We start from the raw sequence: 41,105 nt of genomic DNA on the forward strand, positions 1-41,105 counted from the left end.
GAATAAATCAGAGCATCCCTAGCGTTCGATGGCTCACACAACAAGAAGCTTCCTTCAGCTCTCACGCCGCGTGAACATCTGGAATTGGAAGTCGGAGATTTACTCATCACTCGCGCGGGACCTCGATCGCGGGTGGGCGTCACCTGTCTCATTCGGCAAGTGAAGAAACGACTGATCCTTTGTGACAAGGCATATCGCATCCGTTGCGACGAAAGCCGTGTCGACAAAGAATTTCTTGAGCTCGTTCTAAACGCGCCTCACATGGTAAACAAAATTGACGAACTGAAGACGGGCATAAATGACAGCGGTCTGAACCTGACACAAGACCGCTTCTTTACGTTGATGATCCCCGTCCCAGCAGTTGACCAACAACGAAGATTGGTGGAACAAATCCACGCCCAGGTCCAATGCATCGAGGAGCAAGAACTGGCAATTGAGCTTTCGCTCAAGCAAGCCGCCGCCCAACGCAAAAACATCCTCAAAGCCGCCTTCGCCGGCCAACTGGTACCGCAAGACCCCAAAGACGAACCCGCCAGCGCGCTGCTGGAACGCATCCGCGCCGCGAAGATGGAACATGCGGGCAAGGCCAAGCCAGTGGGGAAACGAGGCCGGAAGGCGTAGCGGTTACTTGCCGAATGGCATTTTCGTCTGCCGCGCCGAGTCGGGGATGGGCAAGTCATCGATACCCTTCACATCGAGGGACAACGCTTGCCCGATGCGGTGCAGGTCGGCATCGTCGCTGTAGATGCGGGTGACGTTGCGCGACAGTGCGATGGCCGCGATTTGCCAGTCGAACTTGAACTTGGTGCGCGTGACCTGCTTGCGCGTGGTGTCGTCCCAATGGTCGGCCAGCAACAGCGCGCATTCGGTGGCCGCGCGCTGGTCGAAGGGTTCGATGCTGAAGGAGCGGCTGGCCGAGAGTTTCGCCAGCAGCTCGTCGCGCGCCTTGCCGGCCCGCACCAGATACTCGGTCAGGCTGGGCGTGGGGATGATGATCTTGGTTCTGGCGTGCTGTTCCAGCAATCCGTCCAGCTTGGCACGGCGGTCGCCTTTGATGCGGGGATTGAACAGGTCGATCAGGATGTTGGCATCGAAGGCGACCGGCATCAGTCGGCCCTCAACTCGTGCCATGCGGCCTGGGCGTCGTCCAGTTCATTCCAGCCGTTGTCCGCAATGGCCTGGATGTCCCGTACTTGCTGTTCCAGCGGCGTTTCATCCAACCGCTCGAAGCTCTGGATATCGAACTCTTCCAGCGTCCAGCGGGCGTCGTCACCGCGCCGCCACTTGCCTTTGCCCGCCACACGCACATAAGTGTCGAACAGGGGCGCAAGCTGGCGAGCAATGTCGCGCCGGGCATTGCACTTGAGCAAGGCACCATCATCAGCCTTCAGCCAGATGGGCACGCTATCGTCCACGCCCTTCACGCCAACCACCACGCCATCCAGCGTCCCGCTTTCGTGCACGATGGCTTCCTGCGCCAGCGGTGTACGAATGCCCGCAAATTGGGCGAACGCAACCTTGCCACCCTTGCGCATCAGCCGCGCACTGGCGCCGTCGCGGCGCAGGTAGCGGTTGATGTTCGTCCACTGTGCGGCCATGTCCGCAGGCATGTCTGCCGTGCCGAGCAAGTGCAGGCGCTTTTCGATGCGAGGCGCAGCTTTGTGGCTGACGGCGAACTCCAGCACGGCACTGCCCTTGCGCACCTGGTGGAAATACACGTCTTCCGCAGCGCCAAAGATACCGCGCAAAGCGTCCACGTAGTCCACGAAACGACTCAGACGCAGGGTTGCCGGCGTCAGGGCATCAATACGGAAATCGTAGTTGGCGGTAGTCGGTTTCATGGTTTTCGCCGGGAGGAACGATCCGGTTGCAGGCCGCGAGTCGAGCCTAGTGCCATTCAGGGCGGACGCCCAGCTGTGGCGGCTATCAGCCTCGCATTCGAATGCCGACAAAGTGTAGCCTAACGCGCTGACTGAACACGAATCCCCCAGGGACATCTCCACAAAAAGAACCCCCGCGTGCATCTTTCGATGTAGTGGCGGGGGCCGTGTTGGGATGAACTGTATTGGCCGGCTGTCGGCCAGGTCAATCGACGAGTGATTCTGAATGAACGGTCAAGGAATCCTTGACCGCTCCCGCCAAGCGAGGCCCAACTTGTAAGGACGCCTTACAAGTTGGTCAACGGAGAGCTGCATGAACAGCAACACCCTCGTCCAGAAGATCTGGAACTTCTGCCACACGCTGCGCGACGACGGCGTGGGTTACGGCGACTATCTGGAACAACTGACCTACCTGCTGTTCCTGAAGCTGGCGCATGAATACTCGTTGCCGCCACACAACCGCGACACCCGTGTGCCGCGCAGCTGCGACTGGGCCAGCCTGCGCGACAAGACCGGCGAGCCGCTGGAAACGCACTACCTCAAGCTGCTGCACAAGCTCGGCGAGGAGCCCGGCATGCTCGGCGCGATCTTCTTCAAGGCGCAGAACAAGATCCAGGACCCGGCCAAGCTGGCGCGGCTGGTGCAGATGATCGACGCGGAGAGCTGGCTCAGCCTGGAAACCGACGTCAAGGGCGACCTCTATGAAGGCCTGCTGCAGAAGAACGCCGAGGACACCAAGAGCGGCGCTGGCCAGTACTTCACCCCGCGCCCGCTGATCCAGGCGATGGTGGAGTGCGTGCAGCCCGAGCCAAAGAAAACCGTGGGCGATCCAGCCTGTGGCACGGGTGGTTTCTTCCTCGGCGTGCACGAATGGCTGACTCGCAAGGGCAGTCACCTCAATCCCTCGCAGGCCAGGTTCCTGCGCCATGAAACTTTCTACGGCAACGAGATCGTCGCCAGCACGCGCCGCATGTGCCTGATGAACTTGTTCCTGCACAACATCGGCGAGCTGGATGGTGCGCCCGCCGTGGAACGCTCCGATGCGCTCGTCTCGGAACCCCGTGTTCTGGTGGACTACGTGCTGGCCAACCCGCCCTTCGGCAAGAAGAGCAGCATGACCATCGTTGGCGAAGACGGCGAGGAAGACCGCGACGCGCTGACCTACGAGCGCCAAGGCTTCTGGCAGACCACCTCGAACAAGCAGCTCAACTTCCTGCAGCACATCGTCTCGATGCTCAAGACCACCGGCCAGGCCGCGGTGGTGCTGCCGGACAACGTACTGTTCGAAGGCGGCGCCGGCGAAAAGATCCGCCGGAAGCTGCTGGAAACCTGTGACGTGCACACCCTGCTGCGCCTGCCCACCGGCATCTTCTACGCGCAGGGCGTGAAGGCGAACGTGGTGTTCTTCGACGCCAAACCCAAAGACGGCAAGGTGCACACCAAGGGCGTGTGGATCTACGACCTGCGCACCAACAAGCACTTCACCCTGAAAACCCGCCCGCTCAAGCGCGACGACCTGCAGGACTTCATCGACTGCTACCACCCCGCCAACCGCCAGCGGCGCAAAGAGACGGAGCGCTTCAAGTACTTCGACTACAAGACGCTGGTGGCCCGCGACAAGGCCAGCCTCGACATCTTCTGGCTGAAAGACGACAGCCTCGACAACCTCGACGACCTGCCCGCGCCGGACGTGCTGGCGCAGGAGATCGTGGAGCATCTGGAGGCGGCGCTGGCGTCGTTCAGAGAAGTTGCCGCGGCCTTGCCTTCGTCGACTTCTCGCGAATGAGCTGTCCGGATGACCAGGTGCCTGGCGCGCTGTTCAATAGTGATACCGCAACTGCGCAATCAGCAGCGCACCCGCGACGGGCTTGTACACCATGCGGTGCTCGTCGTTGATGCGGCGCGACCAGTAACCCGCCAGCCCATGCCGCAAGGGCTCGGGTTTGCCGATGCCTTCGAGGGGATGGCGCAGGGTGTCGTCGATCAGCTTGTTGATGCGCGCCACCAGCTTGCGGTCGTGGGCCTGCCAGTAGAGGTAATCCTCCCAGGCCGCATCGGAGAAGATCAGCTGCATGCCGTTTCGATTCAGCGAGCCAGCTTGCGCGGTTTGCCGCCACCGGATTCCAGTTGCGCCATCGATTCCAGCAGCCGGCGCGCGTTCCTGGGGCTGCGCAGCAGGTACGCGGTTTCTTCCATCGACTGGTAATCGGCCAGCGACATCATCACCACCGACTCATCCTTCTTGGTGATGATCACCGGCGCATGATCCTCGCAGACGCGCTCCATCGTCTCGGCGAGACTGGAGCGGGCCTTGGTGTAGGTGATGGTGTCCATGGGCTGTCTCGATATGTACATTATTCTGTACATAATCTAGCCGACGGCCCGCAGGCGGTCAAATGCTGCCGGATGGCGGGTTCAAGCGGCGGATCAGCCAGCAAGCGCCTTGCGTTCCTCCGCCCCAGCCAGCGCATGCATCAGGTCCACCGTGCTGTCGAGCACCCGGGCGACCTTGATGCCGCGGGCCGAGAATATCTCCGCCAGTGCCTGGTAGTAGCCGAGCGTGCCGTCGCGGCCGCCGGTGAAGCGGTCGAATACGAGGGTGGCTATTTCGGGGTCTTCCAGGTCCTGCACGATGGCGCGGGCGTTGTGGAGTTTGTCGCAGGCGGAGACCAGCAGCGTGGCGTCCGGGGCTTGTTTCAGGTGCGTGAGGTAGGCGAGTTTGCGCTCGATCCAGTCTCGGCGTTTGGCTTCCGGATCGGTGTGGCTGGCCTTGCCTTCGGCGGTGCCGTCGGTGCAGTCCACCACGATATTGGCGACGGCATCACCGAATTGCTTGCGGATCGCCGCCTCATGCTCGGCACCGCAATCCTCGATGGTGTCGTGCAGCAGGCCGGCGATGGCCTGGTCCTCGTTACCGCCGAACTCGATCACCAGGCTGGCCACGCCAAGCAGATGGTACAGATACGGAATGTTCGAGCCCTTGCGCACCTGCGCTGCATGGGCGAGGCGGGCGTAGTCGACGGCCTGGCTGAAGCGATCGGATAGCGTGGTCATGCGGCCCCCTGTGACGGTTTTACCGTAGCCAATGATGATGGCAGCACGTCGCAAGGACTGAGAGCGTAGCGGACGCCAACCCGCGGCTGACCAAATTCGCCCCGGATGGGTTCGTCGACCTTGGGTGGTTATTTGCCCAAGCTGTCACTGCCAGAGAAGCAAAACGCCCCATCGGGGCGCTCTGTTTTTCTGGCGGAGAGAGTGGGATTCGAACCCACGGAAGGTTTGACCCTTCGCCGGTTTTCAAGACCGGTGCCTTAAACCACTCGGCCATCTCTCCGAAAATTGTGCTGCCGACCGTTGCTTGGGGAACGCCGGCCCTTCGACTTCGCTCCGCTACGCTCAGGGTGAACGGTGGGAGGTCGTATGAGGTGCACATGCTATCAGGAACGTAACAACGGGTGCCGTTGAGGGCAGGCCAGGAGCGCACCTTGGTCCACAAGGGACTTCCTTCGGTCGTGCGCGATGCCTTTCGGTGGGTCGACGGAGAGCATCGCGCACAGGGTGCGCTCCTACAACAGCGGCTTGGGGCCTTTTTTCGACAGTGCGACCAGGCAGCCGACGAGGATGACCACGGGGATCAGCGCGCCGAGCAGCGGCAGCAGCAGCACCGGTTCGCGCACGACCATGGGCACCAGCTGGGTGGCGCTGGCGAAGGCGATGACGGCGAGGCGCCAGCGGCGGCTGTGGCGGGCGAACCAGAAGCTGGCGAGGACGAGGGCCAGGGCGACCATCGACAGGTCGAGATCGAGAGTGGGCAGATGCCAGACGTCGTCGAAGCCGAGGCGGGTGGCGATCACGCCGGCCAGCACCAGCAGCAGGAAGAAGCTGGTGTAGAACTCCACCCTGCCCCAGCTGCCGCGTGCCGGCGTCGGCGTGTTCATGCGATGCGGTCGAGCCCGGCCATGTACGGGCGCAGTGCTTCGGGGATCGTGATCGAACCGTCGGCGTTCTGGTAGTTCTCCATCACCGCGATCAGGGTGCGGCCGATGGCGAGGCCGGAGCCGTTGAGGGTGTGCACCAGTTCTGGCTTGCCGGTTTCGGGATTGCGCACGCGAGCCTGCAGGCGGCGGGCCTGGAAGTCCTCGCAGTTGGAGCAGCTGGAGATTTCGCGGTAGGTCTGCTGGCTGGGCAGCCACACTTCGAGGTCGTAGGTCTTGGTGGCGCCGAAGCCCATGTCGCCGGTGCACAGGAGCATCTTGCGGTACGGCAGGCCGAGTTTCTGCAGCACGGTTTCGGCGTGGCCGACCATCTCCTCCAGCTGCGCGTAGGACTGGTCGGCGCGGGCGACGTGCACCATCTCGACCTTCTCGAACTGGTGCTGGCGGATCATGCCGCGGGTGTCGCGGCCGTAGCTGCCGGCCTCGGCACGGAAGCACAGCGTGTGCGCGGTCATGCGCAGCGGCAGCGCGTCGGCGTCCTGGATGGTGTCGCGCACCAGGTTGGTCAGCGAGACTTCGGCGGTGGGGATCAGGTAGCGCTTGGTCTCGCCTACTTCGGTGGCGAACAGGTCCTCTTCGAACTTCGGCAACTGGCCGGTGCCCTGCATGGTGTCGGCGTTGACGATCACCGGCACGTTGCATTCGAGGTAGCCGTGCTCACCGGTGTGCAGGTCGAGCATGAACTGGCCGAGTGCGCGATGCAGGTGCGCGAGCTGGCCGCGCAGCACGGTGAAGCGCGCGCCGGAGAGCTTGGCGCCGGCATCGCCGTCGAGCCAGCCGTGGCGCTCGCCGAGTTCGACGTGATCCTTCACCGCGAACGCGAACTCGCGCGGCGTTCCCCAGCGGCTGACTTCGACGTTGTCGTGCTCGTCCTTGCCCACCGGCACGGACTCGTGCGGGATGTTGGGGATGCCCAACGCGATCCCGGCGAGCTTGGCCTGCACGTCGGCGAGGGCCTGCTCGTTGGCCTTGAGCTTGTCGCCGATGCCGGCGACTTCGGCCATCAGCGGCGCCACGTCCTCGCCCTTGGACTTGGCCTGGCCGATCGCCTTGGAGCGGGTGTTGCGCAGGTTCTGCAGCTCCTGCGTCTCCATCGCCAGCTGCTTGCGCGAACTCTCCAGCGCTTCGACGGCGGCCACGTCCAGCGTGTAGCCGCGGGTTTCGGCGAGGCGTGCGGCGGTGTCGGCGAGGTGCGCACGCAGCAGGGCGGGATCGAGCATGAGCGAGGTCCAGATGACGGATTGAACCGCGAATTATCGCTGCGGGGTGGCGATGGCTGCAATGTGAGTGACGAATTGCTTGGGGGACTTCACCCCTCCCCAGCCCTCCCCTGCTGCACGCAGGAGAGGGAGCCGGACATCGCCGCGTGGAACGATTCAGCTGGCCGAGCGGCGCTCGTCGCGGCCCAGCCACCACGCCATCGCCGCGCCGGCGAGCAGCCAGCCGATCAGCTGCTCGGCCAGGGCGGCGAGCGTGAAATCGAGCGGAAAGCGGTACCAGTTCCAGTACGGAAGCATGCTGCTGAGCCAGGCAAACACGGCCGCCGCCGCGGCGATCGCCACCCGCCGGCGGAAGCCCACCACGGCCAACCCCATGACGAAGGCGAGTGCCAGCGACGCCAGCGTGTCGGACGCCCATTGCCGCCCGATCTGCGGACCCATCTGCATCATGTCGGTGCCGCGCGGCTGGTACACCACCCAGGCGTAGGGCGAACGCACGGCCTTGATCGAATAGGCGCGCACCACGGCGGCGTCGCCCAGCTGCTTGGGATCGAGCGAAGGCAGCAGGTATACGCCCGGCTGATCGCCCAGCCCTTCCTGCAGCCCGCTCAGCGCCGCGTTCTCGTTGAGCGGCTGGTGGATGCCGACGCTGCCCAGTCCCAGCGCCATGTGTGCGGCCACGCCCCAGATGAACATCACGATGCCGCCGATCAGACCCGCCACCAGTACGCGCATGGTTCATCCCTCCCCGGTTGGTTGAGCCAATCTAGGTCGGGAAAGCGCGTGCGGCAAGGGCGTACGCGGCAGGAGCCCGCTCGCGGGCGATGCTCTTGCGAATCCCGAATCCCGTATCCCGAAAGAAAAGCATCGCCCGCGAGCTGGCTCCTACGGGTGGCGGGCTTTTTCGCGGGCGGCGCGCAGGGCCAGCAGCTTTTCGCGCAGTTGCAGTTCCAGGCCGCGTTCGACCGGCTCGTAGAACACCGTGCCGACCAGCGCATCGGGCAGGCATTGCTGATCGAGCGCGACGCCGCCTTCGGCGTCGTGGTCGTATTGGTAGCCCTTGCCGTAGCCGAGGCCCTTCATCAGCTTGGTGGGCGCGTTGCGCAGGTGCATGGGCACGTCCAGCGTGCCGCCATGGCGCACCGCGTCGCGGGCCTTGTTGTAGGCCATGTACGCCGCGTTGCTCTTGGGCGAGATGGCCAGCCAGATCGCCAGCTGGGCCAGGCCGAGCTCGCCCTCGGGGCTGCCCAGGCGCTCGTAGGTATCCCACGCGTCCAGCGCCATGCGCCAGGCGCGCGGCTCGGCCAGGCCGACGTCCTCCACCGCCATGCGGGTCATGCGCCGGGCGAGATACAGCGGGTCGACGCCGCCGTCGAGCATGCGGCACAGCCAGTACACCGCCGCGTCGGGATCGGACGAGCGCACCGACTTGTGCAGCGCCGAGATCTGGTCGTAGAACTGCTCGCCCTGCTTGTCGAAGCGACGGGTGCGGTCGGCCAGCACCTGGCTCAGGGTGGCTTCGTCGATGGTGCGTTCGTGGGCCAGCTCGGCGGCGATTTCCAGCAGGGTCAGCGCGCGGCGCACGTCGCCGTCGGCCGCCTGGGCGATCGAATCCAGCGATGCGTCGGACACCTGCAATTGCAGCTCGCCGAGGCCGCGCTCGCCGTCGGCCAGCGCGCGCTTCAGCGCGGCGACGATGTCGGCGGTGGAGACCGGCTCCAGCACGTGCACGCGGCAGCGCGAGAGCAGCGCGGAGTTCAGCTCGAACGAGGGGTTCTCGGTGGTGGCGCCGATGAAGATGATCACGCCGCGCTCGATGTGCGGCAGGAACGCGTCCTGCTGGGTCTTGTTGAAGCGGTGCACCTCGTCGACGAACAGCACGGTGCGCCGGCCCTGGGCGAAGTTCACCTCGGCCTCGGCCAGCGCCTTGCGCACGTCCGGCAGGCCGGACAGCACGGCGGAGATCGCGCGGAAATCCGCGTCGGCGTAGCGCGCCACCAGCAGGGCCAGCGTGGTCTTGCCGCAGCCGGGCGGCCCCCACAGCACCATCGAGTGGATCTTGCCGGCTTCCAGTGCGCGGCGCAGCGCCTGGTTCGGGCCGACCAGCCGCTGCTGACCGACGATTTCATCGAGGCTGCGCGGGCGCATGCGTTCGGCCAGCGGCTTGAGCGCGTCGGGTTCGGCGAACAGGCCGGGGCCGGACGGGGCAACGGGAGGAGTCATGTGCCGATGATAAGGCATGCACCCGCGGCGTCCGCCTGCGGAAACTCGGTGCATGCCGGTATCATGGGGGCCGTCCGCGTCGTCGAGCCGATTCGACCGGATGTGCCGGGGGACGACCAGAACGTGATCGTGCACGGAACCATTGACCGCACCAGGGAAACCGGACGCGCGCAGCGGCCCGGCGCCTTGCCGTGTCGGTACGGGTGGTGCGGGTGAAGCGACGGTCCTTGCGCTGCCCGTGGCTGGGCCTGTTGGGGGCACTGTTGCTGCTGCTCCGGGCCGGAGCGGGCATCGCCGCGCCGGTCGATCCGTGGGCGCCGTTCGAGTCGCCATGGTTCGACAAGGTATCCAGCGCGGAAGGATTCCCCCCGGCCATCGTCACTGCGCTGGCGCAGGATCGCGAAGGCCTGCTGTGGGTGGGCACGATGGTGGGGCTGGCCCGCTACGACGGCTACCGCACCCAGCTGTTCGACATCCGCGGCGAACCCGTCAAGGGCCTGCCCGATGCCTACGTGCGCTGCCTGCTGGCCCTGCCCGACGGCGGCATGCTGATCGGCACCAACGCCGGCGGCCTGGTGCGCTTCGATCCGGCGACCAACACCTTCCACGTCTATCCCGGCGGCCCGGACGGCATCTCCGACCGCAAGATTTTCGCCCTCGCCGACGACCACGCCGGCGGCGTGTGGGTGGCCACCGAACAGGGCCTGGACCATCTCGACCTGCGCAGCAACGCGATCCGCCACGTCGACACCGGCAGCGACACCGCGCCGCGCAACTTCAGCGTGATGCAGGACCGCGCAGGCAACCTGTGGCTGGGCAACAACCAGGGCCTGTTCGTGCGGCGCGCCGGCAACGATCGCTTCGAGCGCCCCGCGCTGCCCGCCGATGCCGCGGTGGCCACCGTGCTGGAGAACCAGATCTGGGCCATCGACGAGGACAGCGCCGGCCGCCTGTGGATCGGCAGCGGCCAGGCCGGCGCGGTGTACCGCGACCCGCACGGACACTGGCAGCCGGTGCCGGAGTTCAGCGGCTATCGCAAGGGCGCCCAGCGCGCCACCGTGCGCGACTTCCAGGAGGCTGCGCCGGGCACCATGTGGATCGCCACCGACGGCAGCGGCGTACTGGCCTACCGGCCCGGCGACGCCTCGCTGCAGCGGATCGGGCATGACCCGGCGGTGCCCTCATCGCTGCCCGGCGACGCCGTGCGCGCGTTGCTGCACGACCACGCCGGCAATCTGTGGGCGGCCACCGACCTGGGCCTGGCCCGCGCCTATCTGGGCGACCGCGGCGCGTTCTCGATCCTGCCCTCGCCGCTGGAATCGAACATGCTCAGCGACACCAGCGTGCGCGGCGTCTACGTGGACAGCCGCGGGCTGGTCTGGATCGGCCTGAGCGCCGGCCGCATCGACGTGATCGACCTGCACGCGGGCCTGATGCGCCACCTGCGCCTCGGCGGCACGCAGACGCTGCGCGACGTGCAGTCCTTCGCCGAGGCGGCGGACGGCTCGATCTGGGTCGGCACCCAGGGCCTGGCGAAGGTGGACCCGAACACGTTCGAGATCAGCTCGTCGGTGCTGCCCGCACTGGAAAGCGTGCCGGTGCTGTGCCTGCGCATGGATGGCAACCGCCTGCTGATCGGCACCTATGACGGACTGTTCCGCTACGACATCACCGCCGGCGTGCTGGACCATGTCCGGCACGATCCCGACGACCCGACCAGTCTGGCCAGCAACACGGTGCGGCAGATCCTCAAGGTCGGCGGCGAATGGTGGTACAGCACCTCGCGCGGCATCAGCATCGCCCCCGACAGCGGCGCCAGCCGCGGCTTCCGCACGCTTGCCCATCGCGAGGGCGACCCGACCAGCCTGCCCGGCGATTCGGTGAGCGCGGCAACGCCGGACCCGCAGGGACACGTATGGGTGAGCACCTCCGGCGGCCTGGCCGAAAGCATCGGCAAGGATCCGTGGCGCTTTTCCAGCATCGGCGTGGCCGAGGGCCTGCTCAGCGACAAGGTCACCAGCGCGCTCGGCGATGGCCTGGGCCACATCTGGGCCAGCACCTCCAGCGGCATCGCGCGCATCGATGCCGGCAGCCACGCGGTGCGCAACCTGAGCTCGCGCGACGGCCTGCACATCCGCAGCTACCACTATGCCGACGCCGCCGCCCGCGCGCCCGACGGCTCGCTGCTGTTCGGTGGCCTGGGTGGCCTGACGGTGATCCGTCCGGCCATCCAGATCGACGACAACGACGACGCCCCGCTGGCGATCACCCAAGCGGTGCTCGGTACGCGGGCGCTGCCGTTCGGCAGACTGCCGCATGACGGCGACACGATCACGCTGGACCAGCGCAACCGCAACCTGCGCGTGGACTTCTCCCTGCTGGATTACCGCTCCCCCGGCGAAACCTCGTACAGCTATCGCATGACCGGGCTGGACGACGACTGGGTCGACATCCCGGCCGGCGCCAAGCCCGGCGCGAACTACACCAACCTCGCGCACGGGGACTACGTGCTGTATCTGCGCGCCAGTACGCAGGGCATGCATCCGCGCACGGTCGAAAGCCGCCTGCTGGTGACGGTCGCTCCGCGCTGGTATGAAACCTGGTACAGCAAGCTGGCAGCGGTCGCGCTGCTGATCGGCCTGGTGGTGCTGCTGGTGCATCTGCGCACGCTCTACCTGCGCCGGCAGGCGCTGCAGTTGCAGCGACAGATCAACGAACACACGCGCGACCTGCGCGCCGCCAACCGGCGCCTGGACGAACTGGCCAGCACCGACGGGCTCACCGGCATCTACAACCGGCGCCGCTTCCTGGAGCTGGCCCAGCTGGAATGCGAGCGGTCGCGGGAGCAATCCATCTGCATCGCGCTGTTCGACCTGGACCGCTTCAAGCAGATCAACGACATCCACGGCCACCTCGCCGGCGACGCCGTGATCCGCGGCGCGGTGGCGGTGATCCAGCGCCATTGCCGCCAGGGTGACCTGCTCGGACGCTACGGCGGCGAGGAGTTCGTGCTGTGCCTGCCCGACACCAGCGTGGACCAGGCCAGCGAGATCGCCGAGCGCATCTGCGCGGCCATGGCCGGCACCGCCGTCAGCTATCAGGATCGGCCGATCCAGGTCACGGTGAGCATCGGCGTCACCGCGCTGCGTCAGGGTGAATCCATCGAGCAGTGGCTGTCGCGCGCGGACAAGGCGCTGTACGAAGCCAAGCGCAACGGCCGCAACCGCTACGCGGTGGCCAGCTGACATCCCCCCTCAATCGGCGCCCGCGCGGCCCCGACGCATGGCGCCCACCGCGCTGCCGAACCGGCACGTTGAACCACCGCGACTGGTCCGTCCGGGCGGCTGATTGCCGTCGTCCTTTCAGGCCCCATCCCTGCAGCCACGGCACCGACCCGTGACCCGGCAGCCGCTAGCGCGTCCGCGGCTTCTTGGCTGCAGTCGCGGTCTTTTCAGCAAGGTTGTATTCGCTTTGCCAGGAGTGCCCGGACTTCTGCTCGATATAGTCCCGGATCAGCTGGCGCACCACTTGCGACGGCGTGGTGTCGTCTGCCGCACACAAGCGCTCGAACACCGCCTTCTTGCGCGGATCGATCAGGACAGTCAGGCGGGCCGTACGGATTTCGGTTGGCATGCGAGTATCATCGGCTGTACACTAGATCATCATCTTATGATAATAAAATTATCATGACAAACGTCCAGGCGGCACCGCTCAACAGCCGCTCAAGCAGCGACCTGCTCGAGTCCACCGTATGCATGGGGTGAGTGCACTGACGACAACCACGGCACTGACCGCGGTGCTGGTTCTGGTTGCTTCGTGGTTGCTGATTGGCGCACTCGGCCTGGTCCAGTCCAACCGCATCGGTTGGGTCGCGCGCACACTGTTCCCGTTGGGCGCGCTGATCGCGCTGGGCGTGGCCGGCTTGGGCGTCGTGTCCCTGACCACGGGCTTTGCCGCGCAGACCGGCGTGCTTGCCTTCGGGCTTCCGGACATGCCGTTTCACGTGCGTCTGGATGCGCTGTCAGGCTTCTTCCTGCTGCTGCTTGGAAGCGCGGGGGCGGGCATCTCGATCTTCGCCGCCGGTTACTTCCGGGAGGGCGAAGGCACGGCGCCGGGGCTGCTCTGCCTGCAGTACCACGTCTTTCTGGCCAGCATGGCGCTGGTCGTGCTGGCCGATGACGCCTACCTGTTCATGGTGGCGTGGGAAACCATGGCGCTCAGTTCGTACTTCCTGGTGACCACCCAGCACCGTATCCCGGAGATCCAGCGCGCCGGCTTCCTGTACCTGCTGATGGCGCACGTGGGAGCACTGGCACTGCTGCTTTGCTTCGGTGTGCTGCACGGCGGCAGCTGGCTGATGACGTTCGACTCGATGCGTGCGGCCACCCTGTCGCCGGCCTGGGCCGCGGCGGCCTTCCTGCTGGCCCTGTTCGGTTTCGGCGCCAAGGCGGGCCTGGTGCCCCTGCATGTGTGGCTGCCGGAAGCCCATCCGGCCGCACCCTCGCCGGTGTCCGCGATGATGAGCGGCCTGATGCTCAAGGTGGCGGTCTACGGCATGCTGCGGATCAGTTTCGATCTGCTCCATGCCGGCCCGTGGTGGTGGGGCATGCTGACGCTGGCCGTGGGACTGGGCACGGCGCTGTTCGGCGCGGTGTTCGCTGCCGTGCAGACCGACATGAAGCGGTTGCTGGCCTATTCCTCCATCGAGAACATCGGCCTGATCTTCGCCGCGCTTGGCCTGGCGCTGCTGTGCTACGCGTTCGACATGCGCCTGCTGGCGGCGTTGGCACTCGCCGCGGCGTTGCTGCATGCACTCAATCACGCACTGTTCAAGAGCCTGCTGTTTCTCGCCACCGGCTCGGTTCTGCACGCCACCCACGAGCGCAGCCTGGGCAAACTCGGCGGGCTGATCCGGCGCATGCCGTGGGTCGCCACGCTGGCCCTGGTCGGCACCCTGTCCCTCGCCGGGTTGCCACCGCTCAACGGTTTCGTTTCCGAATGGCTGCTGCTGCAGGCATTCCTGTCCACGCCGTCCATCCCCCATGCGTTCACCAACATGATCGTGCCGCTGGGTGCGGCCGTGGTGGCACTCACCGCCGCGCTGGCCGGCTACGTGATGGTCAAGTTCTACGGCGTCATATTCCTCGGCCAGCCACGCGAACCTTCACTGATGCAGGCCCACGATGCGGGTTGGCTGGAACGGGTGGGGTTGGCCTGGCTGGCGTTGGGCTGCATCCTCATTGGCGTGTTTCCGCAAGCCGCGCTGGATGCCATCGCCGGCGTGACCCAGACCCTGCTCGGCACCACGATCCAGCGCGGCCCGACGCCATGGTGGATCGCTCCGGTGGCGCAGGCGCAGGCTTCCTACAATGGCCTGTGGCTGCTGTTGGGCATGGCCGGCGTGATCGCGATGATGTTCGTGCTGGTACGGCGGATGTACCACGGTCGTGTGCGCCGGGTGCCACCGTGGAACTGCGGTTATCCCGAGCTGACCCCGCGCATGCAGGACACCGCCGAAGGATTCGGTCAGCCGATCCGGCACATGTTCGGGCCGTTTTTCCGCATCGAGCGCGAAGTGCCTTCGCCGGATGACCAGGCCCCGCGTTACCGCATCCAGATCGATGACCGCTTCTGGCATGGGCTGTATCTTCCGCTGGCCCGCATCGTCGGCTGGCTGGCCGATGCGCTGTCCATGCTGCAGCGTGGCCGTCTGGCCATCTATCTGCTGTACAGCTTCCTGACCCTGATCGTCTTGCTGGTGTTCGTCCTGTGAACGCGCTCGCACTCGTCAGCCAGCTCGGCGGCGTGGTACTGGCCGTGGCACTGGCACCGCTGCTGGCCGGCTGGGTCGCCCAATGCCGGGCCTGGCTGCAGAGTCGGTCGGCCCCTTCCCTGCTGCTGCCCTACCGCACCTTGCGCAAGCTGTTCCGCAAGGACGCGGCGCTGGCCACGCAGGCCTCACCCTTGTTCCGCGCCGCGCCCTACGCCGTGTTCGGCGCCATGGCCACGGCGGCGGCGATCATTCCCTCGGTAACCACCGACCTGCCCCTCGCAAGGGTGGCCGACGCCATCGCACTGGTCGGCCTGTTCGCGACGGCGCGCATGTTCATCGCCCTGGCGGCGATGGACATCGGCGCGGTGTTCGGCAGCATGGGCGCGCGACGCGAAATGCTGATCGGATTTCTCGCCGAGCCGGCGCTGCTGATGGTGCTGTTCAACGCGTTTCTGATGTTCGGCAGCACGGCGTTGCCAACCATCGTGAAAGGCACGCTGGACGCCGACGGGCTGACCTTGCATCCGAGTCTGGCCTTCGCCGGCGTCGCTTTCGTGATGGTGCTGCTGGCCGAGAACGCCCGTATCCCGATCGACAACCCCGGCACGCACCTTGAAGTGACCATGATCCATGAGTCCATGGTGCTGGAATATTCCGCGCGCCATCTGGCCCTCATCGAGTGGGCGTCCTGGTTGAAGCTGTTCAACTATGCGTGCATCGGTTTCACGCTGTTCGTGCCCTGGGGCATCGCGCCGCACACGGCCGGCCCATTGGGTTTGTTGCTTGCCATCGTGTGGTTGCTGGCCAAGCTGGCCGTCGCCGGCGCGGTGCTGGCGGTGATTGAAACGGTCTCGGCCAAGCTGCGCATCTTCCGGGCGCCGGAGTTCCTGAGCATGGCGTTCCTGCTCGCCGTGCTGGGCCTGCTCGTTCACCTTCTGCTGCAATCCTGAATGATGCCTCCACTCAACCTCGTCACCCAGCTGCTGCACGTGCTCGCCGCCGGCCTGCTGATGATCTCGTTCTCCATGCTCGCGCAGCGGCGGACACGGCGGCTGATCGTGCTGCTGGCCTGGCAGGGTGTGGTGCTGACCGCCTCCACGCTGCTGGTCGCCGTCACGGCGCACCTGCAGCATCTGTACTACTCCGCCGCGCTGACCCTGATCGAGAAGGTCTGGCTGATGCCGTGGATCCTGCTGCGGCTGATGCGTCGCCTGGGCATCGAGAGCGACAGCGATCCGCTGGTGAACATTCCCACCCTGATGCTGGTCGGGCTGGGTCTGGTGATCTTCGCGTTCGGACTGGCCCAGCCGATCAGTTCGCTGGCCACCACGGTCACCCGACAGACGCTGGGCATTGCGATGGCGGTGATCCTGCTGGCCTTCCTGATGATGATTGCCCGGCACAAGGCGGTGACCCAGGTGATCGGTTTCCTGGCGATGGAGAACGGCCTGTTCTTCGCCGCCACCAGCACGACCTACGGCATGCCGATGGTGGTCGAGCTTGGCATTGCGCTCGATCTGCTGGTCGGCGTGTTCATCTTCGGCATCTTCTTCTTCCAGATCCGCGAGCAGTTCGACAGCCTCGACCTGCATCAGCTCGAAGCACTCAAGGAGGACTGACGTGGAGCTTGCGTGGGTACTGGGTACTCCCTTGTTCGGCGCGCTCGTGCTGGCCGTGCTCGGTGCGCGGCGCTCCGCCGCCGAACTCAACGTCGTGATCAGCCTGGCGACGTTGATTGCCGCCGCGGCGCTGGTACTCAGGATCATCGGCCAGGGCTCGATGACCGTGGCCCACGAACAGTTCTTCGTCGATCCGTTCAACGTGTTCCTGATCGCGCTGACTGCGCTGATCGGCTTCACCACGGCCGTGTTTTCTCGCCCCTACATGCGCATCGAACAGGATCACGGCCGGGTCAACGCGCACCGCCTGCGGCTCTATCACAGCATGTACCAGCTGTTCATGGCCGCCATGCTGGTGGCACTGTCGACCAACAACATGGGGCTGCTGTGGGTCGCGATGGAGGCGGCGACGCTGTCCACCGTGCTGCTGGTGTCGTTGTACCGCACCCGCGCCAGCATTGAGGCGGCCTGGAAATATTTCATCCTGTGCGGCGTCGGCATCGCGCTGGCGTTGTTCGGCACGATCCTGTTGTACTTCGCGGCGGAGCGGCTGCTCGGTGGCGAGGGCATGCGAGCGCTGTTGTGGACCCACCTCAACGCGGTGAAGGGGCAGCTCGACCCGACGGTGATCGGGCTCGCGTTCGTCTTTCTGCTGGTCGGCTACGGTACCAAGGTCGGTCTCGCCCCCCTGCACAACTGGCTGCCCGATGCCCACGCGGAGGGCCCCACTCCGGTCTCGGCGGTGTTGTCGGGGCTGCTGCTCAACGTGGCGATGTACGCCGTGGTCCGTTGCAAGATCCTTGCGGTCGGCGCGATGCACTCGGCGCTGCCCGGGCGCATGCTGATGGCGTTCGGTTTGTTCTCGACCGGGCTGGCGGCGTTCCTGCTGTGGCGTCAGCGCGACATCAAGCGCCTGTTCGGCTACTCCTCGATCGAGCACATGGGCATCATCACCTTTGCGTTCGGCATGGGCGGGCCGCTGGCAAACTTCGCCGCGCTGCTGCACATGACGGTGCACTCGTTGACCAAGTCGGCGATCTTCTTCGCCGCCGGCCATGCCTCGCAGATCGCGGGCACCCAGCGCATCGATGGCATCCGCGGCCTGCTGGCGGTGAACCCCACCGTCGGCTGGGGACTCATGCTGGGCTCGCTGGCGATCCTGGGCACGCCGCCGTTCGGCGTATTCACCAGTGAATACATGGTGCTGATCACGGCCATGCGCGACCACCCGTGGGCGACACCGTTCCTGCTCGTCGCCCTGGCCGTGGCCTTCGCCGCGATCTTCCTCAAGGTGCAGCCGATGGTGTTCGGCGAAACGGATGCACGGCGCCTGCCGCACCCGCCGGCGCTGGTGCCCGTGTTCGTGCACCTGTTGATCGTGCTGATGCTCGGCCTGTACATACCACCCGCCCTGGCCCAGTGGTATCGACTCGCTGCGAGCCTGATCGGATGAATCCCATGTGGCCTGACTTTCTCGACACCGAATGCGTGGCCGTGCCCTCCAACGTGGCGGCCTGCCGCGTACAGGTCGATGCTGCTCGCTGGTGCGAGGCCGCGGAGGCGATGCGCGAGGCAGGCGCGGACCTGCTGTCGTTGTGGGGCAGCGACGATAGCGATCGCGACCAGTGCCTGCGCGTGCACGCGGCCTACCTGCTGCGCGACCGGCTGGTCGTGGTGGAGCACGCGATGCCCGCCGACCAGCCCATCTACCCCTCGCTGGCCACGCGCTTCCCGGCGGCCGGACGGCTGCAGCGCGCGACCTACGATCTGCTCGGCATCCGCGCCGACGCCGGCGATACGCGGCCGTGGTTGCGCCACGGCGGCTGGCCGGAAGGCGTGTTCCCGCTGCGCCGCGACGTCGCGGCGACGCAGACCTGGCCGGTGACCAGCTCGCCGTATCCATTCGTCCCGGTCAGCGGTGACGGCGTGCACGAGATGACCGCCGGTCCGGTGCATGCCGGCACCATCGAGCCGGGGCGTTTCCAGTTGGCCGTGGTAGGCGAAAAGGTGCTGCGCCTGGAGGTTCGCCTCGGTTACACGCACAAGGGCATCGCCAAGCGCTTCGAGGCACTGGCCCAGCGCGACGCCCACCGCCTGGCCGCCCATATCTGCGGCGATTCGACGGTGGCTTTCAGCTGGGCGTATTGCGCCGCGCTGGAATCGATCACGGCCACCACACCCTCGCCGCGCGCCTGCGTCCTGCGCGCGCTGGCGCTAGAACGCGAACGCATCGCCAATCATCTGGGCGATCTTGGCGGACTGGCCAACGATGCCGGCTTTGCCTTCGGCCAGACCCAGTTTTCCAGCCTGAAAGAGCAGCTTTTGCGGCACAACGCGGAGCTGTTTGGCCAGCGCTACCTGTTTGATTATGTGGTGCCCGGCGGCGTCGCCCGCGATCTGTCGGCACGCGTGCTGCCGGGCATGCTCGAGGAGATCGCGGCAGTGGAACGCGCGGTAGGCGACCTGCGTAGAATCTACGCCCGACACGAAGGCCTGCAGGATCGTTTCCTCGGTGCCGGCCGCTTGACCCCGGCCCAGGCTGCCGCCCTGGGTGCGATAGGCCTGGCCGGGCGTGCTTCCGGCGTCGCCCGCGACCTGCGCGTGGACCAGCCATGGTCGCCGTACGATCAGTCGACCCCGGCATTGGCCACGAGCACCGAAGGCGATGTGGCGGCGCGCGTGCAGGTACGCTTCGAGGAGACGCTGGAATCACTGCGGCTGTGCCGGCAATGGCTGCAGGCGCTGCCAGCTGGTGAGCGGGTCTGCGACGTGCCGGTGGCGCCCGCCGGCCAGCTCGGCATCGGCCTGATCGAAGGCTGGCGCGGTCCGGTCATGCTGGCGCTGGAAACCGGCCCCGCCGGTGGCATCCGGCGCTGCCGCGCGCATGATCCCTCGTGGCAGAACTGGCCGCTGCTCGAAGTCGCCATTCTGGGCAACATCGTGGCGGACTTCCCGCTGATCAACAAATCCTTCAACCTTTCCTACAGCGGACACGACGGGTAAGCGCGCATGTTCGATATCCTGTCACGCATTCGTCGAACCGGCCGCCTGAGCGAACCGTCTCCGGTGCCGGATACCGACGAGACGGCGTCCACCACGATCCAGCGTGAGCTGCACGCCGTGTTCGGGCGCGCCCTGTGCATTCGCCATGTCGACGCCGGCTCCTGCAATGGTTGCGAGCTCGAAATCCACGCGCTGAGCAATGCGTACTACAACCTGCAAGGCGCCGGTATCCGGTTTGTGGCCAGCCCGCGCCATGCCGACGTGCTGCTGGTCACCGGACCGGTCTCGGTCAACATGGAAGACGCACTCAGGCAAACCTATGAAGCGATGCCCGATCCCAAGTGGGTGCTCGCCGTGGGGGACTGCGCGGCCTGCGGCGGCCTGTTCGGCGCCAACTATGCGACCCGCGGGCCGATCAGTGCCATCGTCCCGGTGGATGCCGTGGTCGCCGGCTGCCCGCCCACGCCACTGGCGATCATGCGGGGCCTGCTGCAGATAACCAGCAAGCGGCCGGCATGACTTCTCCACGTTGCCCGGGCAGCGGCCTCACCCGTGACTGGTGAGCGCGAAGATGCCCTGCCCGTGCGCCGGAAACAGCCAGCCGGCTCCGCTCGTCCGCAGATCATCCGGCTGGCGCATCAGTCCTTCAGCGGCTGGATGCTGATTTGCGGCACGTCGCCGATCACGTCGGCGCCCTGCGGCGGCACGAAGTCGAACGTGCCCAGCGGCAGCGCCGGGTTGCGCTGCCACTGCGAGAAGCGGATATCGGTGGTCGCGCCCAGCTGGTCGCGGAACGTCATCCTGGCCAGGCCGTTCGCGTCGAAGCCGAGATCGACCCAGGCGAACTGCGCGTCCTTGCTGGTGGAGGTCAGCCGCAACCAGGCGAGCCCGTCCTTCTCGCCGCGTTCGCTGGCCTTGAACTCCTTGTCCAGTTGCTTGAGGTCCGTCAGCACGGTCAGCGGGCTGTGCGCCTCCTCGGTGCTCTGCTTGCGCACGGTGACCTGTTCCAGCTCCGGATCGTACATCCACACCCGGCCGCCGTCGGCGACGATGGTCTGCTTGTACGGCGCGGTGGTGTCCCAGCGAAATTCCCGCGGTGCTTCCAGCGCCAGCGTGCCGGTGCTGGTCCTGCTGTCCTGGCCGTTGACGTTGGTCAGGGTCTGGCTGAAATGCCCGGTCAGCGAATGCAGGCCGGTGGCGAACGCATCCAGCCGCGCGCGCGCCGGACCGGTCGCCGCCTGCGCCACGGCACTCAGCGACAACATCAGCACGACGGAGGACAGGACAGACATGAGGCGTTTCATCGGATTCCCCGAAACGTAATGTGGGTGCAATTGTGGACAGTCATGGCTTAACCGGACTGTAGGGCGGGCACGGCCCGCCGCCTTCGCTTCAAATGACATCGAGGCACGAGCCGGCGGGCAATGCCCGCCCTGCGGTTCAATCCTTCGGTGGCGGCGGCGCCAGCACTTCACGGTTGCCGTTGTGCTGGGGCGCGCTGACCACGCCGTCGGCTTCCATCTGTTCCACCAGCCGTGCGGCGCGGTTGTAGCCGATGCGCAGATGCCGCTGCACGCCTGAGATCGAGGCGCGGCGGGTCTGCGTGACCACCGCCACGGCCTTGTCGTAGAGCTGGGTGTCGGCGTCGCCGCCTTCCTCGCCGTCCTGCGGCAGGCCGGAGTCGTTGATGAACTTGCCGTCGCTGGTGGCCTGCACTTCCTCCAGCACGCCTTCGATGTAGTCGGGCCCGCCCTGCGACTTCAGCCAGGCGACCACGCCGTGCACCTCGTGGTCGTCGACGAAGGCGCCGTGCACGCGCTCGGGCGTGGCGGTGCCTGGCGGCAGGTAGAGCATGTCGCCGTGGCCCAGCAGCGCTTCGGCGCCGGACTGGTCGAGAATCGTGCGCGAGTCGATCTTGCTCGATACCTGGAACGCGATACGGGTGGGGATGTTGGCCTTGATCAGGCCGGTGATCACGTCCACCGACGGGCGCTGGGTGGCCAGGATCAAGTGCACGCCGGCAGCGCGCGCCTTCTGCGCCAGGCGGGCGATCAGCTCCTCCACCTTCTTGCCGACGATCATCATCATGTCGGCGAATTCGTCGATGAACACCACGATGTTCGGCAGCGGCTCCAGCGGATCGGCGGCCAGGTTCGGCATCTCGGGGTTGGGCCGGAACAGCGGATCAAGCAGCGGCTGGCCGGCGTTCTCGGCGTCCTTCACCTTCTTGTTGAAACCGGACAGGTTGCGCACGCCCACGGCGGCCATCAGCTTGTAGCGGCGCTCCATCTCGGCCACGCACCAGCGCAGCGCGTTGGCCGCCTCCTTCATGTCGGTGACCACCGGCGCCAGCAGGTGCGGGATGCCCTCGTACACCGAGAGCTCCAGCATCTTGGGGTCGATCATGATCATGCGCACGTCTTTGGGGCTGGCCTTGTACAGCAGGCTCAGCACCATCGCGTTGACCGCCACCGACTTGCCCGAACCGGTGGTGCCGGCCACCAGCAGGTGCGGCATCTTGGCCAGGTCCACCACGACGGGTTTCCCGCCGATGTCCTTGCCCAGCGCCAGCGACAGCGGCGACTTCATCTGGTCGTACTTGTCCGAGCGCAGGATCTCGGACAGGTAGACGATCTGCTTGCGCGTGTTGGGAATCTCCAGCCCGATCACGTTCTTGCCCGGGATCACGTCGACCACGCGCACGCTCACCACCGACAGGCCGCGCGCGATGTCCTTGTCCAGGCTCGATACCTGCGAGCCGCGGATGCCGGGTGCCGGCTCCATCTCGAAACGGGTGATCACCGGCCCGGGATAGGCGCCGACCACCTTCACGTCGATCTTGAAATCCTTCAGCTTGAATTCGACCTGGCGCGAGAGGACCTCCAGGGTTTCCTCGGTATAGCCCGGCCCCTGCTCCGGCGCTTCGTCCAGCAGCGACAGCGGCGGCAGTTCGCCCGGCGCGGCGGCGCCGGCAAACAGCGGGATCTGCGTCTCCAGCCGCGCGCGCTCGCTCTTGGTCACCGGCGCGGGCGCCGCCTCGATGCGCACCGGCTCGCGCCGGGCCTGCTTCACCGCGTCGGCCTTCTTGATCACCTCGCGCTCGCTGCGCGCCTGGCGTGCGGCCAGCAGTTGCGGTGCCTCGCGCAGCTTGCCGCGCAGCCAGCCGGCCAGGCGCAGCACGGCCTGGCCGGTCCAGTCCATCAGGCCGAACCAGGACAGCCCGGTGGCCAGCGTCACCGCAATCAGGAACAGCGCCAGCAGCAGCAGCGGCGCACCGGTGGAACCGAATGCCGACAGCACCGCATGGCCCACCCACACGCCGATGATGCCGCCCACGCCCTGCGGCTGCACCGGCTCCTGCGCGAAGTTGAGATACAGCAGCGCCGGCCCGGTGATGAAGAAGAACACGAAGCCGACCAGCCGCAGCGCCGGTTCCCACGGATGCTGCGGTTGCTGTCCACGCTGGCGCAACACCTGCACGCCGAGCAGCAACAGCAGCAACGGGAAGCAGTACGCCACCAGGCCGAAGATCCAGCGCAGCAGATCGGCCACATAGGCACCCACGGTGCCGCCGAAGTTGCGCGCATGCTCCAGCTGGCCGGCATTGGTCCAGCTGGGGTCATGCGGGTTGTAGCTGAACAGGCACACCAGCAGGTACACCGCCAGCGGCAACAGCAACAGGGCGCCGGCTTCGCGCAGCCGGCGTTTCAACTCATCGCTGAGGCCTGCCTTGGGTTGTTGTCTTGCGTTCGCGCCGCGCGCCACCCGGGGTGCCCCTTTCTTCGTGACCAGGGTCAGAGCATACCTTGCAGCGCCGGATGTACCAGCTTGCCGCCGTCGATGTTGATGCCGACCTTGAGCGGCTCGAACTCGCGCCACGCGTTGCCGCCGGCCAGGCGCTGCACGTACGGCAGGATCGCCGCGGAGATCGCCACCGACGAGGTCTGCGGCACCGCGCCGGGCATGTTGGTGACGCAGAAGTGGGTGACGCCGTGCACGTCGTAGGTGGGGTGCTCCCAGGTGGTCGGCCTGGAGGTCTCGAAGCAGCCGCCCTGGTCGATCGCGATGTCCACCAGCACGCTGCCCGGCTCCATCGACTCGACCATCGCCTCGGTGATCACGTGCGGCGCCTTGGCGCTGGGGATCAGCACGGCGCCGACGACCAGGTCGGCATCGCGCACTTCCTCGGCCACCGACGATTCATAGGCGTACAGCGCGGTGACGTTGGGACCCAGCGCCATCATCTCGGCCAGGCGATCCTGGCGCTTGTCGAACACCACCACGTTGGCGCCGGCCTGCGCCGCCAGCGCCGCGGCGTTGCCGCCGGCCGCGCCGGCACCGAGCACCACCACCTTGCCGCGCGGAGTCGAGGCCATGCCGCCGAGCAGCTTGCCCTTGCCGCCCTGCGGACGATGCAGCAGCGTGGTGCCGCACTGGGTGGCGATGCGCCCGGCGATCACCGACATCGGGTGCAGCAGCGGCAGGCCGCCGTGATCTTCCACCGACTCGAACGCCACGCCGGTCAGGCCGATGTCGAGCAGGCTGCGGGTCAGCGCCGGCTCGGCTGCCAGGTGCAGATAGCAGAACAGCAGGTGGTGCTTCTTCAGCAGGGCCAGGTCGCCGGCGATCGGCTCCTTCACCTTGACGATCAGCTCGCCCGCCTCGTACAGCGCGGCGGCGTCGGCCACGACCTTGATGCCGGCGTTGACGTACGCCTCGTCCGAAAACCCGCTCTTCAGGCCGGCACCGGCCTGGATGAACACCTCATGGCCGCGACGCACCAGGTCGGCAGCGGCGGCGGGAACAAGGGCGACACGACCTTCGAGGGTCTTGGTTTCGGAGGGGATACCGATACGCATGGCAAAAGAATCCTGTGGGAACACGTGGTAAGTCCATCGCGCAACCGCCGCGGTGGCGTCGTTGGTTGCCGGCGACTTGAATCAGCCGTGCGGATTCCCCATCCTGCGGGAGTCGCGTGCGTTGTCGACACCTGCGGGCAAGGTTCCAGTGAAACCCTGGCTGCAGGTGGAGCGAATAGCCATTCAAGCCAACAGCAAACCCAAGGATTATACCTGCCATGCCCACCCCCAAGCACAGCCGCCTGCTGATCCTCGGCTCCGGTCCGGCCGGCTACACCGCCGCGGTATACGCCGCCCGCGCCAACCTCAAGCCGACCATGATCACCGGCCTGCAGCAGGGCGGTCAGCTGATGACCACCACCGACGTGGACAACTGGCCGGGCGACGTCGAGGGCCTGCAGGGCCCGGCGCTGATGCAACGCATGGCCGAGCACGCCGAGCGCTTCCATACCGAGATGGTCTTCGACCACATCCACACCGCCGACCTCAGGCAGCGCCCGTTCCGGCTGGTCGGCGACTCCGGCGAATACACCGCCGATGCGCTGATCATCAGCACCGGCGCCACCGCCAAGTATCTCGGCATCGCCAGCGAGGAGAAGTTCAAGGGCAAGGGCGTGTCGGCCTGCGCGACCTGCGACGGCTTCTTCTTCCGCGACCAGGACGTGGTGGTGATCGGCGGCGGCAACACCGCGGTGGAAGAAGCGCTGTACCTGGCCAACATCGGCCGCAAGGTCTACCTGGTGCATCGCCGCGACAAGCTGCGCGCGGAGAAGATCATGCAGGACAAGCTGTTCGAGAAGGAGGCCGCCGGCAAGATCGAGCTGGTGTGGAACCACACCATCGACGAAGTACTCGGCGACGACACCGGCGTCACCGGCGTGCGCGTGAAGGACGTCAACTCCGGCGCCACCCGCGACATCGCCGCCACCGGCTTCTTCGTGGCGATCGGCCACACGCCGAACACCGGCATCTTCGCCGGCCAGCTGGACATGCATGACGGTTACATCAAGATCCACAGCGGCCAATCCGGCATGGCCACGATGACCTCGGTGCCCGGCGTGTTCGCCGCCGGCGACGTCGCCGACCACGTGTACCGCCAGGCGATCACCTCGGCCGGCTTCGGCTGCATGGCCGCGCTGGATGCCGAGCGCTGGCTCGACCAGCAAACGCCGGCGGGCTGACCTGCCCGCAGGAGCCCGCTCGCGGGCGATGCTTCTGCTTTTTTTGCGAATCCCGACCAGAAGCACCGCCCGCGAGCGGGCTCCTACGGCAAGTGCCAAGTCATGCACATCCGCTTCCACGACGCGATCGCCGAGCTGCCTGCCGCGGCGTGGGACGCGTTGCGCGGGGAGGCCAACCCGTTCGTGTCGCATGCGTTCCTGCGCGCGCTGGAAGACACCGGCTGCATCCGGCCCGACTGGGGCTGGCAGGCACATCACCTGGGCCTGTACGACGACGATCGCCTGGTGGCCGCCGCGCCGCTGTACCTGAAGGGCAACTCGCACGGCGAGTTCGTGTTCGACTGGAGCTGGGCCAGCGCGTGGGAACGCGCCGGCGGCGAGTACTACCCGAAGCTGCTCTGCGGCGTGCCCTACTCGCCGGTGCCCGGCCCACGTCTGCTGGCCGACACGCCCGCACGACAACGCGCGCTGGTCGAGGCGATGCGCGGCGAGGCGACGCGGCTGGGGCTGTCCTCGGTGCATGCGAACTTCCTGCAGCCGGCCGAACTGGCCGCGTTCGACGACAGCTGGCTGGTGCGTTCGGACGTGCAATTCCACTGGCACAACCGCGACTACCGTCACTTCCCCGCCTTTCTCACTGCACTCAACCACAAGAAGCGCAAGAACATCCTGCACGAACGCGCCCAGGTCGCGGCCAGCGGGCTGGCCATCGAATGGCGCAGCGGCGACACCCTCGATGAGCACGAGTGGGACTGCGTGCATGCGCTGTATGAAGCCACCTTCGACGACAAGGGCAACCACGCGGTCCTGACCGCCGCGTTCTTCCGCCGGCTCGGCGAACTCGGCCCGCTGGCGCAGCTCGCACTGGCCCGCGCGGGCGACGAGATCGTGGCGATGGCGCTGTTCGTGCAGGGCGGCGGCGTGCTCTACGGTCGCTACTGGGGAACGCTGGTCGACGTGCCCGGGCTGCATTTCGAGCTGTGCTACTACCGCGGCATCGAGTACGCGATTGCGCAGGGGTTGCAGCGCTTCGAACCCGGTGCGCAGGGTGAGCACAAGCTGGCACGCGGCTTCCTGCCCGCGCGCACGCATTCGCGCCACTGGCTGGCCCATCCCGGCTTCCGCGCGGTGGTGGCCAGCGCGCTGGCGCGCGAGGCGCCGGCGATGGACGCCTACGCCGAGGAGTTGCGGCAACACAGTCCGTATGCACGGCACGGCGAGGCCGCGCCATGATCCGCCTGCCCCTGCTCGATCCTGTCACGCCGGAACGCTTCCCGGATCCGCGCAGCGCGCTGCACGAGCCGAATGGCCTGCTCGCGTTCGGCGGCGACCTCTCGCCCGCACGCCTGCTCGCCGCCTACGCCCACGGCATCTTTCCGTGGTACAGCGAGGGCGAACCCATCCTGTGGTGGTCGCCCGACCCGCGCTGCGTGTTCCGTACCGAGGTACTGCGCGTCAACCGCAGCCTGCGCCGGCAACTGCGCGGCAAGCCGTGGCGAGTCAGCGTGGATCGCGACTTCGAGGCGGTGATCCGCGCCTGCGCCGCACCGCGCGACGGCCAGGCCGGCACCTGGATCCTGCCGGCGATGATCGAGGCCTACGTCGTGCTGCACCGGCTCGGCCACGCGCACAGCGTCGAGGTGTGGGACGGCGCGCGGCTGGTCGGCGGCGTCTACGGCCTTGCCGTCGGCCAGCTGTTCTGCGGTGAATCGATGTTCAGCGCCGAGAGCGGCGGCTCCAGGCTGGCCCTGGTGGCGCTGGCCGACCTGCTGCGGCAATGGGGCTGGCCGCTGATCGACGCGCAGGTGGCGAATGCGCACACCCTGGGCCTGGGTGCGCAGGAGATCCCGCGCGAACGCTACCTGCACGAAGCGGCGCGGCTCGCCGCCCTGCCCGGCCGCGTGGGCAGCTGGGCCGACGCCGCGACGCTGCTGCTCCAGCCCGGGGCGACTCAGGCAACCGACTGAAGCGGTGCCAGCTCCGGCGGCACCGCAGCCTGCTTCAGCGTCGCGTAATGGGCGAGGAACAATTCGACCAGCCGCGGGTCGAGCTGGCTGCCCGCGACCTCGCGCAGGTAGGCCAGCACGCGATCCTCCGGCCACGCCGATTTGTAGACGCGCTCGGTGATCAGCGCGTCCCACACGTCGATCACGCTGAAGATGCGCGCGGCCAGTGGAATCTCCTCGCCACGCAGCCCCTGCGGATAACCGCTGCCGTCCCAACGCTCGTGATGGCCATACGGCACCTCGCTGGAGCCACGCAGAAAGTCCACCTGCTGCAGCAACTCGTGGCCGATCCGCGGGTGCTCGCGCATCAGCGCCCATTCCGCCTCGCCCAGCGGACCCGGCTTGGTGAGGATGGTGTCGGGCAGCGCCAGCTTGCCGATGTCGTGCAGCAGCGCGCCCAGCCGCAACTCGTCCAGCGCATGGCCGTGCACCCCGTCCAGCCGCGCCAGTTCGGTGGCCATGCGCGCCACCCGCTCGGAGTGCTGGCCGGTTTCCTGGTGGCGCACGTCCATCGCCGACACCAGCACGCGCAGGGCCTGCTCGCGCCCCACGCGCAGACGGTGGTTGCCCTGCTGCAGGCGCCGCACATCGCGCCGGATCAACCAGTAAAGCAACACGCCGGTGGCCAGCACGAAGACCCAGCCCTTGAACGTCTGCACCTCCGCGCGCAGGCTCGCGTCGGATACCCATGCATTCACGGCGCGATCGGAGCACCAGATCCAGATCGCGGCAACGAGCATGTACACGCCGGCAATGCGCAGTGGCGGATTCAACCGCATGGTTCTGATTCCCCCTTCAGGAGTACGTATTCGGCCATGCCGCGGCGCGACCGTCGAGACGCGACCGGCGATCCTGCGACCGATGTCTCAATTGCCACCCACGGCCGGACTGCCGAACGCGCCGACCGCATGCACGGGTGCGGGTGCGCCGGTTCAGGCCTTGCGCACGAACTCCGACTTCAGCTTCATCGGGCCGATGCCGTCGATCTTGCAGTCGATGTCGTGGTCGCCTTCGACCAGCCGGATGTTCTTGACCTTGGTGCCGACCTTGACCACGAGGGACGAGCCCTTGACCTTGAGGTCCTTGATCACCGTGACGCTGTCGCCGTCGGCCAGCCGATTGCCGTTGGCATCCTTCACCACCAGCTCGTCGCTCTCGGCGGCGGCCGCCGCCTCCTTCGACCACTCGTGCGCGCACTCGGGACAGACCAGCAGGCCGCCGTCCTCGTAGGTGTAGGCGGAATGGCACATCGGGCAGTGGGGCAGATCGCTCATGCTCGGTTCCAGCGTGTCGTTTTCGGAATATCGAAGTGAGGCGCCGCGCTCAGCCGGCGCGGTTGGCGTACTTGCGCGCCACGTAATCGTCGAGGATGTCGACGAACTCGCTGGCGATGTTGTCGCCGCGCAGGGTCATCGCCTTCTCGCCGTCGATGAACACCGGCGCGGCCGGCGCCTCGCCGTTGCCCGGCAGCGAGATGCCGATGTTGGCGTGCTTGGACTCGCCCGGGCCGTTGACGATGCAGCCCATCACCGCCAGGGTGAGGTTCTCCACGCCGTCGTATTTCAGCCGCCACAGCGGCATCTGCTCGCGCACGTGTTCCTGCACGGTCTTGGCCAGTTCCTGGAAGAACTCGCTGGTGGTGCGGCCGCAACCCGGGCAGGCGGTGACCAGCGGCGTGAACGAACGCAGGCCCATGGTCTGCAGCAGTTCCTGCGCCACGATCACCTCGCCGGTGCGCGAAGCACCGGGCTCGGGCGTGAGCGAGATGCGGATGGTGTCGCCGATGCCTTCCTGCAGCAGCACCGCCAGCGCGGCGGCCGAGGCGGTGATGCCCTTGGAACCCATGCCGGCCTCGGTCAGGCCCAGGTGCAGCGCGTAGTCGCAGCGCGCGGCGATGTCGCGGTACACGGCGATCAGCTCCTGCACGCCGGAAACCTTGCACGACAGGATGATGCGGTCGCGCGACAGGCCGAGCTCCTCGGCGCGCGCGGCCGAATCCAGCGCCGAGCGCAGCAGCGCCTCGCGCGCCACGTGCGCGGCATCCCACGGCTCGGCGCGCTTCGCGTTCTCGTCCATCAGCGCGGCCACCATGGCCTGGTCCAGCGACCCCCAGTTGGCGCCGATGCGCACCGGCTTTTCGTAGCGCAGCGCCTTCTCGATGATCGAGGCAAACTGGCTCTCGTGCTTCTTGCCGAAGCCCACGTTGCCCGGGTTGATGCGGTACTTGGCCAGCACCTCGGCGCAGGCCGGTTCGCGTTCCAGCAGCTGGTGACCGTTGTAGTGGAAGTCGCCGATGATCGGCACGTCCACGCCCATCATCGCCAACCGCTCGGCGATGCGCGGCACCGCGGCAGCCGCAGCCGGCGTGTTCACCGTGATGCGCACCAGTTCGGAGCCGGCGCGGGCCAGCTCGGCGATTTGCCTGGCGGTGCTGGCCGGGTCCTCGGTGTCGGTGTTGGTCATCGACTGCACCACGATCGGTGCGCCGCCGCCCACTTTCACCTTGCCGACCTGCACGGCCACGCTGGCCCGGCGCGCTGCCGGTGCCGCCGGGCGGGGTTGTTGCGAGACGATCTCACTCATGGATTCAACCGGAATGTCTGGTCGCGAAGGGCCGCGACAAAGAACGCCAAGGATACTCGCTCGGCCGCCACCATCGACGCCCGCGACAATGCAACGGGCGGATTGCCGCAGTCGCTTGATTGAAGTCAACACTTCGCCGCATGCTTGCCGCCAAAATACTCCGCTGTCCAGCCGGGAATGCCGATGCCGAACACCGAATATTACAACGACAAGGTCGTGCGCCAGTTCCTGCTCGCGGCCGCCGTCTGGGGCATCATCGGCATGTCCGTCGGCGTCTACGCCGCTGCCGAACTGATGTGGCCTGCGCTCAATTTCGAGATTCCGTGGCTGACCTTCAGCCGCATCCGTCCCGACCATACCTTCGGCGTGATCTTCGCCTTCGGCGGCTCGGCGCTGATGGGCACCTGCTATTACGTGGTGCAGCGCACCGGCCATGCCCGCCTGGCCTTCACCAGACTGGCCGGGTTCACCTTCTGGGGCTGGCAACTGGTCTGCGTGCTGGCGATGACCACGATGCCGCTGGGGCTCACCCAGAGCAAGGAATACGCCGAGCCGGAGTGGTTCATCGACATCCTGATCGCGGTGGTATGGGTGAGCTTCGGCGTGGTGTTCTTCGGCTCGCTGGCGCGCCGGCGCATCAAGCACATCTACGTGGCCAACTGGTACTACGGCGCCTTCATCATCGCGGTAGGCCTGCTGCACATCATCAACAACCTGGCCATCCCGGTCTCGCTGACCAAGTCGTACTCGATCTATTCCGGCGTGGTCGACGCGATGGTGCAGTGGTGGTACGGCCACAATGCGGTGGCGTTTTTCCTTACCGCCGGCTTCCTCGGCATGATGTATTACTTCGTGCCGCGGCAGGCCAAGCAGCCGCTGTGGAGCTATCGCTTCTCGATCGTCAATTTCTGGGCGCTGATCTCGGTCTACATGTGGGCCGGCGCGCACCACCTGATGTACACCGCCCTGCCCGACTGGGTGCAGTCGGTCGGCATGGCGTTCTCGCTGGTGCTGCTGATGCCGAGCCTGGGTTCGGCGGCGAACGGCCTGCTCACCTTCAACGGTGTCTGGCACCGACTGCGCACCGATCCGGCGGCCAAGTTCATGGTGCTGTCGCTGGTGTTCTACGGCGCCTCGACCTTCGAAGGCTCGATGATGGCGATCAAGACGGTGAACTCGCTGTCGCACTACACCGACTGGACCATCGCCCACGTGCATTCCGGCTCGCTGGGCTGGGTGGCGATGATCACCATCGGCTCGCTCTACGCGATGGCGCCGCGTGCGCTGGGCCGGCCGGAAATGCACTCGCGCAACGGCATGGAGTTGCACTTCTGGCTGCACATCATCGGCACCCTGCTTTACGTGGGCTCGATGTGGACCGCCGGCGTCACCGAGGGCCTGATGTGGCGCGCCACCAACCCCGACGGCGCGCTGACCTACGGCTTCCTCGACAGCCTGCTCGCGATCAAGCCGATGTACCTGATCCGCTGGGCCGGCGGCGTGTTCATCCTGTCCGGCATGTGGGTGATGGCGTGGAACCTGTGGCACACCGCCGCCGATGCCCGCGCGCGCCTGATCAAGCCGATCCCGGTGCCGATTCCCGAGCCGGCGCCACACCAGGTACCCGCTCCCCTGCCCGCAAGTGCCGGCTGAGGAAGAGATCAACATGGCCTACAAACATTTCGAAGCGATCGAAAAGCACGCCGGCCTGCTCGGCATCGGCATCGCGATCATGGTCTCGCTGGGCGGGCTGGCGGAGATCACCCCACTGTTCATGGAGGCGCATTCGGTGAAGGCGCCGCCGGGCGTGCATCCGTACGAGCCGCTGCGGCTGATCGGCAAGGACGTCTACGTGCGCGAAGGCTGCTACCTGTGCCATTCGCAGATGATCCGCGCGCTGCGTTTCGAGACCGAGCGCTATGGCCACTTCTCCACGGCCGAGGAGTCGGTCTACGACCGTCCGTTCCAGTGGGGCTCCAAGCGTACCGGGCCGGACCTGGCCCGCGTGGGCGGCAAGTATTCCGATGAATGGCAGCGCCTGCACCTGATGGACCCGCGCCAGGTGGTGCCGCAGTCGAACATGCCCGGCTACCCGTGGCTGGCGCACAACACGATCAACGCCGAGGACGTGCAGGCACGCATGCGCACGCTGCGCAAGCTGGGCGACCCCTACACCGACGCGCAGATCGCCGCGGCGCCCGAGGCCGTCAAGGGCAAGACCGAGATGGACGCGCTGATCGCCTACCTGCAGGGCCTGGGCATCGCCAATGAGCCGGCGCCGGCGGCAGACAAGCCGGCGGCCACCGACGGCGTCGCGGGAGCCACGCCATGACGCCGATGAGCCCGGTCTGGGGCCACGTCGCCGGGGTATTCATCATCCTGATGCTGGTGACCTTCATCGGCATCTGGGTCTGGGCCTGGCGCAAGCGCCACCAAGTCACGTTCGACCGCATGGCACGCCTGCCGCTCGAACAAGACGAACAACCCGACAGCGATGTCGATGCCAAGGAGGATCGCCCATGAGCAGCGGCTGGTCGTTGTGGGTCATGTTCCTGGTGGTGCTCAACCTGGGCATCACCTTTGCGCTGTTCCTGTGGGCGCCGCGGGCGAAGATCCCGACCCGTCCCGACGGCACCACCGGCCACGTGTGGGCGCACGGCACCATCCTGGAAGGCCTCAAGAACCTGCCCACGTGGTGGATCGTGTTCTCCGGCTCGATGTTCGCCGCGGCGTTCATCTACCTGTTCCTGTTCCCCGGCTTCGGCAACCACAAGGGTGCGCTGGGCTGGACTTCGCACGGCCAACTCGCGCGTGAAGTGGCCGCCAACAAGGCCACGCTGGACCCGTTGCTGGAACGCTTCCGGCTGTACACGGTGGAGCAGCTGGCCGGCGACCCGCAGGCGCAGCAGATGGGCAAGGTGCTGTTCGAGGACAACTGCGCCGCCTGCCACCAGCGCAGCGGCAAGGGCAACATCCTGGTCGGCGCGCCCAACCTCACCGACGACGACTGGCTCTACGGCGGCACCGGCAAGGACATCACCACCTCGATCCACGATGGTCGCAGCGGTGTGATGCCGCCATGGGCTAGCCTGGGCGCGGACAACGTGAAAAACCTCACCCAGTACGTGCTGAGCCTGTCCGGCGCCCCGCACGACGCAGCCAAGGCAGCGGCCGCCAAGCCGCTGTTCTCCACCTGCGCCGCTTGCCACGGTGCCGAGGGCAAGGGCAACCCGGCGCTGGGCGCACCGAACCTCACCGACCACGTCTGGCTGTACGGCGGCACCCCGGCCGAGATCGAACAGACCATCAGCAACGGTCGCCAGGGCCACATGCCGCCGTGGAGCCCGCGCCTGAGCGAAGACCAGATCCACGTGATCGCGGCCTACGTCTACCACTTCTCGCACCAGGCCGATGAAGGCCCGCAATGACATCGGCACCCGCGCGGCATCGGCCTGGTATCGCCAGCCGGTGCTGTGGCTGGGGGCATTCGTCTTCGTGATATCGCTGGCCGGCTGCGTGTGGCTCATCGTGGTCAGCGTCCGCTACGCCGACACGCCGCTGACCACCAGCTCGCACGCGGTATTCGGCGTGCCGGTCGCTTCGCACAGCGCGCCGCCGCCATCCAGCGCACCTCCCCCGCGCAAGCCATGAACGGCGCGGCGACATGGGCCGATCCCCGGCTCGCCGCCCAGGTACTGCGCGAGCGACGTGACGGCTTGAGCGAAATCGCCCTGCACGTCGAGGCGCTGGACGATCCCCGCCAGCTGCTCTGGCTGGAGCAGCGCATCAACGCGCTGGCCGGCGTGCGCCGGGTCAGCGTCGACCGCGCCGCGCGGCGCATGCGGGTGGTCTGGGATATCCGGCGCACCACCCTGCCGACCCTGCTGGAGAACTTCGCCGCCGCCGGCTGTCCGGCGCGTCCACTGCGCCTGGGCGAGGTGGAAGACGTCCGCGCCGCCGAGATGCACGATGCGCTCAAGCGCATGCTGGTGGCCGGCATGTGCGCGATGCAGGTGATGAGCTACGCCCTGGTGATCTACATCGGCGTGGTCGACTTCGTCGATTTCAGCACGCGCAACCTGTTCCGCTGGCTGGGCCTGCTCACCACGATTCCTCTGGTGGTCTATTCGGCGCAGTCGTTTTTCCGCGGCGCCGTCGAGGAGCTGCGCGGCCGCCGTCTCGGCATCAACCTCCCGGTGGCGCTGGCGGTCGCGCTGGTGTTCACGGCCAGCGTGATCAACACGCTGCGCGGCAGCGGCGAGGTGTATTTCGATTCGGTCAGCATGTTCGTCTTCCTGCTGCTGGTCGGGCGCTACATCGAACTGCGCACGCGCCATCGCGGCGACGCCCGCGGCGATGCCCTGCTGGATGCCACGCCGCTGCTGGCGCAGCGTCGCCGTGCCGATGGCGAACTGGAAACCGTGCCCGCGATGACGCTCGCCAGCGGCGACTGCGTGCACATCGACGACGGTGGCACGGTACCGGCCGACGGCGTGCTGGAAAGCGCCGCGGTCGAAGTGGACGAAGCGCTGCTCTCCGGCGAATCGCGCCCGCAACGGCGCCAGCGCGGCGAGCGCCTGGTGGCCGGCAGCGTGCTGCTGACCGGGCCGGCGCAGCTGCGCGTGGAACATGGCGGCGCGCAGACCAGCGTGGCCCGGCTCGGCGCGCTGGCGACGCGCGCGCGCCAGGCCCGCACGCAGGTCGCCGGCAGCGATCGCGAGGTCACGCGCTTCGTGCGCCGGGTGCTGGTGCTCACCGCGCTGACCGCACTGGGCTGGCTGCTGGTCGACCCCTCGCGCGCGTTCGACGCGGCCATCGCGGTGCTGGTAGTGGCCTGCCCCTGCGCCTTCGCGCTGACCGTGCCGGTAACGCTGACCCGGGCGCTGGGCCGGCTCGCCCGCCGCCACGTGCTGGTCACCGACGGCGGCGCCCTGCTCGCGCTGGCCGGCGTCGACCGTGCCCTGTTCGACAAGACCGGAACACTCTCCATCCCGAGCCTGGAAGCCGACGCGGTCGAACCCCTGCGGGGCGACAGCCGCGAGCAGGTGCTGGCCTGGGCGTCGGCGCTGGCCGGCGCCAGTTCGCATCCGCTGGCCCGCGCGCTGAGCGCCGCGGGCAGACAACGCATTGCCACGCCGGCCGCGCAGGACGTGCGCGTGCAGCTGGCCGCCGGCATCGAAGGCAGTGTCGGCGACCGCGCACTGCGGTTGGGCCGCGCCCGCTACGCGCTGGGCGAGGCGCATTACGACCCGCGATTGGGCAGCGCCGCCCTGGTGCTGGCCGACCAGCACGGCGCACTGGCCCGCTTCGGCTTCCACGAGCAACCGCGGGAGGACGCAGCCGCCACGCTGGCACGGCTGCGCGAGGACGGCATCGGCGTGTGCATGGCCAGCGGCGACAGCGCCGATCGCGTCGCCGCGCTGGCCACCCGGCTCGGCATCGACGACTGGCACGCGCGCCAGTTGCCGGCCGACAAGCTGGCCTTGCTGCAATCCCTGCAGTCCGACGGCCACCGCGTGCTCGCCGTGGGCGACGGCAGCAACGACGCCCCGTTGCTGGCGGCCGCCGACGTCTCTGCCGCGCTGTCCAGCGGCACCGACCTGGCCCAGGCCCAGGCCGACCTGCTGCTGCTCGACGGCCGCCTGCAAGGCCTGCTGCACGCGCACGCGATCGCCGTGCAGATGCAGCAGGTGATCGCGCAAAGCCGCCGCTGGGCGCTGGGTTACAACCTGCTCGCCGTGCCGTTCGCGGCGCTCGGCCTGGTGACGCCGTGGCTGGCCGCCATCGGCATGTCGCTGAGCTCGCTGGTGGTAGTGCTCAACGCGATGCGGGTGGGACGCGAGCGCGCGAACGATGCGGACCCCGGCCACGCCGGTCCCGGCCGCACCGCCGAGGCGGCGGCATGAACATCCTGCTGGTGCTGATCCCGGTCACCCTGGTGGTGATCGGCGTCGCCGTGGCATTGTTCTTCTGGGCCGTGAACCACCAGCAATTCGATGACCTCGACAGCCCCGGCGTGCTGCCGCTGATGGACGATTCGCCCGAGCCGGCCGAAGCCCCCGAGGACCCATCCACGCCCCCGTAGGAGCCCGCTCGCGGGCGATGCTCCTGTGCCGGGATTCGGGAACTGCAAAAGCCGGAAGCATCGCCCGCGAGCGGGCTCTACAAGTGGCAACGCGTCCGGCGTGGGGCGGGCACCGCCCGCCGCCCCTGCGCGACACCGACGACAAGAGCCGGCGGGCGGCGCCCGCCCTACGGTCGCTGGCGCAGCGCGGCTTGCAGCAGGCGTCGCTGCACGCGCTCCGACAATCCTTTCGGCGTATCCAGCCCCATCCGCGCCAGGGCCGCGCCTTCATCCTCGGCCGCTTCGCCGGGACGCACCGCCGCGCGCAGCACTTGCCAGCGGCCGCGCCAGTGGCTGCTGCAGGACTGCAGCCATTCCAGCGCCGGCAGCAGGCGCTGCTCGACCTCGTCGAAATCGCTGCCGAACGGGAACACCGGCAGCTGACCCTTGCGCCGGAACGGCGCCAGCGATTCGTGCAGGGCATCGGGCTGATGCCGGCGCCACGCGTCCGGTATGGCGAAATCCGCCGCCAGCTTGCCGTGCGATTTCGCCTCCGCGCACAACGCGTCGAGAAACCGCGCGTCGCAGATCGACAGCATCGCCTCGATGCATTCGCTGTCGCTCTTGCCGCGCAAATCGGCAACGCCGTATTCGGTGACCACGATGTCGCGCAGGTGGCGCGGGATCGTGGTCTGGCCGTAGCCCCAGCGGATCGTGCTCTCGATGCCGCCGCGATGGCGACGGGTGGCGCGCAGCAGCAGCACCGAGCGCGCGCCCGGCAGTTCGTGCGCCATCGCCACGAAGTTGTACTGGCCGCCGACGCCGCTGACCACCGCGCCATCTTCCAGCGTGTCGGACATCGCCGCACCGAGCAGGGTCGCCATCATGCAGGTGTTGAAGAAACGCGCGTCGCGCCGCTGCAGCGCGGCCAATGCCTGGTGGTCACCGTACAGCTGGTTGACGTTGGACACCGCACACATGTCGATCGCGTCCGGATCGCTCGCCTCGGTGGCGGCCAGCCATTCGTACAGGTCACGCGAACCGAGGAAGAATGCGCCGCGCAGGTAATGGCCGCCGGGCGTGGCCGGGTTCAGCCGGCCGGACAGCGAGGCCCGTTCCAGCGCGAGGTTGTCCCAGCTGCGCCGCTTCAGGATGCCGCCGCGCTGCAGGTGCATGAAGCCGTCCATCACCATCTCGCTGGCGCCGTACAAGCCGGTCTTGAATGGCGCGAGGCCGCCGAGCACGCCGGCCTGCGCGTGCGTGCTGCCGGCCGGATCCAGCGCCACCAGCATGCAGCGCCACGCGGTGTTCTGCTGCTGGCGCAGCATCAAGGCCTTGACCAGTGCGTCGGACAGCGCACCGATGCCGATCTGCAGGCAACCGCCATCGCGCACCAGGGTGCTGGCATGCAGGCCGATCGCGTACTCGGCCAGGTCGATCGGCAACCGCGGCAGCGCGAACAGGCGCGGCGAGGATTCCGGATGCAGCTCCACGTCGAAATAATCCGCCGGCACCTCGGCATCGCCGCCCAGCCACGGCAGGTCGGGATGCACCACCGCCACGCACAGCGGCCGCCGCGCACCGGCCAGCTGCACCTGGCGCAGGAAATCCAGGGTCAGGTCGGGATTGCACGAGAGGCTGTAGCGCACGCCGTCTGCGGTTTCGCGCCGCGCCACCAGCTGCACCAACAGGTTGATGTCCTGCACCGCCAGGTCGCGCGCCACGTGGGTGTAATTCTGGCTGATGTAGTTGCGCTGCGCACTGGCCGAATGCAGCAGCGCGCCACTTTGCAGGTAGAACTCGTGTACCACGACGTTTGGCGGCAGGGCGTCGCGTGCCTGGTCAAGGGCGTACTGCGGGTCGACCGCATCGGCGCCGAAGTGACGTTCCAGGAACGGCTGCAGGAAGCGCCGCTGCAACCCCGCCTTCGGCTGCGGCCGGGTCAGCGACAGCGCGGTGTACAGGCGCATCGAACGGGTCGGGTCGCCCGCGGTGAGCCGGTACAACGCGTTGAGCAGGCCGTGCGGCTTGCCCAGGCCCAGCGGCGCGGCGATGCGCAGGTCGGGCCCCAGCGCATCGGCGAGGTCGTGGGCACAAGCGTCGGTGTCGCTGTGGCGCGGCTTGGCGGGCATCGCCCGATCATGCCAGAAGCCGCCGCCACGGCGTATCGACATCCCCTTCGCCTACACTGGATGCATGCCGGACCCGCTGCTGCCATCGTCCTCTTCTTCCAGCCGCCTGCTGGCACAGCAGGCGCTGAGCCGCGCTGCCGGCGCACCGTTGCTCAGCGGCAACGCGGTGGATCTGCTGATCGATGCGGCCACCAACCATGCCGCGTGGCTGGAAGCGATCCGCGGCGCGCGCCAACGGGTGCTGCTGGAAAACTACATCGTGCGCGACGACGCGGTGGGCCGCGAGTTCCGCGACGCGCTGGTGGAGCGCGCGCAGGCGGGCGTATTCGTGGCCGTGGTGGTCGACTGGGTCGGCTGTCTGGGCCAGTCGCGCAGCGGCTTCTGGGCGCCGCTGCGCGCGACCGGCGGCGAGGTGCGCGTATACAACCCGCTGCAGTTGGGACAGACCTTCGGCTGGCTAAGCCGCGACCACCGCAAGTCGCTGGCGGTCGATGGGGTCACTGGCTTCCTCTCCGGCGTGTGCATCAGCGCCAAATGGCTGGGAGATCCCGCGCGCGACGTGCCGCCGTGGCGCGATACCGGCGTCGCCTTGCGCGGCCCGGTGGTGGCCGAGCTGGAGGCCGCGTTCGCGCAAAGCTGGAGTGCCACGGGTACGCCGCTGCGGGAGTTCGCGAGGGAGCCATCGGCACCCGCCGGCGACGTCGCGCTGCGCCTGATCGCCACCCAGCCCTCCACCGCCGGCATGTATCGGCTCGACCAGCTGATCGCCTCGCTGGCCACCCGCACGTTGTGGCTCACCGACGCCTATTTCGTGGGCATCGCACCGTACGTGCAGGCGCTGGTGGCGGCGGCGCGCGACGGCGTCGACGTGCGCCTGCTGGTGCCGGGCAGCAGCGATATTCCGGCGGTGGCCAGCATGTCCCGCGCCGGCTACCGGCCGCTGCTCAAGGCCGGTATTCGCGTGTTCGAATGGAACGGCTCGATGCTGCACGCCAAGACCGCGGTGGCCGACGGGCAATGGGCGCGGGTGGGCTCGTCCAACCTCAATCTCGCCAGCTGGCTGGGCAACCAGGAGCTGGATGTGGCAATCGAGGACGCCACCTTCGCCGCCAAACTCGCCGCCCAATACGAACGCGACCTGGACAACGCCACCGAGATCGTGCTGGCACCACATCGCCGTCGCGGCCACGGGGAGAAGGTGCGCAGCAGCCAGGCGCGGCCGCGCGTGCGCCATGGCGGCGGCAGCTCCGGGCGCGCCGCCGCGGGCGCGTTGCGCCTGGCCAACAGCGTGGGGGCGGCGCTGGGCCATCGGCGCGTGCTCGGTGCCACCTCGGCCAAGCCGCTGTTCCTGGCCGCCGCGGCGCTGCTGTTGCTGGGCGTGGTCGCAGCCCTGTGGCCGGCCTGGATCGGCTGGCCGCTTGCCGTGTTGTGCGGGTGGTTCGCGCTGAACCTGGGCATCCGCGGCTGGCGGCTGCGTCGCCGCCACCAGCGCACGGTGCGCGAAGCGGACGAACCCCGGGCCGGCCACGACACGTGAGACATTTGTTCTGATTCGCCTTCCAAGCAGATGTTTTTTCACGACTTCACCGTGGCGGCATGCTAGGCTCGTCGCCCCATGTCCGTCCCCGACAACCTCGCACCGCATCATGTGCTGACCCCCAGCTCGCTCAACCGGCTGGTACGCGACCTGCTGGGCGACGCGCTGCCGCAGGTGTGGATCGAAGGCGAGCTGTCCAACGTGGCGAAGCCGGCCTCGGGCCACCTCTACTTCACGCTGAAGGACAGCGGCGCGCAGGTGCGCTGCGCGATGTTCAAGATGAAAGCCTCCATGCTGCGCTTTCGCCCGGTCGACGGCATGCAGGTGTTGCTGCGCGCCAAGGTCGGCCTGTACGAACCGCGCGGCGAGTTCCAGCTGGTCGCCGAATACATGGAGCCGGCCGGCGAAGGCGCGCTGCAGCGGGAGTTTGAGCAACTCAAGGCGCGACTGGATGCGGAAGGCCTGTTCGATCCGGCACGCAAGCGCGCGCTGCCCGTCTATGCGCGTCGCATCGGCGTGATCACCTCGGCCACCGGCGCGGCCGTGCGCGACGTGCTGAGCGTGCTGGCGCGGCGTTGGCCGCTGGCCGACGTGGAAGTGCTGCCGGTACCGGTGCAGGGTCGCGAAGCGCCGCCGGCGATCGTGGCGATGCTGCGCAAGGCCTCTGCCAGCGCACGCCACGACGTGCTGCTGCTCACCCGCGGCGGCGGCTCGCTGGAAGACCTGTGGGCGTTCAACGACGAAACGGTGGCGCGCGCAATCCACGCCAGCGCCATACCGGTGGTGTCGGCGGTCGGCCACGAGATCGACTTCAGCATCGCCGATTTCGTCGCCGACCTGCGCGCGCCCACGCCCTCGGCCGCTGCCGAACTGCTGGTGCCCGACGCGGTAGCCGTCGGCCGCCACCTGCAGCAGTTGCAACAACGCCTGACCACGCTGCAGCAGCGCCAACTCCAGGCACGCGCGCAGCGACTCGACCACGCGCTGGTGCGGCTGCAGGCCCAGCGCCCGCAGGCGCGCCTGCAACGCG

The 41,105-nt window shown here is 67.6% G+C and carries 38 protein-coding genes and 1 tRNA gene; 21 read left to right on the forward strand and 18 right to left on the reverse strand.

Translation table 11 applies throughout. The features are described from left to right. Positions 1-159 precede the first annotated feature (159 nt). Positions 160-621, forward strand: coding sequence for a restriction endonuclease subunit S domain-containing protein (locus tag B1991_RS17510; protein ID WP_136259966.1), 462 nt, complete (start codon positions 160-162; stop codon positions 619-621). 3 nt (positions 622-624) lie between these two features. Here B1991_RS17510 and B1991_RS17515 read toward each other — a convergent pair whose 3' ends face one another. Both B1991_RS17515 and B1991_RS17520 read right to left on the reverse strand, forming a co-directional pair. Beyond that, positions 625-1,107, reverse strand: a complete 483-nt coding sequence (locus B1991_RS17515; protein ID WP_168709703.1) for a type II toxin-antitoxin system VapC family toxin — start codon at positions 1,105-1,107, stop codon at positions 625-627. After that, a complete protein-coding gene (locus B1991_RS17520; RefSeq protein ID WP_136259968.1) occupies positions 1,107-1,841 on the reverse strand; it encodes a hypothetical protein in 735 nt (244 codons plus the stop codon). The genes B1991_RS17515 and B1991_RS17520 overlap by 1 nt, the downstream gene beginning before the upstream one ends. A 352-nt stretch (positions 1,842-2,193) precedes the next feature. Between B1991_RS17520 and B1991_RS17525 the strand changes: the two genes are divergently transcribed. Next, positions 2,194-3,666, forward strand: coding sequence for a class I SAM-dependent DNA methyltransferase (locus B1991_RS17525; protein ID WP_136259969.1), 1,473 nt, complete (start codon positions 2,194-2,196; stop codon positions 3,664-3,666). A 33-nt stretch (positions 3,667-3,699) separates the two neighbouring features. On the opposite strand, the gene B1991_RS17530 is transcribed toward B1991_RS17525, so the two are convergent. From B1991_RS17530 to B1991_RS17565, 8 genes are all read right to left on the reverse strand, one after another. Beyond that, positions 3,700-3,954: a Txe/YoeB family addiction module toxin gene (locus B1991_RS17530; protein WP_136259970.1), complete on the reverse strand. Its 255-nt coding sequence runs from the start codon at positions 3,952-3,954 to the stop codon at positions 3,700-3,702. Positions 3,955-3,965: 11 nt separating this feature from the next. After that, positions 3,966-4,214, reverse strand: coding sequence for a type II toxin-antitoxin system Phd/YefM family antitoxin (locus tag B1991_RS17535; RefSeq protein WP_108472895.1), 249 nt, complete (start codon positions 4,212-4,214; stop codon positions 3,966-3,968). A gap of 93 nt (positions 4,215-4,307) precedes the next feature. Beyond that, entirely contained in the window at positions 4,308-4,934 is a 627-nt protein-coding gene (locus B1991_RS17540) for an HD domain-containing protein (RefSeq protein WP_136259971.1), read from the reverse strand. A gap of 190 nt (positions 4,935-5,124) precedes the next feature. Continuing rightward, positions 5,125-5,214 (reverse strand) — tRNA-Ser (locus B1991_RS17545). A gap of 232 nt (positions 5,215-5,446) precedes the next feature. Then, positions 5,447-5,818, reverse strand: a complete 372-nt coding sequence (locus B1991_RS17550) for an LrgA (RefSeq protein WP_136259972.1) — start codon at positions 5,816-5,818, stop codon at positions 5,447-5,449. Further along, positions 5,815-7,095: a serine--tRNA ligase gene (gene serS / locus B1991_RS17555; protein ID WP_136259973.1), complete on the reverse strand. Its 1,281-nt coding sequence runs from the start codon at positions 7,093-7,095 to the stop codon at positions 5,815-5,817. The genes B1991_RS17550 and serS overlap by 4 nt, the downstream gene beginning before the upstream one ends. A 156-nt stretch (positions 7,096-7,251) precedes the next feature. Continuing rightward, the gene (locus tag B1991_RS17560; protein ID WP_136259974.1) at positions 7,252-7,830 is read right to left on the reverse strand and encodes a hypothetical protein; all 579 of its coding nucleotides are present in this window, start codon (positions 7,828-7,830) and stop codon (positions 7,252-7,254) included. A gap of 150 nt (positions 7,831-7,980) precedes the next feature. Beyond that, positions 7,981-9,318, reverse strand: coding sequence for a replication-associated recombination protein A (locus B1991_RS17565; RefSeq protein ID WP_136259975.1), 1,338 nt, complete (start codon positions 9,316-9,318; stop codon positions 7,981-7,983). A gap of 212 nt (positions 9,319-9,530) precedes the next feature. On the opposite strand from B1991_RS17565, the gene B1991_RS17570 reads away from it, so the two are divergent. Next, entirely contained in the window at positions 9,531-12,563 is a 3,033-nt protein-coding gene (locus B1991_RS17570; protein WP_246031229.1) for a ligand-binding sensor domain-containing diguanylate cyclase, read from the forward strand. Positions 12,564-12,729: 166 nt separating this feature from the next. Here the strand turns inward: B1991_RS17570 and B1991_RS17575 are convergent, their stop codons facing one another. Continuing rightward, positions 12,730-12,951, reverse strand: a complete 222-nt coding sequence (locus B1991_RS17575; protein WP_136259976.1) for a CopG family transcriptional regulator — start codon at positions 12,949-12,951, stop codon at positions 12,730-12,732. Between the two features lie 118 nt (positions 12,952-13,069). On the opposite strand from B1991_RS17575, the gene hyfB reads away from it, so the two are divergent. Genes hyfB through B1991_RS17605 form a run of 6 tightly spaced genes read left to right on the forward strand, consistent with a single transcriptional unit; the run spans position 13,070 to position 20,232 of the window. Further along, positions 13,070-15,091 carry a hydrogenase 4 subunit B gene (hyfB, locus tag B1991_RS17580; protein ID WP_136259977.1) on the forward strand — a complete coding sequence of 674 codons (2,022 nt, stop codon included), beginning with the start codon at positions 13,070-13,072 and terminating at the stop codon, positions 15,089-15,091. Further along, positions 15,088-16,041 (forward strand): respiratory chain complex I subunit 1 family protein, encoded by a 954-nt coding sequence (locus B1991_RS17585; protein ID WP_136259978.1) that lies wholly within the window; start codon positions 15,088-15,090, stop codon positions 16,039-16,041. The genes hyfB and B1991_RS17585 overlap by 4 nt, the downstream gene beginning before the upstream one ends. After that, positions 16,042-16,710, forward strand: a complete 669-nt coding sequence (locus tag B1991_RS17590) for a formate hydrogenlyase (RefSeq protein ID WP_136259979.1) — start codon at positions 16,042-16,044, stop codon at positions 16,708-16,710. 1 nt (position 16,711) lies between these two features. Then, entirely contained in the window at positions 16,712-18,163 is a 1,452-nt protein-coding gene (locus tag B1991_RS17595) for a hydrogenase 4 subunit F (RefSeq protein WP_136259980.1), read from the forward strand. 5 nt (positions 18,164-18,168) lie between these two features. After that, a complete protein-coding gene (locus B1991_RS17600; protein WP_246031230.1) occupies positions 18,169-19,713 on the forward strand; it encodes a hydrogenase large subunit in 1,545 nt (514 codons plus the stop codon). Between the two features lie 6 nt (positions 19,714-19,719). Beyond that, positions 19,720-20,232 carry an NADH-quinone oxidoreductase subunit B family protein gene (locus tag B1991_RS17605; protein WP_136259982.1) on the forward strand — a complete coding sequence of 171 codons (513 nt, stop codon included), beginning with the start codon at positions 19,720-19,722 and terminating at the stop codon, positions 20,230-20,232. A 119-nt stretch (positions 20,233-20,351) separates the two neighbouring features. On the opposite strand, the gene lolA is transcribed toward B1991_RS17605, so the two are convergent. The 3 genes from lolA to ald all read right to left on the reverse strand — a co-directional run bounded on the left by lolA (position 20,352) and on the right by ald (position 24,572). Next, a complete protein-coding gene (lolA, locus tag B1991_RS17610; protein WP_136259983.1) occupies positions 20,352-21,017 on the reverse strand; it encodes an outer membrane lipoprotein periplasmic chaperone LolA in 666 nt (221 codons plus the stop codon). A gap of 136 nt (positions 21,018-21,153) precedes the next feature. Then, entirely contained in the window at positions 21,154-23,478 is a 2,325-nt protein-coding gene (locus B1991_RS17615) for a DNA translocase FtsK (protein WP_136259984.1), read from the reverse strand. 29 nt (positions 23,479-23,507) lie between these two features. Next, positions 23,508-24,572 carry an alanine dehydrogenase gene (ald, locus tag B1991_RS17620; protein WP_136259985.1) on the reverse strand — a complete coding sequence of 355 codons (1,065 nt, stop codon included), beginning with the start codon at positions 24,570-24,572 and terminating at the stop codon, positions 23,508-23,510. Between the two features lie 218 nt (positions 24,573-24,790). On the opposite strand from ald, the gene trxB reads away from it, so the two are divergent. The 3 genes from trxB (at position 24,791) to aat (ending at position 27,720) form a co-directional block, all read left to right on the forward strand. Further along, positions 24,791-25,753: a thioredoxin-disulfide reductase gene (gene trxB / locus B1991_RS17625; protein WP_136259986.1), complete on the forward strand. Its 963-nt coding sequence runs from the start codon at positions 24,791-24,793 to the stop codon at positions 25,751-25,753. Positions 25,754-25,855: 102 nt separating this feature from the next. Continuing rightward, positions 25,856-26,986: a GNAT family N-acetyltransferase gene (locus tag B1991_RS17630; protein WP_136259987.1), complete on the forward strand. Its 1,131-nt coding sequence runs from the start codon at positions 25,856-25,858 to the stop codon at positions 26,984-26,986. After that, positions 26,983-27,720, forward strand: coding sequence for a leucyl/phenylalanyl-tRNA--protein transferase (gene aat / locus B1991_RS17635; RefSeq protein ID WP_136259988.1), 738 nt, complete (start codon positions 26,983-26,985; stop codon positions 27,718-27,720). The genes B1991_RS17630 and aat overlap by 4 nt, the downstream gene beginning before the upstream one ends. Here the strand turns inward: aat and B1991_RS17640 are convergent. The 3 genes from B1991_RS17640 to ispG all read right to left on the reverse strand — a co-directional run bounded on the left by B1991_RS17640 (position 27,705) and on the right by ispG (position 30,342). Beyond that, the gene (locus B1991_RS17640) at positions 27,705-28,538 is read right to left on the reverse strand and encodes an HD-GYP domain-containing protein (RefSeq protein ID WP_136259989.1); all 834 of its coding nucleotides are present in this window, start codon (positions 28,536-28,538) and stop codon (positions 27,705-27,707) included. The genes aat and B1991_RS17640 overlap by 16 nt on opposite strands. Positions 28,539-28,691: 153 nt before the next feature. Further along, a complete protein-coding gene (locus B1991_RS17645; RefSeq protein WP_136259990.1) occupies positions 28,692-29,033 on the reverse strand; it encodes a zinc ribbon domain-containing protein YjdM in 342 nt (113 codons plus the stop codon). A 49-nt stretch (positions 29,034-29,082) separates the two neighbouring features. Beyond that, complete coding sequence (gene ispG / locus B1991_RS17650; protein ID WP_136259991.1) at positions 29,083-30,342, reverse strand: flavodoxin-dependent (E)-4-hydroxy-3-methylbut-2-enyl-diphosphate synthase; 1,260 nt, start codon at positions 30,340-30,342, stop codon at positions 29,083-29,085. Between the two features lie 183 nt (positions 30,343-30,525). On the opposite strand from ispG, the gene ccoN reads away from it, so the two are divergent. The 7 genes from ccoN to ccoS are packed head-to-tail and all read left to right on the forward strand — an operon-like array spanning position 30,526 to position 36,427. Beyond that, entirely contained in the window at positions 30,526-31,995 is a 1,470-nt protein-coding gene (ccoN, locus tag B1991_RS17655; protein ID WP_136259992.1) for a cytochrome-c oxidase, cbb3-type subunit I, read from the forward strand. Between the two features lie 13 nt (positions 31,996-32,008). After that, a complete protein-coding gene (ccoO, locus tag B1991_RS17660) occupies positions 32,009-32,674 on the forward strand; it encodes a cytochrome-c oxidase, cbb3-type subunit II (protein ID WP_136259993.1) in 666 nt (221 codons plus the stop codon). Further along, positions 32,671-32,865: a cbb3-type cytochrome oxidase subunit 3 gene (locus tag B1991_RS17665; protein WP_136259994.1), complete on the forward strand. Its 195-nt coding sequence runs from the start codon at positions 32,671-32,673 to the stop codon at positions 32,863-32,865. Before ccoO ends, B1991_RS17665 begins: the two co-directional genes overlap by 4 nt. Next, positions 32,862-33,770 (forward strand): cytochrome-c oxidase, cbb3-type subunit III, encoded by a 909-nt coding sequence (gene ccoP / locus B1991_RS17670; protein ID WP_136259995.1) that lies wholly within the window; start codon positions 32,862-32,864, stop codon positions 33,768-33,770. The genes B1991_RS17665 and ccoP overlap by 4 nt, the downstream gene beginning before the upstream one ends. Continuing rightward, positions 33,754-33,993, forward strand: coding sequence for an amiloride-sensitive sodium channel family protein (locus B1991_RS17675; RefSeq protein ID WP_136259996.1), 240 nt, complete (start codon positions 33,754-33,756; stop codon positions 33,991-33,993). The genes ccoP and B1991_RS17675 overlap by 17 nt, the downstream gene beginning before the upstream one ends. Then, on the forward strand, positions 33,990-36,248 hold the full coding sequence (locus B1991_RS17680) for a heavy metal translocating P-type ATPase (RefSeq protein ID WP_136259997.1): 2,259 nt from the start codon (positions 33,990-33,992) through the stop codon (positions 36,246-36,248). Before B1991_RS17675 ends, B1991_RS17680 begins: the two co-directional genes overlap by 4 nt. Continuing rightward, complete coding sequence (gene ccoS / locus B1991_RS17685; protein WP_136259998.1) at positions 36,245-36,427, forward strand: cbb3-type cytochrome oxidase assembly protein CcoS; 183 nt, start codon at positions 36,245-36,247, stop codon at positions 36,425-36,427. Before B1991_RS17680 ends, ccoS begins: the two co-directional genes overlap by 4 nt. A gap of 167 nt (positions 36,428-36,594) precedes the next feature. On the opposite strand, the gene B1991_RS17690 is transcribed toward ccoS, so the two are convergent. Continuing rightward, positions 36,595-38,538 carry an acetyl-CoA hydrolase/transferase C-terminal domain-containing protein gene (locus B1991_RS17690; protein WP_136260002.1) on the reverse strand — a complete coding sequence of 648 codons (1,944 nt, stop codon included), beginning with the start codon at positions 38,536-38,538 and terminating at the stop codon, positions 36,595-36,597. A 64-nt stretch (positions 38,539-38,602) separates the two neighbouring features. Here B1991_RS17690 and B1991_RS17695 point away from each other — a divergent pair, with 64 nt between their 5' ends. Both B1991_RS17695 and xseA read left to right on the forward strand, forming a co-directional pair. Next, complete coding sequence (locus B1991_RS17695; protein WP_136259999.1) at positions 38,603-40,075, forward strand: phospholipase D-like domain-containing protein; 1,473 nt, start codon at positions 38,603-38,605, stop codon at positions 40,073-40,075. A gap of 78 nt (positions 40,076-40,153) precedes the next feature. Then, positions 40,154-41,105: exodeoxyribonuclease VII large subunit (gene xseA, locus B1991_RS17700; protein ID WP_136260000.1), on the forward strand; the 952-nt coding region annotated here is incomplete at its 3' end.

Source organism: Rhodanobacter lindaniclasticus (genome assembly GCF_004799035.1).
Classification (GTDB): domain Bacteria; phylum Pseudomonadota; class Gammaproteobacteria; order Xanthomonadales; family Rhodanobacteraceae; genus Rhodanobacter; species Rhodanobacter lindaniclasticus.

What these genes read in the sequence shown, in the direction of transcription:
- B1991_RS17515 (WP_168709703.1), bottom strand. Translation starts at nt 1,107, where the DNA reads ATGCCGGTCGCCTTCGATGCCAACATCCTGATCGACCTGTTCAATCCC.
- B1991_RS17520 (WP_136259968.1), bottom strand. Translation starts at nt 1,841, where the DNA reads ATGAAACCGACTACCGCCAACTACGATTTCCGTATTGATGCCCTGACG.
- B1991_RS17525 (WP_136259969.1), top strand. Translation starts at nt 2,194, where the DNA reads ATGAACAGCAACACCCTCGTCCAGAAGATCTGGAACTTCTGCCACACG.
- B1991_RS17530 (WP_136259970.1), bottom strand. Translation starts at nt 3,954, where the DNA reads ATGCAGCTGATCTTCTCCGATGCGGCCTGGGAGGATTACCTCTACTGG.
- B1991_RS17535 (WP_108472895.1), bottom strand. Translation starts at nt 4,214, where the DNA reads ATGGACACCATCACCTACACCAAGGCCCGCTCCAGTCTCGCCGAGACG.
- B1991_RS17540 (WP_136259971.1), bottom strand. Translation starts at nt 4,934, where the DNA reads ATGACCACGCTATCCGATCGCTTCAGCCAGGCCGTCGACTACGCCCGC.
- B1991_RS17550 (WP_136259972.1), bottom strand. Translation starts at nt 5,818, where the DNA reads ATGAACACGCCGACGCCGGCACGCGGCAGCTGGGGCAGGGTGGAGTTC.
- serS (WP_136259973.1), bottom strand. Translation starts at nt 7,095, where the DNA reads ATGCTCGATCCCGCCCTGCTGCGTGCGCACCTCGCCGACACCGCCGCA.
- B1991_RS17560 (WP_136259974.1), bottom strand. Translation starts at nt 7,830, where the DNA reads ATGCGCGTACTGGTGGCGGGTCTGATCGGCGGCATCGTGATGTTCATC.
- B1991_RS17565 (WP_136259975.1), bottom strand. Translation starts at nt 9,318, where the DNA reads ATGACTCCTCCCGTTGCCCCGTCCGGCCCCGGCCTGTTCGCCGAACCC.
- B1991_RS17575 (WP_136259976.1), bottom strand. Translation starts at nt 12,951, where the DNA reads ATGCCAACCGAAATCCGTACGGCCCGCCTGACTGTCCTGATCGATCCG.
- hyfB (WP_136259977.1), top strand. Translation starts at nt 13,070, where the DNA reads ATGCATGGGGTGAGTGCACTGACGACAACCACGGCACTGACCGCGGTG.
- B1991_RS17590 (WP_136259979.1), top strand. Translation starts at nt 16,042, where the DNA reads ATGATGCCTCCACTCAACCTCGTCACCCAGCTGCTGCACGTGCTCGCC.
- B1991_RS17600 (WP_246031230.1), top strand. Translation starts at nt 18,169, where the DNA reads ATGTGGCCTGACTTTCTCGACACCGAATGCGTGGCCGTGCCCTCCAAC.
- B1991_RS17605 (WP_136259982.1), top strand. Translation starts at nt 19,720, where the DNA reads ATGTTCGATATCCTGTCACGCATTCGTCGAACCGGCCGCCTGAGCGAA.
- lolA (WP_136259983.1), bottom strand. Translation starts at nt 21,017, where the DNA reads ATGAAACGCCTCATGTCTGTCCTGTCCTCCGTCGTGCTGATGTTGTCG.
- ald (WP_136259985.1), bottom strand. Translation starts at nt 24,572, where the DNA reads ATGCGTATCGGTATCCCCTCCGAAACCAAGACCCTCGAAGGTCGTGTC.
- trxB (WP_136259986.1), top strand. Translation starts at nt 24,791, where the DNA reads ATGCCCACCCCCAAGCACAGCCGCCTGCTGATCCTCGGCTCCGGTCCG.
- B1991_RS17630 (WP_136259987.1), top strand. Translation starts at nt 25,856, where the DNA reads ATGCACATCCGCTTCCACGACGCGATCGCCGAGCTGCCTGCCGCGGCG.
- aat (WP_136259988.1), top strand. Translation starts at nt 26,983, where the DNA reads ATGATCCGCCTGCCCCTGCTCGATCCTGTCACGCCGGAACGCTTCCCG.
- B1991_RS17640 (WP_136259989.1), bottom strand. Translation starts at nt 28,538, where the DNA reads ATGCGGTTGAATCCGCCACTGCGCATTGCCGGCGTGTACATGCTCGTT.
- B1991_RS17645 (WP_136259990.1), bottom strand. Translation starts at nt 29,033, where the DNA reads ATGAGCGATCTGCCCCACTGCCCGATGTGCCATTCCGCCTACACCTAC.
- ispG (WP_136259991.1), bottom strand. Translation starts at nt 30,342, where the DNA reads ATGAGTGAGATCGTCTCGCAACAACCCCGCCCGGCGGCACCGGCAGCG.
- ccoN (WP_136259992.1), top strand. Translation starts at nt 30,526, where the DNA reads ATGCCGAACACCGAATATTACAACGACAAGGTCGTGCGCCAGTTCCTG.
- ccoO (WP_136259993.1), top strand. Translation starts at nt 32,009, where the DNA reads ATGGCCTACAAACATTTCGAAGCGATCGAAAAGCACGCCGGCCTGCTC.
- B1991_RS17665 (WP_136259994.1), top strand. Translation starts at nt 32,671, where the DNA reads ATGACGCCGATGAGCCCGGTCTGGGGCCACGTCGCCGGGGTATTCATC.
- ccoP (WP_136259995.1), top strand. Translation starts at nt 32,862, where the DNA reads ATGAGCAGCGGCTGGTCGTTGTGGGTCATGTTCCTGGTGGTGCTCAAC.
- B1991_RS17675 (WP_136259996.1), top strand. Translation starts at nt 33,754, where the DNA reads ATGAAGGCCCGCAATGACATCGGCACCCGCGCGGCATCGGCCTGGTAT.
- B1991_RS17680 (WP_136259997.1), top strand. Translation starts at nt 33,990, where the DNA reads ATGAACGGCGCGGCGACATGGGCCGATCCCCGGCTCGCCGCCCAGGTA.
- ccoS (WP_136259998.1), top strand. Translation starts at nt 36,245, where the DNA reads ATGAACATCCTGCTGGTGCTGATCCCGGTCACCCTGGTGGTGATCGGC.
- B1991_RS17690 (WP_136260002.1), bottom strand. Translation starts at nt 38,538, where the DNA reads ATGCCCGCCAAGCCGCGCCACAGCGACACCGACGCTTGTGCCCACGAC.
- B1991_RS17695 (WP_136259999.1), top strand. Translation starts at nt 38,603, where the DNA reads ATGCCGGACCCGCTGCTGCCATCGTCCTCTTCTTCCAGCCGCCTGCTG.